Below are 57,671 nucleotides of genomic sequence, written 5' to 3'. Positions count from 1 at the left end.
CCTTCGGTTTGTCAGGACCCCTGAAGTGTAACCAGCAGGAGCCTGAACATTTCTGGGCTGCCAAAGAGCCAAAAAGGGCTTGATCAGGGGAAGGAATCGTAACCTTCCCCTGATCAAGGTGCCATACACGGCAACTGCCTGAGTGAACGACGTTAACCATTGACTAATTATGAACCGTGACACAAGAACCGCCCTGTTAGACTTCGCAGAGCGCACCGCCCGATCAAGAGGGTTTGACGGATTCAGCTATGCGGATCTCGCGAAGGCCATTGGCATCAGAAAGGCTTCCATTCATTATCATTTTCCGACCAAGGCGGACTTGTCGGAGCGTTTGATCGAGCGGTATCACACCAGCCTGAAAGAGCGGCTGGTTGAAATAGAGGCGGCCTGTTCCAGCGCCGGCGAACGCCTGAGTGCTCTCATCGCTGTGTACCGAAGTGCCCTGCATGACGGCCAGACCGTCTGCCTGTGCGTTGCCTTTTCAATCTGTCGCGAAAGCCTGCCCGAGGCGGTTGTCAACCGGGTGGGTAGCGTTCGGGCAATGGTGCTGGACTGGACCAGGGCAACCTTTGAACTGGGCCTGAGGGATGGGTCACTTTCGTCCATTTCTGATCCCTCACAAGAAGCCTGCGCAACCCTGGCCACGCTGGAAGGCGCCCACCTGGCGGCACGCACAGCACAAGACCCAGCTCCATTTGATGCGGCTACACAACTTTTAAGGGCTCGCTGCCAAAGTGCTTCGGAAGGGAACAACACTGGCGCTTGAATGGCAGTGAATGAGACGCGACAGAAAGTCGTGACATTAACCTGTTATCAGGAGGTGCAACATGACCCCTCACAACCTGCCAAGATTTGATCACAATCCGTTACGCTACACAGCACTCGGAAACTCGGGCTTGTTCGTCTCCGAACTCTGCCTGGGAACCATGACCTTCGGCGGTGATGAAGACATCTGGGGCCTGATCGGCCAGTTGCAGCAGGAACAGGCCGACGAACTGGTGAAGATCGCTCTGGAGGCGGGAATCAACTTTATCGATACCGCCAACATCTATGGCTTCGGGGCCAGCGAGCGCATCGTCGGCCAGTCCCTGAAGAACCTCGGCGTTCGCCGGGAAGATGTCGTGCTGGCCACCAAGGTGCTCGGCCCCATGGGCGAGGGCCCCAATGCCCGTGGTGCTTCCCGTGGCCACATCATGAGCGAATGCAAGGCGAGCCTGGCGCGATTGCAGACCGATTACATTGATCTGTACCAGATCCATGGCTTTGATCCGGCCACCCCGATCGAAGAAACCCTGGAGGCACTGAACACCCTGGTGCAACAGGGCCATGTGCGTTATGTGGGCTTGTCTAACTGGGCCGCCTGGCAGGTCATGAAGGCCATCGGTATCACCCGGGCCCGCAACCTGTGCCCGGTAACGTCTCTGCAGGCGTACTACACCCTGGTGGGGCGCGACCTGGAACGGGAGGTGATCCCCATGCTGGCGTCGGAAAAGGTCGGGTTGATGGTGTGGAGCCCGCTGGCCGGCGGTTACCTTTCCGGCAAATACGAGGATCCGGACGTATCCGAGGAGAACCGGCGCACTAAGTTCGACTTCCCTCCGGTTAACCGCGAGCGGGGCAAAGAGGTTATCAAGGTCATGCGTGAGGTGGCTGACGGAAAGCAGATTGACGGCGAACCCGTCACCGTGGCCCAGATCGCTCTTGCGTGGCTACTGCACCAGGAACCTGTATCCAGTGTTATTGTTGGTGCCAAGCGACCAGATCAGTTGAAAGCCAATATCCGGGCCGCACAGATCCGATTGTCTGATGACGAGCGTAAAGCTCTGGACGAGGTGAGTCGTATCCCGGAGGAGTACCCGGGCTGGATGATGGCAATGATGGCCGGGTACCGAAATCCTTCCGAGCCTTAATCCGATAGCGACCCACTGCACACATTTCGCTGCGCCTTGGCTGCGCAGCCAAACAACGGGAAAACTCGTCTATGCTGTCAAAAGTTAAACGTCCGTGGCTACTGGCCACATCGACGACGCTGTTGGTTGTTTCAACCCCGGGCCTGGCAAACTCGGCGTGGGACGCCAGCCTGGGTGCGGGTGTACTCTATACTCCGGACTACCTTGGCAGCGACGATTATGAAACCAGGGTCTGGCCGACGATCAATGTGAGCTATGGTGACCGTTTCTACTTTAACATTCGCGATGGTCTTGGCTGGAACCTGATTCGCCACGGCAACTGGAAGCTGTCGCCCTTTATTGGTTACATTCCGGGGCGCGACAATGACGAGGATCTTGAACGCCTGGACAAGATTGATGGCGGCGCGATCGCCGGCTTGCGCGTTGCTTACAACCACGACGCATGGTCGTACAGCGCAGCCGTCCAATCTCCCTTCACCGGCGATGTCGATGGCTATCAGGTGGTGCTTAAGGCACGATGGCGGAACCAGTTCAGCGATCAATGGTTTGCCTCCCTGGGGCCGAACCTGACCTACAGCAGTGATGACTGGACAGACGATAGGTTTGGTATTTCCGATACGGAAAGTGCCCGCTCCGGCTTGGCCTCTTATAGCCCTGATGGCTATGCCCGGTATGGCCTGACAGGCAGTTTAACCTACTCGTTGTCTGCGCAATGGTCGGTCACCGCGACCGCTGGGGTGTCACAATTAACCGGCGATGCCGAGGATAGCCCGATTGTCAGTGATATCGGGGAGGCTACCCAAGCCTACACCGGTGTTTTTATGAGTTACCGATTCTGAATGTCTTCGGGGACCGGGGCAATTCTTGTCACGGGAATGGGCAAGTAACCCCTGAATCTCCCGGTTCTGGCTTCGTCGGCTATGTAAGGATTACTTCGGAGCTCAAACACCTGGCTCACTTTTCCTTTAACCGAAACCAGAGTGCGTAAAGCGCCGGAACAAACAGTAGGGTGATCAGAGTGCCGACTGCTACGCCCCCTATAAGTACATAAGCGAGCGGCCCCCAGAACAGGTCAAAGGTCAGAGGTACAAACGCCAGAACGGCCGCCAGGGCAGTGAGTACCACGGGGCGAGCGCGTTGGACGGCTGCCTCGACCACGGCTTCCCGAGCAGCCATCCCAGTTGTGAAGTTGTCCTGCACCTGCTGCGTCAGAATCATGGTGTTTCGCATCAGGATACCGCCCAGGCCAATGAGCCCCAACAACGCGGTAAAGCCAAAAGGTTGATTAAACAACAGCAAAGCCAGCACAGCGCCAATGAGTCCCAATGGCGCGGTGGCCAGAACGGTCAAGGTGCCGATAAATGAACGCATCTGAAGCATGATGAAAATCAGCATCAACGCCAACATCACCGGTTGTAAAGTCTGAATGGAGGCGTTGGCTTTGGCGGATTGCTCCACCGTACCGCCAATTTCAATACGATAACCGTCCGGTAACCGTTCACGCAGGCCTGCCATCGTACTCCAGATCTCTTTGGTGACATCCGGTGGCTGGGCGCCTTCCACATCCGCCTGAACGGCCAGGAAGGGGGCGCGGTTGTAACGCTTTATAACCGGTTCCTCATAACGAACCTGCCACTGCCCCAGTTGTTTTACGGAGAGTTTGCGGCCGTCGCGGGTTTTGATTTCAAGATCTTCGGGCATCATGATTTCACCGCGGGCATTACGCGCCACCAGTTGAACGCTCCTTATGCCCTGGCGTAACTCGGTAACGGCCACGCCGCGAAGCTGGAACTGGAGTTGCCGTGCAACCTCTGCCGGGGTCAGGCCCATCCAGCCCAGGTTTTCCGGGTCCAACTCAAGATAGAGCGTGGGCACACGCTCATCCCATTCGAGGTGCGGCATGACGATGTTCGGATGCCCGGTCATGAGAGTCCGAATCTGGTGCGCGATCTCTCTGAGTTGATCGGGTTCCGGACCCAACACTCGAAAACTGACCGGCCAGGCCACCGGCGGGCCGTACAGCAAACGCGTTACACGCACTCTCGCCTCAGGAAACTCACCCGCCGCGATTTTGGCCTCCAGCGTCGAGATGATGTGATCGCGCCCTTCAACGTCCTGCCCGATGGCAATCAACTTGGCAAACGCCGGGTCCGGCTGCTCGGGGTTTGCCGATACGAAGAATCTGGGTGCACCGGCACCGATGTAAGCGGACAGGCTTTTAACCTCCGGCATGTCCATCAATATCGCTTCGAGGCGTCTGACGCTTTGATCCGTGGTGGCAATAGCGCTCCCCTGCGGAGCATAGACACTGATCAGAACCTCGGGGCGATCAGAACTGGGAAAAAACTGCTTCTGTACCTGGGCTGCCATACCGAAAGCACTGAGAGCCAGTAAACCCACTGTGAGAAAAACGACGGTTTTCCGGTACCTTACACACGCTGCAATCACCCCACGCAACCGCTGATAAAAAGCGCTTTGATAAAGGTCCTGGCCAGTATGCCCGATGTAATCGGGCAATAGCTTGACGCCCAGATAAGGCGTAAAGGTGACCGCCACCCCCCAGGAAATCAGCAACGCAAAAGCCAGCACCCAGAAGATGTTACCGGTGTATTCCCCGACACCCGACTGAGCAAAGCCGATGGGGACAAAACCGGCCACTGTTACTAGCGTTCCAGACAGCATGGGCGCGGCTGTGACGCTCCAGGCATGACTGGCTGCCCGTACCCGGTCCCAGCCACTCTCCATCTTCACAATCATCATTTCAATGGCGATGATCGCATCGTCCACTAACAGGCCCAGTGCGATAATCAACGCGCCCAGGGTGATGCGGTCCAGGTTAATGCCCGCTATTTTCATCAATAAAAAGGTCAGCCCGAGAGTAACGGGAATCGCAATGCCCACCACTAAACCCGCACGCAGGCCGATCGCCAGAATACTGACGCCCATTACGACGACCAATGCCACCAGAAACTTGACCTGAAAAAGATCAACGGCCTGAGTGATGGCCTCAGCCTGGTTGGTCAGGGTCTGTATTGACATCCCCAGGGGCAGCCTGGCCTGTTCAGTGCTGACAAACTTACTGAGCCGTTCACCAAACTCCAGGCCATTTTCGCCCGCCTCCATGACGACGCCCAGGAGGATCGCATCCTCACCGCTGGAACGGACGATGTAGTTCAACGGATCTTCATAGCCCAAACGCACCTCGGCCAGATCAGACACGGTGATAACTTGGTCTCCGATACGCAGAGGTACTGAGGCGAGGCGCTCAAGGTCAGACAGGTCAATGTTGCTGCGGACATAAACCCGCGGGCCGGCAAGATCAACAAAGCCCAGAGGCTCAAGGCGATTGTTGGCCTCTATCGCCTGCAACACTTCTTCTGCCGACAAGCCGAGATTGTTGAGCCGGTCCTGATCAAACTCGAGATACACCCGCTCAGGACGCTCGGCCAGGATCTGTGCCTTTTGCAAGCCGGGTAGCCGTTGCAGGCGATCTCGTATCGCTTCTGCCTCGCGGGTCAGTTCACGCATTGGCATTCCCGGTGCTGTGAGGGCCATCAGGGAGAAATACACGTCTGAGAAATCATCGTTAACGATGGGGCCGATGACACCACGGGGGAGATTGGGGCTTTCATCGGACATGCGCTTGCGAACTTGATAGAAGAGATCGGGCATTTTTTCACTAGGCGTATAATCCTGGAACCGGATAAGCATGGTGGCCTGTCCGGGCCGAATGGTGGTTTCAACAGTGTCGAAATACGCCACTTCCTGTATTCGTTTTTCCAGGCGGTCCACCACCTGATTCCGTAGCACCTCAGGGGTTGCTCCTGGCCAAACCACAGAAACCACCATTGCCCGGACAGTGAACGCAGGGTCTTCCGCCCGACCAAGGGATGAGAACGCGTAGAAGCCCGCAACAACGGACATCAAAAGAAAAAAGAGGGTGACCGAACGCTCGCGCACTGCCAGTGCGGAAAGATTAGGCAGGCTCATTGAGCCAGCTCCCGCACCGCCATGCCAGGCGTGAGCAGGTGTGTCCCTAATGCGACGATCGGCGTAGTCGCGTTGATGTTGGCCCGGATCTGCGCATACTCCTCACCCAAATCGATAACCTCGACCGCAAGGGGGGTCACCATGCCGTCGGAGACCAACCAGACCTGCGGCGTTTCTCCTCTCTCATCAAGGGCACCCAGCGGTACACGATGGCTGGCCGTGGTTTGTTTCTGCATCAGCCGGACACTCACCACTGAACCAAGCGTTAAAGACGAAGGGTAGGGCCCCTCCAGGCTGTATCGGGCACGCCAGCTCCGGCTTCTGGCGTCGGCAGCCCCGGCAATCTCTCTCAGATTCACCGCAAGCTGTTCGCCATTGGGTAAAGGAACATAACCTTGCCGGGGCGGGTTGCTGCCCTGAGGTAAAAAGACCTCGACTTCCAGGGATTGATCTTCAGCCAGAACGGCAAGGGTTTGACCGACACCCACAACCTGGCCGGGCTCAACGATGACCTCGGTGATCACGCCTGCATTGGCGGCTTTTAGTTCCGCATATCCCAGAGCATTCTGAGCCTGCTGATTTCGTGCAGAAGCCGTTTCCACCTGGCTGCGTGCTTCACGCTCCGCCAGTTCAAGGCGTTGCAGGGTTTGTTCGCTGACAAACTGACGTCCTACCAGTTCCTGCTGTCGCTGGAGCTCATTAGTGGCAATGGCCAGGGCCGCTTCTGCACGCCTCAGATCTGCGGCGGCCCCCTCCGCGGTTGCGATAAGGTCTCGTGAATCGAGTTTGAACAGTAAGTCGCCTTTTTCCACGCGCTGACCGGGATCGATGAAACGTTGTTGAATCCGGCCGGCGATCTGAAAGGCCTGGGGAACTTCGTGGCGGCCTCGCAGGGTTCCTGAAAACCTCTGAGATGTTGGACCTGCCTCCTTCAATTCCACTGTTTTTACCCAGGGAACAGGGGGGCGGGCCTCTGGAGGCGTTTCCGCGGACTGCTGACAACCTGACAGAATGAGCAGCGAGATAAACAGGGTCAGCAGAAAGCGCATGGCAGATGTCTCGATCGGCAAGATTAAGGTGTGGATATCAGTTCTCGCGGCATCCAGTTAAAGCTAGTTGCAGGATGGCATCGCGAACGGTGTCCTTCTGTTCCATAGGCAGAAAATGCGTCGTGCCTTCAAGAATCCTTATGTCAGCCGAAGGCAGCAGGGCCTTCAGGCGTTTTTGTGCCTTTGGTGAGAAGGTTGACCCGCGTTCCGCCGCCAGTGCTATAACCGGGCACCGCAACTGACGAATACCGGGCCAGGGGTTGTGTTCGGTATGGGCAAAGGTGGTGCTCTCCCACTCGGGCGCACACGCCAATTGAACTTGGTCACCCTGCGGCACGAAGGCGTGTTGGACGTAGGCGTTCAGCCATGCTTCGGGCCAGGTCTTGAAGCCACCGCGGCCACGATAGTTTTCTAGCGCAGCAGCGTGCGACTGGAATACTCTGCGCCGACGTGCGGCTCCTGCGGCCAGTGACAACCGTTGTGACTGACGTAACAGCTTCGTCAACCACAACTTCAGACCCTGCATCGGGTCCATGATCACCGGTTCCGCCAGAATCAGACCCAGCACTTTATCAGGCCGCCGGGCAGCGGCCATGATGCTGGTGGTGGCACCAATGGAATGGCCGGCAAGCCAGACCGGCTCGTCCAGGCATTCCAGCAGAGCGATCAGGTCGCGATAATAGATTTCCCAGCCCCGGAATGTCGACAGGTTGGCTGCACCAACGCTGGCCCCGTGTCCTCGCATGTCCCAGGCAAGGACATTGACGTCCGTGGCGAGCTCGTCAAGCAGTGGATGGTACAGGCGGCCATGGAAACCCGTGGCATGTGCCCAGTGCAGCGTGGGGCGCGCTTTGGATTGCGGCCAGCGCCACAGTGCGATATCGGCGCCATCCGTCGCCCGGAATTCGTCGCGTTCAGGTGTGTTGTGCTTAATGTCCATGACGGTCTTCTTGTTGGGCGGCCATTGTCGGGAGCAATAACTGAACCTGACCAGTGGCGATCGGTTTTTTATCATCGCCTTGCCAGCAGGTCACCTGGACCAGGCTGGTGCGCCTGCCTTGCCGAATAATGTCGGCCCTGGCGAACGTCGATCGGGCCTTCGCGGAGCGGAGGTAATTGATGTGGCTGTCGAGAATGCGCGGGCAACGTGTCTCTGCATCCTGGCTTTGCGCAGCCACCCGCGCGGTGAGTTCGATCAGGGCTCCAAGCACGCCGCCATGGAGGGCTGGTAGCATGAAGTTGCCAATCAGCGCTTCACGACACGGCAAATGAACCAATACGCCTGCATCACCGCGCTGAACCTCAAGCCCGAGGTGCTGTGCATAGGGAATGCGCTCCAGAAGAGCCTGCCAGTCAGCACATTCTTTCGCACTTTCCGCAGTGCCTGAGATTTGTGGGGCCGAATCGCCAGTCGTGCTCATGCGCTCTCCTTTCCTCGTCCACCTGCATGCAATTGCTGTCCCTGGGTGTTACGCATGAAGGTGGCGTTTGCCGTCGCTAGTAACTCGCGATTTCCCTCGCTAAGGATGTCACAATGAATAAACGCGACATCGTCCGATAAATGACGACAGGTGGCCACCGCTGACAGGGCCCGGTCGCCGATGGCAGGCCGCAAATAATCCATGCGCAGATCCAGAGTGGCAATGGGCATCAACTCCAGGGCACCCGCGAATACCGCCAAGCCTCCGGCGGAGTCTGCCAGCGAGTAAAGTACGCTGGTGCAGATTTCTTTTGTATCCTTATGGGCGAACATCCATGACTGCGGGGTTAGCCGCATACAGACCTGGCCCTGGTCTACCGAGACAACTTGCATGCCCAGATCCCTGCCGTGAGGAACCTGTTCGGTGAACTGCCACGCCGTCGTCACAGCGTCACTGTGCTGAAGTTTGTTCAGATCGTTCATCAGATCCGCTCAGTCTGACATGCATTTCGCGCAGGGGCGGAAGTGTAGAGGACCAGTGGATTGTCATAGGTCATTGCCATGGCGTTCTCTTGTGAGTAGCATTGTTTCCAAAGTTTGGTTGGTCAACCAACCAAAAGTCAACACTTTGTTAATCCAAATGGCACGGCACCGGTGTAATGGCGTACGATCAGTGAAACGAATCGAATGATGGCTGCTCTGATGATTAATAAACGGGATTGCTCAGGAGGTGTTTAAGCCATGGTTGACAGACAGATTACCCCTGCAAGCAAACTAGGCGATCAGGGTAATGTTTTGTCTAACGCCGCCCGGCTGTTTCGTGAGAAAGGTTTTGAAAGGACATCTCTTAAGGAGATTGCAGAAGCCTGCAATATGCTGCCCGGAAGTCTGTATTATCGTTACAGCAGCAAGGAAGCGCTGCTCGTTGAGCTGATGCGTCGGGGAGTAGACCTGGTTACAACAGAGGTTGAAACCGCGTACGCCAGCTCGGACGATCCCGTGGAACGATTGCGTCTTTGTATCAACGCACATTTGCACGCCCTGCTGGTTGATTCGGATACGGTTTACGTACTTTTGTTTGAGTGGCGTTCACTGAGCGCGGAGGCCCGCGGGGACATCATCGCTTTGCGTGACCAGTATGAATCCCTTTGGGCCGAGATCATCGAAACGATGATTGAGCAAGGCGTGATTCGGAAGGATGTCAATGCTCTCCTGCTTCGCCTAATCGGCCTCGGGGCGCTCAACTGGGTCGCAACCTGGTTTGATCCGAAAGGTGTCTATACACTCGACGGCATTGGTGATTTTGTCTGGAACGTCATCATGGATGGTGTAATCAGGAAAAGTGTACGAACATAGGCACTGGCTCCCCAAGCGTAATTAGCGCCGGTTTATGTTTGTTAATCACGTGTATAGATGGTGTGTGATCTGACGTTTAGCCTGAATTGCTCAGGTGGCTGGCCAAACCAGCGTTTGAAGGCGCGTCTGAAATTGGCACTGTCGTGATAATTCATCAACGCAGCAATGGCCTCGATTGACAGTTCGCTGTCACGCAGGTACAGCGCTGCCTGCTGAGACAGAATCTCGTCACGGATTTTTCGAAAACTGCTGCCTTCATGGTTGAGTTTACGCGCCAGGGTGCGTTTGCTGATGAACAGAGAAGCAGCCGCTTCCTCTTCACTGAGCGTTCCCGGCGGCCGGGACAACATCATCTTCTTCAGCCGGGTCTGGTAGCTTGGCTTATCGGACTGAAGTTGCGCAAGCATGGCTTCACACTGTCGCATGGCCAGATGATAGTTTTCATGATTGGCAGAGGCGTTTGGTTCCCGACACAAGGCCATCGGCAAGCTGAGTTTTAATTGGCTGCAATCAAAGTGAATCTGCCCGGACAAAAAGTCCGAATACGTTGCGTGATACTCGGGTTTCGGATGGGCAAAGCATACTTCAGCCTCGCGCAAAGGGCGGCCAACCATGAACTCGCCGAATTCGAAAAGTGCCTTGACCATCGCATCCGACAGGCAACGCTGTATGTCATCGTCTAATGGCCCCAGGTACTGCAGAATACATTCCAAACGCTCACCGACTTGCTGCAAGTGCAACTGGATGAAGCTCGCGCGCGTGGGCAGGAATGTCCGAATCGCGTGTAGAGCAGTGAGGAGGTCGGGGCTGCTGTAAGCCACGAACCCCATTGCTCCGTGGGTTGCCGGAGTCATTCGTTTACCCAGCCTTAACCCAAATTCTGGCTGGCCGGACAGATCCATTGCATTACGCAGGATCTGTATCTGCTGAGCCACAGTAAGCAGTCCGTCCTCGCTCAAAAATTGCGTCACCCCAAGTCCAGTGCCCCGCAGCAGACGCGGAAGTTGTCTGGCTGTCAGATTCAGCTCACGTGCAACTAGCCGTGAGTAATTCGATGGAATATCCGGACCGGGACTTTGCAACTCCTCCATTTTCTTCCGCGCCGCCATCATTGATACCCCCCTTCCTAAAGTTTCGCCATTTTGTCTTCAAATGACCCCTGCTTGTCAAGAAATGACCTGAAAAATATGCTGGCAGACAGGCAATATCTGTCAATCATCAATGCTGGTAGGAGAACAACATTGGGCAAAGTTACGTTTATCGAACATGATCAAACTGAACATGTCGCAGAATTCAAAGCTGGTTCCTCGGTAATGCAAATCGCTGTTGATAGCGCCATTCCCGGTATCGACGGGGATTGTGGGGGGGAGTGCGCCTGCGGTACCTGCCACGTTATCGTCACGAACGAATGGTTCAGCAAGACAGGCACGCCTGGCAATGAGGAAGAACAAATGCTGTCAATGACACCGGAGCGGGCGAGCACTTCGCGCCTGGGCTGCCAGGTGGTACTGACTGATGAAATGGACGGCATGACCGTGCATTTACCCGAGTTCCAGATGTGAACACAGGAGGACGCATGCCAACACTGCCCAGAACATTTGACGACATTCAGTCCCGACTGATTAACGCCACCTCCAGGGTGGTGCCGATGCAGAGGCAAATTCAGGGACTGAAATTCTTAATGAGCGCCAAGAGGAAGACCTTCGGCCCACGCCGACCGATGCCCGAATTCGTTGAAACACCCATCCCGGACGTTAACACGCTGGCCCTTGAGGACATCGATGTCAGCAATCCGTTTTTATACCGGCAGGGTCAGTGGCGCGCCTATTTCAAACGGTTGCGTGATGAGGCGCCGGTCCATTACCAGAAGAACAGCCCTTTCGGCCCCTTCTGGTCGGTAACTCGGTTTGAAGACATCCTGTTCGTGGATAAGAGTCACGACCTGTTTTCCGCCGAGCCGCAAATCATTCTCGGTGACCCTCCGGAGGGGCTGTCGGTGGAAATGTTCATAGCGATGGATCCGCCGAAACACGATGTGCAGCGCAGCTCGGTGCAGGGAGTAGTGGCACCGAAAAACCTGAAGGAGATGGAGGGGCTGATCCGATCACGCACCGGTGATGTGCTTGACAGCCTGCCTCTGGACAAGCCCTTTAACTGGGTACCTGCTGTTTCCAAGGAACTCACAGGCCGCATGCTGGCGACGCTTCTGGATTTCCCTTACGAGGAACGCCACAAGCTGGTTGAGTGGTCGGACAGAATGGCAGGTGCAGCATCGGCCACCGGCGGGGAGTTTGCCGATGAAAATGCCATGTTTGACGACGCGGCAGACATGGCCCGGTCTTTCTCCAGGCTTTGGCGGGACAAGGAGGCGCGCCGCGCAGCAGGCGAGGAGCCCGGTTTCGATTTGATCAGCCTGTTGCAGAGCAACAAAGAAACGAAAGACCTGATCAATCGGCCGATGGAGTTTATCGGTAATTTGACGCTGCTCATAGTCGGCGGCAACGATACGACGCGCAACTCGATGAGTGGTGGCCTGGTGGCCATGAACGAATTCCCCAGGGAATTTGAAAAATTGAAGGCAAAACCGGAGTTGATTCCGAACATGGTGTCGGAAATCATCCGCTGGCAAACGCCGCTGGCCTATATGCGCCGAATCGCCAAGCAGGATGTCGAACTGGGCGGCCAGACCATCAAGAAGGGTGATCGAGTTGTCATGTGGTACGCGTCGGGTAACCGGGACGAGCGCAAATTTGACAACCCCGATCAGTTCATCATTGATCGCAAGGACGCACGAAACCACATGTCGTTCGGCTATGGGGTTCACCGTTGCATGGGCAACCGTCTGGCTGAACTGCAACTGCGCATCCTCTGGGAAGAAATACTCAAGCGTTTTGACAACATCGAAGTCGTCGAAGAGCCCGAGCGGGTGCAGTCCAACTTCGTGCGGGGCTATTCCAGGTTGATGGTCAAACTGACACCGAACAGTTAATTAACCGATTGACCAGGATGGCATCCGAACGTGTGGAGAGTCCAATCCCAGGGCACAGCGAAAGAGATAGCCTATGGTAAGCAAACGTAAAGAGAGGACGGTCATTGTTGGCGGTGGGCACGCAGCAGGTGCCCTCCTGACAGCCTTACTCCAAAAAAAATATCAACATGAGGTCGTTCTGGTGGGGAATGAACCTCATCCGCCCTACCATCGACCGCCGCTGTCCAAGAATTACCTGACAGGAGACGTTGATCAGGAGTCGCTGTACCTGAAACCGCGCTCGGTATACGAGAACGCAGGCCATCAGTTGCGGCTCGGTGTGCGCGTCGAACAAATTGATCGGGACAGTAGCACCATCAGCTTGTCGGATCAGAGCAGGCTGCAATACGATCGACTGGTCCTGGCCACCGGGTCACACCTTCGACACCTGAACGCGCCCGGGGCTGACTTAAATGGCATTCATTACCTGCACGACATAGCTGATTCAGAGGTACTGCGTGAACAGTTAGTTGCTGGAAAGCGCCTGGTCGTCGTGGGTGGTGGTTACATCGGCCTTGAGGTGGCGGCCAGTGCCAACAAAAAAGGTGTTAATGTCACGGTGCTAGAAGCCGCCGAACGTCTTATGCAGCGCGTTACGGGCCCGGAAATATCAGCGTTCCTTTACGACAAACACCGTGGCGCCGGCGTGGACGTACGTCTGAACACAGCGGTAACCGGCTTCGAGGAGGGCGATCAGGGGCATGTGGCTGGCGTGACGTTGGCGGACGGAAGCACCGTACCGGCCGACATCGTCCTTGTGTCGATCGGCATTATCCCGGAAACCGCTCTGGCTAAGGACGCCGGCCTGCCCTGTGATAACGGTATTATTGTTGACGAATTTACCCGTACCGAGGACCCCGCCATCTTGGCGATCGGTGACTGCACCCGGCACCGGAATCTTTTCTTCGAGAAGATGCAACGACTCGAGTCTGTCGCCAATGCTGTCGATCAGGCTCGTACAGCCGCGGCAACCCTGATGGGTGAGGAGAAACCCTATGATAGCGTTCCATGGTTCTGGTCAAACCAGTACGATGTTCGTCTGCAGATGGTAGGATTGTCGCAAAATCATGATCAGCGAGTGGTTCGAGGCACCCCCGAGGATAAAGGATTTGCCGTGTTCTATCTCCGCGAAGGCTGTGTTATTGCTGTTGACGCGGTCAACCTGCCCCTTGCTTTTTTGGTAGGCAAGACACTCGTTCAACAACGCAGAACGATCAACCCGGAACTAATAGAGGATCCGGATACTGAACTGAAATCTTTGGTGAACGGAAGGCTCCAGAGTTGAAGGCAATATGTTGCGTGGCAACCGAAGCAGCCAGTCACCGGAGTGAGCCAATAAATATGAACTTGATCCTCTTAACAATAAAAGATTGTGACTTTGCGCGACCGCTATGGGTTGAGGTGTATATCACTGAATCTTGGTTAAATCACACCAAGCACTTAATGTTTTCGGCCTCTTCTCTTGGAAGTGTCACTGTTGAAGCCGTTGGAAAGTGGCATCCAAGAACGGGCTACTCAGAGTTCAAACTGCAGGCAGTCTGTAAATCAAACAGAGTGAGATTCAGGCTTGTTGGAGATGTAAATGGGAGGCGGGTTCTGACATCCGGTATTGATATCAGGACACTTGACCAATTGAATCAAAGGTATGGCGCTAATGAAACAGTTTTTTATAGCAAGGACGTACCAGTGCTGATGGCAATCTATTACTCAACTAAACGGTTAGAGGTTTTTAAATAACGTTTGCTGGCTGCATTCAGCAACCTTTTGATCGGTGAAAAATATCTGCTGGCGTAGGCCTCAAGTTTGGGAATTCTCGAACATATGATGAAAGAAATGATTTGGGTCACTTAGGGAGACTCTGAATAAGTCCCCAAAATCAGCGATAATACGGCCGTCGTCAACCGCATAGGATCGTTGCCACCATGGATCAGATCACCTTCTCCGAAGCCGAGTACCAGACCAAAAAGCGCAAAACCCGCCGCGAGATCTTTCTGGAACGGATGGACAAGCTGATTCCGTGGAAGCAGCTGGAAAAGAAGGTAGCCCGTTATTACCCCAAGGGCCAGAACGGACGGCCTCCCTATCCTTTGTCTGCCATGCTGCGCGTTCACTGCATGCAGTTGTTCTATAACCTCAGCGATCCGGCCATGGAAGATGCATTGTACGAGATCGAATCCATGCGCCAGTTCGCTGGCCTGAAGCTCGATCGTCTGCCAGACGAAACAACGATCCTTAAGTTCCGTCATTTTCTGGAGCAGCATGGTCTCGGCAAGGTGCTGTTCAAAGAGGTGAACAAGCACCTGGAGAAAAACGGCCTGATGCTGCGTGAAGGCAGCATTGTTGATGCCACCATCATCTCTGCGTCCAGCTCCACAAAGAACAGTTCTGGCAAGCGCGATCCGGAGATGCACCAAACCCGAAAGGGCAACGAATGGCAGTTCGGCATGAAGATGCACATTGGCGTCGACGACACACTGGGCCTTATCCATAGCATCGACACCACTGCTGCCAATGTCCATGACATTGTGCCTTCCGGCAAACTGCTGCACGGTGAAGAGCGCCGAGTCTTTGGTGATGCCGGCTACCTCGGCATACAAAAGCGAGGCGAGCACAAGCACCGTAAAAATGTGTCTTGGTTCATCGCCAAGCGCCCGGGTTCACGGAAGGCCCTGAATGCTGACAAGCTGAAAGCCGAGAAAATCAAAGCCAGCATCCCCTCAAAAGTGGAACATCCGTTCCGGTACATCAAGCAGGTGTTCGGCTACAACAAGGTTCGCTATCGCGGCCTGTCGAAAAACACCAACCGGCTGCACTTGTTGGCCGCGTTCAGTAATCTGTTAATCGGTGAAAAATACCTGCTGGCATAGGGGCAGTGTGCCTATTTTCCGCCAAAATGGCGGGAAACGGGCAGAAAACATACAAATAAATGGAGAGTTGCGTCTGAATTTTCCGTTTTCTGCTGGCTCAAACGGATGCTGGTGAAAATCGACGGTTATTCAGACCTTCCTTAGCTTTCTGTAATTGGCGAGTACAATGTATGCGCCGCGAACATGATCAGTCTTTGTTCGTCATGGCATCGAACACGTTTTTGTGGCTAACTGAGACCAACGTTTTATTAACGTACTGGAAGACCGATTTGCCGATGGAGATTCTTGATAACCTGCTTCATCGATACCCCCTTCGATTTCGCAGTGTGGCAAGCCCCAATATCCTAGACACCTGACAGCTTTGTGAAGTACTGCTTTTCTAAGGAGGCTCTGAATAAGTCTCCAAAATCAGCGATAATACGGCCATCGTCAATCGCATAGGATCGTTGCCAGCATGGATCAGATCACCTTCTCCGAAGCCGAATACCAGACCAAGAAGCGCAAGACCCGTCGCGAGATCTTTCTGGAACGGATGGACAAGCTGATTCCGTGGAAGCAGTTGGAGAAGAAGGTAGCCCGTTATTACCCGAAGGGCCGGAACGGACGGCCCCCTTATCCGCTGCCTGCCATGCTGCGGGTTCACTGCATGCAGTTGTTCTATAACTTGAGCGATCCGGCCATGGAAGACGCGCTGTACGAGATCGAATCCATGCGGCACTTCGCGGGTCTGAAGCTGGACCGTTTGCCAGATGAGACGACGATTCTCAACTTCCGGCATTTCCTGGAGCAGCACGGTCTTGGCAAGGCGCTGTTTAAAGAGGTGAACAAACACCTGGAGAAAAACGGCTTGATGTTGCGTGAAGGAAGCATCGTAGATGCCACCATCATCTCTGCTCCCAGCTCCACCAAGAACCAAACTGGCAAGCGTGATCCGGAGATGCACCAGACCAGAAAGGGCAACGAATGGCACTTCGGCATGAAAATGCACATTGGTGTCGACGACACGTTCGGTCTGATTCATAGCATTGATACCACCGCTGCCAATGTTCACGACATCGTGCCCACCGACAAGCTGCTGCATGGTGAAGAGCAACGAGTCTTCGGCGACGCCGGTTACCTTGGCATTCAGAAGCGGGATGAGCATAAGCACCGCAAAAACGTCTCCTGGTTCATTGCCAAACGGCCTGGCACCCGGAAGACGCTGGATGCCGACAAACTGAAAGCAGAGAAGATCAAAGCCAGTGTTCGTGCCAAGGTCGAGCATCCCTTCCGGTACATCAAGCGGGTCTTTGGTTATGGCAAGGTCCGCTATCGCGGCCTTGCCAAGAACAGCAACCGGTTGCATTTGCTGGCCGCGTTTAGCAACCTGCTGATCGGTGAAAAATACATGCTGGCGTAGGGCCAGTGCGCCTGTTTTCCGCCAAAATGGCGGGAAACGGGCAAAAAACACACAAATAAAGGGAAAATAGTGTCTGAATCTTCGATTTTTTGCCGTTTAAACCCAAGATGGGCAAATATCAGCAGTTATTCAGACCTTCCCTAGCTTGCCGGTTTATTGACTAACACTTCCCCATATTCAGAGCGCAACTTGTTTTTTAATACTTTCCCAGTGGCATTGCGTGGCAATGCTTCCACAAAAATCACGCGATCCGGGGTCTGCCACTTGGCGACTTTTCCCTGATAATGAGCAAGAAGTTCCTCCTCCGTAATATTTGCGTCGGGTATTTTTACTGCCAACAGGATCGGTCGTTCATCCCATTTATCATGGGAGGCCGCCACCACAGCAGCTTCATTGATGGCAGAATGGCCCATTGCGATTCCCTCCAATTCGACTGTCGATATCCATTCCCCACCAGATTTAATAATATCTTTTGAGCGGTCACGTATTGTCATAAACCCATCATCATTGATCGAAGCAACATCACCTGTCTCGAACCAACCGTCTTCCTCAAGAGTCTGATTTGGCTCAAAACCAAAGTAGTCGGCTACCACCCAATGACCACGGATACGGAGATTTCCCTGAGCAACGCCATCTTCGGGCAGTTGATGGCCGTCTTCTCCCACAATTTTGAGCTGCACCCCGTAGGGAGGCCGTCCTTGGCTTTCACGGATTTTATTTCTTTCTCCTTCTAAAAGGGTATCGTGTTTCGCCAGCAGTGCATTGACGGTTCCGATCGGTGATGTTTCAGTCATTCCCCATGCATGGACAACATCTACGCCGTACTTACCACGAAACTCTGACATCATTGAGGGAGGGCAAGCGCTACCACCTATCACCGTCCGTTTGAGCGTCTTTGCCGAGGAGCCAAGCTCGTCCAAAGCCGAAAGAAGTCCCTGCCAAATCGTGGGCACACCCAGCGCAATCGTTACGCTTTCTGAATCGATAAGCTTGACCAAACTTTGTCCATCCAGGCCGGGACCAGGCAACACCAGTTTGGCTCCAACCATCGCCGTAATGTAGGGTACCCCCCACGCATTTACGTGAAACATAGGAACAACCGGCATCACCACGTCCCGTGCCGATAAATTCAGTGCGTCAGGTTGAGCAGCTACCAGCGCGTGCAGAACGGTGGAGCGGTGTGAATAGAGCACCCCTTTGGGATTTCCAGTGGTGCCCGATGTATAGCAGAGGCTTGAAGCCTGGTTTTCGGCGATTTCAGGCCAATTCGCGTTAGGCGTTCCTCGCTGGAGAAACTCTTCATAAAACAACAATCCTGGAAATTGCGCTGCAATTTCTTCGTCCGGTTCGGACATCAATACAAATTCCTCAACCGTCTCCAGTCGGTCACGGATATTTGAAACAATCGAAAGGAACGTTTTGTCAAAGAATATGGCTTTGTCTTGAGCATTGTTGATAACGTAAACGAGTTGTTCTGGAAACAGTCGCGGGTTAATGGTGTGACACACCATCCCGCCACCAGAGATGCCAAGATAACATTCCAGGTGCCCCACGTTATTCCAACAAATGGTCGCGCACCGATCCCCCTGGACATAGCCTGCCGTTCGAAGCGCCGACGCAAGTTGTCGCGACCGCCTCGAAACAGTTGCCCAGTCAGATCGACTGGGATTTCCATCCGTTCCTATCGACACAATCTCAGCGTCTCCATGGTAGCGAGCAGCATGGTCGATCAAAGAATTCACGGTGAGTTCTACGTTCATCATTTTGCCAAGCACGTTTATCTCCTCTCCATTTCTACTGCTCGTGGGACGGAATAGTTGGCGTCAGTAGTGTCCGCGGTGGGCGTGGGCGTCATAACCCGAGCCTGAACCGTGACATTTCCCAGGAGGATGTCGGCTGCATTTTCGGCAATCATCATGGTGGGTGCGTTGGTGTTACCGGCAACCAAACTGGGCATTATCGAAGCATCGACGACTCTAAGCCCTTCAATGCCTCTGACTTTCAACTCTGGATCAACGACTGACTCCGGATCCACGCCCATACGGCAGGTGCCAACGGGGTGGTAGATAGTCTCTGCATTTTCCCGGATGAAGTCCGCAATCTGATCGTCCGAGGACACAGAGTTTCCGGGCATGACTTCTCGCTTACTATGCAAAGCCATTGTCGGTGCCGCGAGTACTCGTCGCCCGAATTTAACGGCGGAAATCATTGTCTTGATGTCTTCGGGGTCACTCAGATAATTGGGCTGAATCAACGGATCGGCTAATGGATCAGGGCTTTTCAGTCCAATAAAACCCCGGCTTTTGGGCAGCAGATCGCAAATGTGTAAGGTGTAGCCATACCCGGTCATCACTTTTCGCCCATGATCCTTCAAAAAAGTTGGCAAAAAATGGAATTGCACATTCGGTCGTTCACACGAAGGGCTGGATTTAACAAAGCCTCCTGCCTCGGCTACATTACTGGTGAGAAACCCGCGTCGCGCAAAAATATAGGAAAAAAGTGCGCTCACTCCCCGAAGCAGGAAGCTGGGGGCAACACCAATAGGCAAACGTGAGTTCGCCGCGTGCATCAGCGTAATATCCAAATGATCGACCAGATTCTTGCCCACCTCAGGAAGGTGATGGACCAGAGGGATTCCGTGTTTCCGAAGCTCTTCGCGATCACCGATTCCGGAAAGCAAAAGTAGCTGTGGTGAATTAACCGCCCCGCCGGACAAAATGACTTCACCGCCATTATTGAGTCTGAGCTGGCGATATTCGCCCCCTTGGTTCAGTGTCACCCCAACCGCCCGCTGGCCATCCATTACCACCCGGGTTACCCGAGCGTCCGTTAGCACATCGAGGTTAGGCCGTTTCTCTGCGCCACGCAGAAACGCCTGCGCCGAACTCCAGCGCCGACCATTTTTTTGTGTCACCTGGTAGGGGCCCAGTCCCTCTTGCGTTTCGCCATTGAAATCCGTGTTCACCGGGACATCCACATGGGAAGCGGCGCGAACAAAATCCCGACTTAACGGATTGACCGATCTCAGATCGCTTACGCTGAGTTCACCGCCCTTGCCGTGGTAAGCATCCGGTCCGAAACGTTCGTTATCTTCCAGTCGGCGAAACAATGTTAATGCGCGGTCCCATCCCCAAAGGTCGGTTCCGGCAGCCTGACCCCAGTGTTCATAATCGGCTTTGTGGCCCCGGATGTAGACCATGGCGTTGATGGAGGAGGAGCCGCCAAGAGTTTTACCCCGGGGCCAGAACAGACGGCGCCCCTTGAGATGTTCCTGAGGCTCGGTTTCGAAGGCCCAGTTCACCTGCTTGCTATTGGCAAGAAGTGCAATACCCACAGGCATATGTATGAGCGGGCTCTTATCCTTTGGCCCTGCTTCAAGTAACGCTACTCGCTTCGAGGGATCGGCAGTCAGTCGGTTAGCCAATACACAGCCAGCCGACCCGGCGCCAACAATAATGTAATCGTACATAGTGACTCTCTTGTTATTGGATTATGCTCAGCCCAGAATACGAACAGCAGCATCTATGAGCCGCCGGACCCAGCGTGTATAGGGAGGAAAAAGCAGGTGGATGAGAGAATGCTTATCCTCCATCAGCGCCTTTTCATGGGAAAAAGCGCGGAAACCGTATTCACCGTGGGATGCCCCTATTCCAGAATTATTCACTCCGCCAAAAGGCAGGTCCGGATGCAGGAAGTGCACGACTGTAAGGTTAATCCCTGCAGCGCCGGAACTCGTTCGTTCGATAATATTTCTGGCAAAAGACTTGTTCTGGTCGAATACGTAAAGCGCCAGTGGCTTGGGGTTATCGTTGATTTTGTTGATAACTGAATCAATATCATCGAATTCAATAACCGGTAATATGGGGCCGAATAACTCCTCACGTGAGATATCCATGTCGCTGGACATATTTGCAATCAACGTCGGCGCAATGAAATTTTCTTCAGCATCTGTAATACCGCCTTCAAAGACGTTTGCGCCTTTGCTTTTGGCATCTTCTATCAGGCTTGACACGCGCTGGAAATGACGGGCATTTACAATCCGGCAATAGTCAGGCGTCGATTGCCGGGCTTCCGGCGTTTTCCCGTAGATGCGCCCGATTTGCTGTTTAAGTGCTTCATTGAATGGGGCTGCAATGCTTCTGTGTACAAAAACATGGTCCGGAGCGATGCAGGTCTGGCCATTATTGGCAAACTTCCCCCACACAATATACCGGGCAGCCTTCTTGATGTTGGCCTCTGGTCCCACAATGGTCGGGGATTTTCCCCCCAGTTCCAGTGTCACCGAGGAAAGGTTCCTGGCCGCAGCCTCCATGACCAGCTTGCCGACCGCAGGGCTGCCAGTGAAGAATATGTGGTCGAAGGGCAGGGCCAACAGTTTCTGGGCTACAGCGGCATCGCCTTCAATCACCGAAACAAGATCGGGGGGGAAGGTTTCGGCGACAATGTTGGCAATCACCTTTGAGGTGTGGGGTGTCATTTCCGAGGGTTTGATGATAGCTCCGTTCCCCGCAGCCAACGCTGAGACGAGAGGTCCGAGCGCAAGATTGAGAGGATAATTCCATGGCGCGATAATTAAACACACACCCTTTGGCTCTGGCCGAACATAAGACCTCGTACCCCAAACACCAATGGATGCAGCCACTCGCTTCGGACGCATCCATTTACGCAAGTGTTTTTTAGTGTGTCGAATTTCCTGAAGCACCGGCAGGAGTTCAGTTAATTTGACTTCTGGAGCGGGTTTTCGAAAGTCCGCCGCGCAAGCCGCAATGATGTTTGATTCGTAGCGTTTAATTGAATCCCGCAGCTGGTCGAGCTGCGCTATTCGAGCCTCTAAGGTAAAACTTCCGCGACGCGCAAGTTGTGCCCGCTTTAGGGCCGCGAACGTTGAATCAATCGTATCGCTGGTTGACACATTGGGCAGCCCAACCTCCGCCAGACTAGCAATCTGCATTATAAAATCACCTCTTTCCGAACGAGACTGTTGTTATTTTAAATCGGATTATTAGTCTTCATAGAGGACATAGTCCTCTTTTGTGGCACCACAGTCCGGACAGCACCAATCGTCTGGAATATCTTCAAAACGAGTGCCGGCAGGGAAGCCTTCGGCTTCATCTCCGAGAGCTTCATCGTAGATATGGCCGCAAGTGATGCAGACCCACTTCCGATAGGTATCTTTTTGAGTCGAGTCTTTGGGCGATTTTGAAGAGGTAGGCTTCGGTTTCGCTTTGGGCTTTGTTTTATTTTTAGCTGAAGGAGTAGATGCGTCCGTTGCTTTCTGCGATGCTCCCTCGGTCTTAGCTTGGCTGGCAGTACGGACCGCTATATTGGTTGCGGACACCGAAAGTTCCGAGTTCGCTTCTTGAAGCGCAACGAAGTCAACCTTATCCCTGACGGCACAGTCTGGACAGGACCAGTCTTCAGGAATTTTTTCCCAGGTCGTTCCTGCAGGAAAGCCTTCGTGCGGATCACCAACCACTTCGTCGTATACATAACCACAATCCGGGCATTGATGTTTAGCCATTTAAAGCACCTTTCAAACGATATTATTGTCTTTGTTTTGGTAGCGCCCGACGCGCACCCTCTTTCAGGTGCACGTCAGAGGCTCTTTTTCTGCAACGTAAATAAAGTAAACGACGTATATAAGTTCTAATTAGCCGATCATTTAGACGCTGCGGTATCGACTGATTCAGAATCAGTCCCACCAAATTTACGCACATAGAATTCACGCTTGCCGGGTTGAATCTGAATCTTATCGAGATCTCCTTTAGCCCAATCCAGCACCCGGTGGTCCATTATCGACCGAAACCATGAGGGAAACATTGCGGCCAGGAACATTCCGGGATATCCCGATGGTAAGGAAGGCAGGTCTTTGAAGTCGCGAAGCGATTGATAGGACCTTGTAGGATGGGCGTGATGGTCGGAATGCCTCTGCAGATGAAACAGAATCAGGTTCGACATGATATGGTTAGAGTTCCATGAGTGGTACGGTTGCTGACGCTCGTAACGTCCATCCGGCATCTTCTTGCGCAGCAGGCCATAATGCTCAATATAGTTGGCGCTGGTCAGCTGCCACCAGCCAAAGGCCATCTGGATGGGCAGGAAGATCAGCATTAACGGACCAAAAAACGCCAGCAATGCGGCATACAGCACGACCGTCAGAATCATCGGCTGAAGCACTTCGTTCTCCAGGCTCCAGACACTTTTGCCGCAACGGCTCAGGCGCTGCTCTTCCAGCGTCCATGCCCGCTTGAAAGCACCGGGAATTTCACGCAGTGAAAATGCGTAAATGGACTCGCCCATGCGGGATGTCGCCGGGTCCATCGGCGTTGCCACATCACGATGATGCCCCTTATTGTGCTCAATGAAGAAATGACCGTACCCGACCACGGCGAGAACCAGTTTGGCCATCCAGCGGTCAAACGCCTCTTTTTTATGGCCGAGTTCGTGGCCTGTGTTCAGAGCCAGGCCATTGATGATTCCCATGGAAAAGGCCAGTGCGACGAACTCGAAAACATTCATTGGATGCGTGGCCACCCACCAGCAACTGACAATCAGAGATGCGTAGTGAACGGGCACGGTCAGGTAGGTCAGCACCCGATAGTAACGGTCCTGCTCAAGCCGGGGCACAGCCGACTCGGGGGGGTTGGAAAAATCTTCTCCGAACATGGCATCAATCAAGGGAACGGCACCATACCAGAAGATTAACACCAGCCCGTACCAGATGCTCCATCCGGTCTGGGCGACCAGATAAAGGCTGATAAGGGGTGTCGCTGGCCACAGCACGGAAAGGACCCACAGGTGGCGCTTTCTGTCCACATAGTTTTCGGCACCAGGGTCCCTCTGAAGAGACTCTGTTAATACATTTTCTGACATTGACATCAGGATCACCTTATTGTTTTCAGATTCATCATCTTTTTACGTTTTGTTCTGCATCGCGTACACCGGACCACCAGGATGAGCGGGACGGTTGTGCACAGTGACAGGATTGGCTATAAACTGAGGTCAGACAACTACCCGAACGGGTAGGTTTGGGTCAGAGATCTGTCGATATGCGTCATGCCCTGGCGCGGGCGCGTTCCGGGGTGGCAAAGCAGGAGACTTGACTGTCATGACACGCCATAGCCTGGAAGATTGGTGCAGAAAGATGTCCGCCCGGATGTGGGGTCGTCAGCGTTTCATTACTCAAGGCTGTACAGACCGCCAGCGCCTGAGTGCTTCCGCGGTGCCTGGAGCAAAAGTCGTTCTGTACCGGGCTCCGCCGGGCTACGGAAAATCTGTACAGGTAGCCCTGGCAGCGAACATCCGCGATCCGGAACACGAGAGTGCCGTCTATATCAATAGACGATCGTACCCGGACGCACGGGATGTCACTGACAGCCTGTTTGCGGCGTTGGTTTTATATCAGCTTGAAGGACCTGAATCCCGGGGAGCGCTGAAAAGCGACACCGACACCATCGAAGCGCTTCGGGATGCCTTATTCAATGCAAAAAAGACCATAAGAATTTGCCTTGACGGGCCCGGTGAAGGGGCAGATAACGGGGATCTGATTGAGGATCTGATCTGCGAAACACCGGGCAATGTAAAATTTTTTATTGCGCCTGGCAGCACCGGGGCGTTGCCACGTTTGTCGCTGATGACGGGTGTTGTGACCTATGGTGCTGATGAGCTTGCCTTTACAGAAGAGGAGCTGGAGGAGCTTGGTGAGGTAACGGGTATAGATGGCCTCGAAGCAGGCAACATGATACAAGCCACCGGCGGATGGCCCGCACTCGTCAGACTGATGCGCCAAACCCCGAACCCGGACCTGCCTCCCGAATCCTGGCCGGAAACCCGCTCGTATTTCAGGGACAATCTCTTGTCCGTGCTACCCGATAATGCGCGAAGGTTTGTTTGCAACGCAGCGATGCTCGAGGAGATCAGCGCTGAATGCTATGACTATGTCTATAAAACGCAACAGGCTGATCAGGAAATTTCGTTTCTTAACGAAAAATTTGCACTTTTAGCCCCCACCTCCTCCTCCGGCAAGCGCCTGACCATGCACCCTGTGCTGAGAGAGTATTTGCGCAGTGTGTTTAGCGCCACTCAACGGGAGCGCCGTTCGTATGTACTGAAACGCGTTGCCTTCTGGCATTGGCGCAGGGGAGAGTACCTCCATTCAATCAACGTCGCCCTGGAAGCCAGTGACCATCGCTGGGCGCGCGTGGTCAGTGACAGCATTATTCTGGACGTGGCGCTCCGGCAAGGTGAAATTGAAGTGCTTCGCACATGGTTTGAAAAGGTGCCGGCCCGCACGATAAAAAAAATCGCTTCCTTAAGCATAGGCTATGCCTGGACTCTGTATTTCAGCCAGCAAGCGCGGCAGGCAGAGGAAATGCTGGCGAGTTCCCGCCATCCGATTTCCAGGGGGCTGGGCAGCCTTGATGAGGAAGGGTGGCGGGAACTGGTTAAGGCAATAGGTAAAGCCACACACGATGAATTGCCGGAGAGTCAGGCGCTCTGTGAAAAGTGGATTGACGCCTTTGGCGATCGCAACCTGGTGGGTAAAGGCGCGGCCCTTACATGCCAGGCATTCATTGCCTCCAGCGACCGCCGCTTTGAAGAGTTAGAAGAATTATTGCACAAGGCGGCTGTGGCCAATCAGTCATCCAATCAATTCTACGCGTTTATCTGGCTTAAAACGGCGGAAATTCAGACAGAATTGTTCAAAGGCGACATGGTCCGGGCAATGCACCTGTTGCGTCAGGCGAATAAAACCGCAGAAAAGATTGGCGTACCAAAAAGCTTTTTAAGCAAGATGCTTGGTGTTCTTGAGTTACAAATCCTGCTCGAACAGGATCATCACCAGGTTTCCCCGGAATCTGCACAGATATCCTTTGATTTCGCCTTGAATTATGGCGTTACCGACATTCTGTGTGGATGCACACAGGCATGCAGCCGTTTGCTGTACCACCAGGGGTTGCGGGACAGGGCCATGGCCCTGTTGGAGCAGGCTCGCCTGGCCGCCAGCGAGCGTGAGCTCCCGCGCCTCAATATCCTGACAAAAGTTCAGTTGGCTGAGTTCACCCTCCTGAACAACGAGGAATTGGAGCCACCCATACTCCCCGATGAATCCGAGCTGTCATTTCTGCCTAATCAAAACCGGGCCATTCAGGCGCGCATTGCTTTAGTGAAATCAATGTACAGGCTAAGGCTTGGGAAGCAGTTTGGTGTGGCCGGGAACTATGCCAGAGAGGCGCTTCAGGCTGCCAGCGCCATCTCCGATGCCAGAACCAGGGTCGCCGCCCAGTATTGCCAGGCCCTGGCAGCGTTTGCCCTGGGTTCCTCAAAACCGGCGAAGCGCCTGATTCTTGATGCCAACCTGCATGCGGAGCATCTGAATTGCCACTTTACACCGCTATGGATAAAAGAAGCGCTGCTTTCTCTGAGTCCCCTTGCCCGGAATCTCTTTGATGATCCGCCAGACACCGCTGAAGCGGCCACTACAAGGGACCCGGAAGTCCGGGCAGAAGACCTCAGCGCTCCACCAGTACCGGGACATACCGACTCCGTTATCACGGTCAGGCAGATTTCCATACTGAAGTGTATAAGCAGCGGAATGACCAACAAAGCGATCGCTGAGAGGCTTCTTGTGACTGAGGATGCTGTCAAATGGCATCTGAAAAGGATTTTCAGCGAACTTGAAGTAACCAGCCGGGTTCAGGCAGTCACTGAAGCGCGACTGCGCGGGCTTTTATAGTGAGTGAAAAGTAACCGGTGCTCTGCTGGTTGCAGAACCGGACTATTGGCAGGGGGCATCTTCCCGGGGTGATCTGTTTTCGGTTTCGACGGAAAAAGGGCCAGTCCGGAGACTGGCCCTGTGTCAGGTTTCATCACTTTTGCGTGTAGGGAGACACATACCTGAGCTGAAGTTCATTCGGTGCAACTTGTATTGTGAGCTCAGTATCTACGTCGATCACTGAGTTTACTACTCCATTAACAACCCCGCCCAATAGGCGGCAAAGAAGACCTGTTCCGATACTACAAATTGCAGACTCCTCTTCAAGCAAGCCCACCGTTGCCTCCCCCAAGAGCCTGGTTGACAGCACAATCGGCTCTACGTTTCGCTGTTCAATAACGATCCGCCCATCATCAAGGAACGTTATCGGGCCAGAGAGCTTCAGCCCGTTAATCGGATAGCTGCGCAGATTATCCTCAAGGCGGGTGTTCGCCAGTCCGCTCAGCCTAACGTTCAGATACGGTGCATCAAGGTAAACATCCAGCTCGGTCTCGAAGGTCAGCTGACCGTCTTTTTGTAGAATCACAGCATCAATCAGGCCGTCGCGGTTTTCGCCCTGGTAACGCATACGCAAGGCGAGGGGTCCGGTGTCAAACTCTTGAGAGGTCTGTAAATCACTGGTCGCAAGTACTGCGAGCAACTGACTGCTCAGATTGACCCAGATGTCGCTAGGCGTGGTAAGGAGTACCGACGGATGCAACTTCACAGGCACTCGCGTGCTGCCATCTTCGGCAACGGTTGGTTCACCCACTATCTCAACATCAAGGTTTGCTGTCAGAAAAATGAATTTTTTGAACTCATCGCAAGCTTCGGTGCCTACTTCACAGCCTATCTGCCCGTTATCCTCAAGCACCCCGCTACTGATCTCCGTGATGGCAAGCTTCATGGAATTTTCAGGAATTCCGCTGATGGCATCAGGCTCTTCCGGGTCCAGCTTCAGATTAGCATTCACATCCCTGCTCGGGAGATTTTTCAGCGGCAGAAGCACGGAGGTTTTGGTTATATCTCTGGCAACAAACCGGTTTTCAAGCGGTTGTCCGCCTGACGAAAGGTCCCCGAGGCTCCTTCCCGGGTCGGCGTACTGGCTCAGGAGCCTGCTGTACAGGGGGATACCCTGTTGATTGGTAATACCATCGGTCAGCACGTAACGGTAGTTTGTTCCTTGCTCCCACTTGTCGAGTGGTACGGCTCTCAGTTCACGACCATTGAGGAGGCTAAGACTATAACCTTCAACTGACTGCCAGCTGCCGTTCTCGTCCTGCTTTTCCACAACAACAGTTTCGCCGGCCACAATGGAGTCCGGATCGATATCCTGTGAGAAGCGCACGATAATAGGCTCGCTGGCCGGATGCTCGGTTATGGGCAGCAAATCATCCAGCGGGCGCTGTCCAAAATTCGCGGAAGCAGGGGTCTGGCTCGTGATGCCACCAAGACACCGCCCCTGTTTTCCGGGCTGGGCATCCAGGTCCGTCTTGGCGCATGGGTAACCAGGAAGGGTTGTAAGGGCAATCGGACCAACGTCAGCTGGCGGAACCTCCGCCGTTGGGTCGAGCCTGAAATTACGGCTTGTGCTGGCCATCGGATTACCCGACAGGTCAACAAGGCCGTCCATCGTAAGGGTATAATCGATGCCATGCGTTAACGGCTCGGTTGGCCGGATAACGAGAGCCGGACCGTCAAGCCGGGATTTAAAGGCAACCTCTGCCGATGTGGTGCCGTCATTGGCGATGAGGGTGATATTGTCCGGATTGATGGATGACGGAAGGAGAGGTTCCGAGAAATAGACAATCAAAGGGTCAGAAGGCCTCTGTATGTTGGAGTGTTCCCCGGGGACCCAGCTCTTGATGAAGGGCGCTGCGGTGTCCGCAAAGTCGGCCTGTAGCGGGGCATCTTCGACGTTGCGGAAGCCGTTCAGCTTGAAGGAAATCAGGCCTGAGGCTGTGTCAATGCCCATCACGTCCGGCTCAATAACGCCAACGGCTTCGATGCTCAGCTTGCCGTCCTCGACGATGGCGGTGCCCACGAGCTGCACGTGCATGAGCTGTTGGCCAAGGGCGCCGTTGGCAACCGTGTTCCCGGTATTCAGGGCCATATCGATGTAGAGCTCGAGCACCCGGGGTGCATCCACTGCATCGGTATAGGGGTTGGGCATCAGGAAACCATTGGCATCCGAGAGAAAGCGAACCTCGACGGCTTCGGATTCGAACCCGGCCGGCACGGCGCCGGCGACCTTGACGACCACGGAGCTTCCGGTGAGCAAGGTGCCCCGGTCGATCCTCAGGGGAATGCTCTGGCCGGCCGCTTCAAACCTGGGAATAAAACCCAGCTCCGCGAACACGGTGCCGGTGACACTGGTCGGGTTGTTCGGGCCCAGAAGAAGGGAGCTCAGGTTTACCGAGTTGTAATCGGCACCGGTCAGTGGCAATTGGCCCGGTATGCTTTCAGCTACCTGAGCCATGATCTGGCGCTTGCCCGTCGGAGAGCGGGAGTCGACCGGGTTGAAGGTCAGTGTGTGATCTTCGGACAGGGTGTCACCCAGCAGAGCGCTTTTTATGCCGCTGGTCACGGTCAGGTTATAGGTCTGGGCCGGATCCAGGTAGCCTTCCGGATCCACCGTGACCCGGTGGCCCTTGACGTACACTTCGGCATTCACCGGTTCACCGGCCTGGTCCGTCAGGCGGATGGTCTGGCCGTAAACCACCGATTGCGGGTCGACGGGCTCGGTAAACTGAAGCCGGAATGTCGTGAAATCCGTGACGGGGTAGTCGCTCCCTCCGTCCGGAATGGTCCGCGCCAGTTCAAATCCGGTACCTTCGGTCTGGCTCAGAAGCGGGCCGGATGTTGCCGGTGCTGTCTTGAATTTGATTCCGTCCGCGGTCAGGGACACTGGTGCGCCGCCAACCTGAAGTCCCTCTGCGGTCAGGGTGTAGCTGGTTCCCGGTGCAAGCGCCTTGTCCGGCTTTGCCGCAAGCCCCATCTTGTCTTCATCAGTGAACATCACGTCTGTGAGGGTAACCTCGTTCCCGGTGGCATCCCTCAGGATCAGAGAGTCAGGAATGTCGGTCAGCGGTGTGTCGATGGACTTGTTGAAACGCAGGAAGACAGGTGTTGTTGTGGGAACGGTGGACGTGACACCGGGCTGATCGCCGCCCGGGGGCGTACTGTCAGCCGGATAGGTAAATGTCAGCGATCCGGGTGTCGGAGCCCGGGTAACGGTCTGCTGGTCGCCGCTATCCCCGCAGCCTGCGAGTGCTGTGGTGACAATCAATGCAATAGTGGTTTTTTTCATGCCGTACCTCTTCAAAATCTCAGCGTAATTGAGCCGCTGAACACGTGAATATCGCCGTCTGCAGTAACGTCTTCTTCATTGCCATTGAAGTCGACAATGGTGAAGTCACGCTCTTGCAGCATCTGGTACTGGTAACCGAGGTCCACGCGAACGGGGTAGGCCAGAAGACGGGTCCGGTTGTAGGTGGCACTTAAGCCAAGCCCGACAGAAATCTTGTCTGTGTCCAGGTAGTTGATTTCCGGGTTTCGGGTGGTTTTCAGAGGGGATTCTTCATAGGCGACGCCGGCACGGAAGGTAAAATTGTCGTTCAGCATGTACTCGCCACCGAGGCGGGGAGTCAGGGTGTCCTCAAACTGCATACGGGCAGCGGGGGAAAGGCTGTTCTGATCCTTGATGGTGTCGCTGGTAAATTTATCTTCCAGGCCTGACCAGTTCTGTTGCTCTACACTGCCGCCAATACGCCAGCCGTCACCTTTATACTGGGTGCCGACGACCCAGATTTCCGGCTGAAAGGAGTCTATCGTGGTAACCGCAAGCGCAAGCCCCGGATCGGGAATCGTCTGGTCGACAATGACGTTTGCGTCGATACTGGTGGAAGCCGATGATTCTGCCCGGTAAGCAAGGGCCGTTTCCCAGCCGCTCAACCAACAGCCGCTTTCAGGGCAGAAAGTTTTGCCCCAGTCGATGGAGGTACTGAGAATCGACTTTACAGAGGGTTCGGCATTGACTGACAGGCGCTCACGTCGTGTCTCACCGGCCAGGTTCGATAACGTATCCAGCTTGGCTGTGGCTTCGAGGGTGACTCTTGCCGAGATTCCGGCGTCAATACCTCGCCAGATGTTGGTGGCACCACCGATATTGAGGAACAGGGGTTCCCTGCCATACTCCATGAACTGGCCGCTTTCTGATGTGTTTGAACTGAAGGCCAGCAGTTCCTTGCCATACTTCTCTACTCCCGCGATGAAGCCAAAGTAAATGGGGTGCTTAAAACGGGTCAAGGAAGAAAGATTTGTTTTCATGCCGATGAGCACATGCTGACTCGGTGAGTCGGCGAGTACGTCGCCATCCCGCAGGGGGCCATCCGCTCTCAGTTCCTGTTCTGCATGAAGCAGGCCTAGGGTCAGCTCTCCCCGGGGATCTTTTGTCAGATAAGCCGGGTTATAGTAAGTGGCAGACACCTGATCGTTGAACATAGACAGGGATTGCGCTGTAGCCACGTCGGCTGCCATTACCCCGTAGGTGGTGCCGATGTTGCCCATGCTGGCCTGAGTGGGAAAAGAACCCCCAGCGGACAGAATTGCGATTGCAAGGCAAGAGGTAGGGCCCTTAGTAAAAAGGGGAGTCTTAGGCATTAATATGCTCCGTTTTCTCGTTATTGTTGTCAGTACATCTATACAGCGCTTGTTGAGGCGGTCAGATGCTGTTCAGCAAAAAAGCTTAGTTAAACTGTTTTTTCGGAACATTGGCCCTCTTGACGCCACAGATCGTCTTTAACGCAGCCAGGCTTTTTCGTGAGAAAGGTTTTGAAAGGACGTCGCTCAAGTAGATTGCCGAAGCGCTGCTTGTCGAGCTGATGCGCCGGGGAGTCGACCTGGTTACCGCAGAGGTCGAGTCGGCTTACGCCAGCTCGGACGACCCGGTTGAGCGTTTGCGTCTTTGTATCAACGCACATCTGCGAGCCCTGTTGTTAGATTCGGATGCGGTTTACGTGCTGTTGTTTGAATGGCGGGCGCTGGGCCCGGAGGCTAGTAAGGAAATCATCGAACTGCGTGACCAGTACGAGTCCCTGTGGGCCGGTATCCTCGAAACAATGATTGCGCAGGGCGTGGTCCGGAAGAATGTTGACGGCCGCTTGCTTCGCCTGATCGGCCTTGGGGCGCTCAACTGGGTTGCAACCTGGTTCGACCTGAACGGGGCCCACTCACTCGACGCGATTGGTGATTTGATCTGGCAGATCGCTATGGACGGTGTCATCAATAAAGGTGTCCAGGCATGATCTGGATTCGCCGGCATGGACGTACCAGTCAAAGCAACAGCGCTACCGCCAGCAGTCGCTCTGGCAGTGTCCCAGCGATCAGATCGGCAGTCAGTCGGATCAGTTATCGCTGCTGTCCGACAGGTAGGCGCCGTCCTCGTCATGGACTTCCTGGCCGGTCACCGGCGGGTTGAAGGCGCAGATCAGGCGCATGTCCTCGGTGCCACCGTACAGGGTGTGCTTGTCGTGGTTGTCCAGGGCGTAGAGGGTACCGTCGGTAATCTCGTGAACTTCACCCGTGGCGAGGTCCTTGATGCGCCCGTTACCGGCAACGCAGTAAACGGCTTCCAGGTGGTGCTTGTACCAGAAAGTGTGCTCGGAGCCTGCCTTGATGATGGTTTCGTGGAAGGAAAATCCCATTCCGTCCTTCTTGAGCAGCAGGCGGCGGCTGGTCCACTGCTTGTCGCTGACTTCACGCTCGGTACCAATGATGTCCTGAACTTTAACGATTTTCATGGGCGTATCTCATGGTTGGTTGGTCAGAATCGGGTGAAACAACTTTATAGTATAAACATTAGGCATCTATATATTTCAAGTGGCCCTTTCCTCCTGCCACTGGTCATACCCCTCTAGCGCTTCCCGGCTGTCATTGCCCGGTGTGGCCCGCTCCGCACGCCGCGAGAGGCTTAACGTACGCTATTTTCCGTTTCGTGAGGTGGCCCCTTGACACGTGCGTCACCGACTCTGCTGAATCGCGTTCTGCGACGATGGCGGGTGACGCATGGCCTCGCTGGCCGGCAGCGCCGGAGGCGTGGACCTCCGGCGCATCATCAGCGCCGGAACAAGGGCGGCCAGGAAGATCGCGCCGACGATAAAGAAGCTGTCCCGGTACCCCAGCATGTTGCCCTGGCTGTAGATCACGCGGCCAAGATAGTTCATCGCCCCGGCCTGGCGTATCGCCTCCGGCACGCCAGCCTGTGCAAACAAGCCGGTTACTTCGTGCAGCATAGCGGTCGTTGCACTGTTGCCTGCATGCTGTGCCGCCGTGAAGCTGTCTACGTAGAGCTGAGATCGCCGCTCCAGAGCGATGGAGAGCAGGTTGACACCAAACGCCCCGCCGAGTTGGCGCACGAAGTTGATGGCGCCGGAGCCCTGACTGAGTAGCGTCATGGGGAGCGCCTTGAGGGCGCCGGCGTTCAGGCTCGGCATGATGAAACCAAGGCCGATACGCCCCAGCATGATCCACCAGGCGAACAGCCAGAACGAGGTATTGGTATCCACGTTGCTCATAAGAAACGATGACAACGCGAAAATCACAAGCCCAAACATGACCGTGGCATAGGCGGGTGTCCTGTCAGTCAGCCGCCCCGCGATGGGGAAGACCAGGGCCAGAATCAGCCCCGCCGGCATTAGCAGCAGGCCCGAGCGGGTCGGCGTGTAGCCCTGGATCGTCTGGACGAACAGCGGGATCAGGAAGGTCGAACCGAAGATGCCTGCTCCGAAAATGAAGGCCACGACGGAGGCGCCCGCATAGACCCGGTTCGTGAAGAGCTTGAGATTGAGCATGGGTGCGGACGTGCGCAGCTCCCAGACGATGAAGCCGATGCCCGCGACCAGGGCGATGGCGAAGTCGCGCAGGATGGGGTCGGAGATCCAGCCGTCACGCTGCCCGTTCGACAACCCGTTGAGCAGGGTCACGAGAAACACCGTCATCAGTCCAAAGCCGATCCAGTCGAATTTGCGCGGCGGACCGGAGGTTGCGCGCCCCGGCATCAAGATCGCGGCCATAAACAGGCCGATGAAGCAGAAGGGCACGGCCATGAAGAAGACATAGCGCCAGCTGAAGCTGTCGACCATGATGCCGCCAAGCGTCGGGCCAAGCGCCGGGGCCAGCACCACGCCGATGCCGTAAATTCCCATGGCCGACCCGCGTTTCTCCGGCGGAAAGACCTGGAAGATCGTCTGCATGGCGAGCGGCTGGAGGATGCCGGCCGCGCCGCCTTGTAAAACACGGGCCAGGATCAGCACGCCCTCGGCGGGGGCGAGCCCACCCATGATGGAGGCGGCGATAAAGATGGTTATCGCCAACATAAAGGTCGCGCGCTGGCCGAGGGTATCGACCATCCAGGCATTGAGCAGCATGGTCCCGGTCATCGCGGCGAGGAAGCCGGTGGAGAGAAGTTGCGCCTTGTCCTGGCCCATGCCGAAAGCGCCCATGATATCCGGCAGGGCTACATTGACGATGGTGGCGGTCAGGATAGTGGCGATCGTGCCCATCATGACCGTCGCTGTGACCAGCCAGCGATAGGACGGGCCGAAACGGGCGAATAGCCCCTCGATACTGTCCGGCCGGGGCGCGCTAGTCATCGGCTCTCGCCTCCAGCTCCACCATCATACCCGGCTTGAGTTCGCCGCCGTCCTGCTGCACCGCGATGCGCACTGGCAGGCGCTGGGTGATCTTGGTGAAATTGCCGCTCGGGTTGGGGTTGGGCAGCAGGGCGAACTCGCTGGTGGCGGACTGCCCGACGCGCGTGACCCTGCCCTCAAAGCGCCGCCCCGGCAGGGCATCGACAGTGATCATCACGCTCTTTCCCGGCCGGAAGAAGCGGATGTCGGTCTCCTTGACGTTCGCTTCGACACGCACCCGCTCGGGATCATGCACCATCAGCAGGCGTTGGCCGGGGGTGACATATTCGCCCTTGTCCACAAATACCCGGTCCACCACGCCGTCGAATGGCATGACGATGGTGCGATCTTCCAGGTCGAGTTCGGCCTGGGCTTTTTGTGCACGTAGCCGCTGCTCCTCCGGGCCGAGTTCGGCGAGCTGGGTGCGCAGCACCGTGAGTTCCCCGCGCGCGGCTTCAGCCTCGGCCAGGGCGGCGCGGGCATTTTCCAGGTCCGCCTGGGCGCTCAATGTCTGCTGCTTTGCCGTCTCCAGCGCCGCCCGCGTCTGGTCCAGGCGCGCACGGTTGATGGCACCGCTCGGCGCCAGCTTCTCCGCCCGGTCATTCTCCTGTCTGGCAAGATCGAGTTGCGCTGCCGCTGCTGCCAACCTGGCCTCTGCCGCCCTCACCGCTGCCTGTTTGGCGGTAATGCGGCTCTGTGTCTGACGGTCGGTGAGTGCGATGCGCGCTTCGATCTCCTCGCGGCGGCGGGCAATCCCGGCGAGTTGCGCGTCAAGCGCCTCGACACGGAGACGGCTTTCCCGGTCGTCGATCCGGATCAAAACCCTGCCTCTCTGCGCGGCATCGCCATCGGTCACTTCAAGTACCGTCACCCAACCGGGAACCCGGCTGCTCATGGCAACAATGTCGGCGGCGACACGGGCATCCGTCACAACGACATGGGTGAGCTGCTGATACAGCCACCAGCCGCCACCTCCGAGAACGATCAGCGTCGCCAGGATCGCGCCATACCATCGCCATGGCCGAGGGCGGGCAGGAGGTAAAGCCGTCTCTGACTCAGCCTCCCTCTTCTTGTCGGGGGCGGTGCGTAGATCGGTTTCCTGATCGTCGTCCTGGTGTTCCCGGTGGGTCATATGCTGGTTCACGCTCTAGCTCTCATCAGTTTTTGTCCACAGGCTGCATCGCCCTTGGGGTGCCGCCCAGCTTGTCGGCGATCTTCTCGAAGACCTTCAGACAGGTCGCCACCTCGGCATGGGACAGGTCGGATAAGATTTCCGCCCGCACCGCCGCTGTGGTAGCTTCGATCCGTTCCAGAACAGGGGCAGCCTCCGCACGCAGGTGAACCGATTTGGTGCGCCGGTCGGCGGCTTCCGTGCGGCGTTCGATCAGCCCCTCCGCTTCCAGCCGGTCCAGCGCGCGTACCAGGGTCGGCCCCCGCACCCCGACCGCCTCGGCCAATTCACGCTGGGTTGCCGCCTGGGGCAGGCGAGAGAGATGTAACAGGGTCAACCAGCGGGACTCGGTGAGGCCAAAGGTGGCCAGCCGCCGGTCGATTTCGGCGCGCCACAGCCGGGCGACCAGCCCGAGGCGAAGGCCGAATTGTTCCTGATCGTGAAGTGGCTTCGTCATCTCATTGCCTGCATCATTATGTAGCTGTACTATAATCAATAGATAGCTAAGTATCAAATGGCGAGGGATGTAGCCCCGAAGGCAGCACTGTCTAGAGCAGAGGACCGGGAAAGGCGTTCCATCCCGATCACAGAAAGGAGCACCACGATGTACAGGACGATCCTCCTAGCCTATGACGGCAGCCGGCAAGGCCGTGAGGCGCTGGACCAGGGGGCCGAGCTGGCTTCGCTTTGCCAGGCTCGTGTCTATCTCCTCGCCGTCGTCACCCATGAACTGGGTGTCGCGCTCGCTGAAGCGGCGGCACCCTCAGACCTGCCGGAGCGAGAATATCAGGAAGTGCGCCGCGTGCTGACGGAGGGCGCGGAAGCGCTGCGGCGGGCGGGGCTTTCCGTCGACACGCGCCTCGCTGCGGGCAACCCCGCCGAGGAGATCGGCCGAATGGCGCACGAGGTCGGCGCGGATCTGGTCGTGGTCGGTCACCGTGAACAGAGCGCGATGGCCCGGTGGTGGCACGGCTCCGTCGGCGCTTCGCTGCTCGCCCACGCGCCATGCAGCCTGCTGGTGGCCGTTGCGGACCGGTAGTTGTCAAGGAATATGTCGCAGGGTCTTCATCAAGGTCTTCGCCGGCTAGGCTGAGGAGAAAGCCCTTGATTCAGGTGTTAATCGGTTGGCGGCCACTGCTGCGCAGCATGTAACACGCGCAGTATTCGTACCGTCAAGGCATCCTCCTGGTACACGAGGATATAGTTCGACCAGGCGACGAGTTCCCGGGTCCCTTCAACCCGACCAGGGCGGCCTATTGTGGGGAACTCCGGCAGCTTTTCAGCTTTCATCTCGATATCATCTTTTACGCGCTGTGCTGCATCGGGATTGTCATCAGAGATGTAATCGACAATCCCTAGCAGATCGGTACGAGCCAGTTCCAGCCATTCCAGTTCAGGCACGGCGACGCTTTCTGTCGATCAACGCTTGTGCCTCATCCATTACCTGTTGATGAGGAACGGTAGGTCGGGCATCAGCCAGGGCCTCTTTCACTTTATCGCGGAACCAGGCGTCATGGGCTTCCGGATCAGCCGTTAACCCAACGGGCAATCCGCCCTCTTTGGTTACGCGGGTTAGAAGGATGCGGACGGCATCTGATACCGTCAAGCCGAAGCTGGCGAGCTTTTCCGCTGCATCAGCCTTCAGCTCGTCGTCCACACGAACGTGCAGCATTGAAGTGTGAGCCATGATGAATTCTCCGTTTGTCATGCGTAACTCTACTTTGTATCTCAAATGCGATACAGTCAAGCTGTAGATATTAGCAAAATCACTGCGTTTGGTCAGATGCCAGTATTTTATAGATTGTTGACCGGCCTATCTTTAACCTCCTGGCGATCTCCGTAGCCCCCACTCCCTGGCTGTGCAGGGCACGGACTCTATCCTTGTCCACCCTGGGTTTACGGCCAAACTTGACCCCTTTGGCCTTGGCCTCCAGGCGGCCCTCGTTGGTGCGTTCCAGTATGCGCTGACGCTCGGGCTTGGGCCACGGCCGACAGGATGGTGACTACCATCTTGCCCATGATCCCCTCGGTGCTGATCCCATCGTCGAGGAACCGGATAGCCACACCCATGTTGTCGAACTCTTTGATGAGCTGGCCCGGAGTTGCGTCAATACAAGATCGAATAGCACTGGGATGACATTATTCACATTGCCGGTTCGCTCAAACTGGGGACCGTGCAGGCCTCCGTGGGATGCGCTGGAAGCGTAACTGGAAGCGTTTTACCCCAAAGGCGGTGGGCCGGGGGCGCCCACCCATGGGCCTGGGACGAATGTTGCGGCTGTATGTTAGTGGCCCCAACAGTGCTTTGGCTTCTCGGACCAAGGCATCGAGGATGCGATTTACGACAATCAGGCGATCCGGCGTTTCGTTGGCATTGACCTTGGCCGGGAGTCAGCACCGGATGCGACCACCTTGCTCAAGTGTCGCCGATTGCTGGAGCGCGAAGGGCTCACCGGCAAGCTGTTTGAGGCGATCAACGCTCATCTGGCTGGGCAGGGGCTGATGCTACGCGAGGGCACCGTGGTGGACGCGACGCTGCTTGCCGCATCGCCGTCCACGAAAAACCGGGCCAGAAAACGCGATCCGGAAATGCACCAGGCTCGCAGCCTGCTTCACGGCGAAGAAACAGACGTTATGTACCTGTGCTGGGTTGTGTCAGCCAGCGGTTAAGCTAACATCCGGCACAAGCTGATTTTTCTTCTGCTGGCATTGAGCCTGCTGGGGTCCGGATTTGCAGCATTGCCAACACCTGGATCAGCCTGACCGCTGCCAATTGAGAAGACGCGATGAAAAGATATCCTTACGGTTTTTCAGCAGCCTGGGCGCTTACGCTGATGTTCGCGATGGCCAGCCCCACGGTGGCAGCTCAGGCTGCACCGGATGAACAGAAAGAAACCGTTAACTGTGCGTTGATCCGGGACGGCATCCAGCGACTTGCCTGCTATGACGCCCAGAATGACCCCATTGCCGCCAGAAAAGCGGCGGACGAAGACACGTTACAGCAGGCGGATGAGGAAGCCGCTATTCCGGTGGCTGATGATGCCCGGCGGGAGCAGATCGTCAGCGATGCTCTTGAGGACGACTCAGACACCGGTCTGATGACAGCCCTGGTGGATAATTACCTGACCGCGGAGAAGGCAATTTTTTCATTCACCGGCAGTTTTGTGACCCACCGCCCCAACTACATCCTGCCATTCACCTATGTGGACGACCCTAACCCAAGGCCCACCAGCCCGAGACTGGGCCCCGCCGGCTATGACTTCGCTCTGGAAGAGGAAGAGGCGAAATACCAGATCAGTTTCAAGATTCCACTGCTGACTGGCATTTTTGATGATCGAACCACCTTCTGGTTTGGCTATACCCAGCAGTCCTACTGGCAGGTGTACAACACCAAAGACTCCGCTCCCTTCCGTGAAACCAACTACGAGCCCGAGATTTTCTTCCGGCACCGGCTGGACTGGGATCTTGGGCCTGGCACTCTGAGTGCGGTGTCTCTGAGCTTCAATCACCAGTCTAACGGTCAATCAGAACCCCGGTCGCGCAGCTGGAACCGGATCATGGGCACCGCGGCTTACAGCTATGACCGCTGGCTGTTTATGGTTAACCCCTGGTTCCGGCTGCCGGAGAGTGGCAGCGATGACGACAACTCGGATATCGAGAAGTATCTCGGACATGGTAGTTACCACGCGGTTTACAAGCTGACAGAGGACCGCACGTTCTCGCTGAAGCTTTTGAACAATATGCGTTCTACCAATCGGACGTCGGTGGAGTTCGGGTACAGTTTCCCGATGGGGGATACGATGAAGGGCTTTTTCCAGTACTACAACGGGTATGGGGAGAGTCTGATTGATTATAACGAGCGTATCGAGCGGTTTGGCGTGGGGATTCTGCTGAATAACTGGTTCTAGTCGGAGTGTGCCCGGCGCAACTCCACGCTGCCATGCATCAGGTCCGTCAGGCCATGGTGCTGAGTGTTCGCCGGAAGCGGGTCAGGGCCAAGGCAAAAAGGGTACTCCCGATAACGGCGATGGCCAGGAATTGCGGCCACACGGTGGCGAGGCCCGCGCTACGATACAGAATGGCCTGGGCCAGCATTACAAAGTGGGTGTTGGGCGCGGCGAGCATGATGTACTGGACGGCCTCCGGCATGCTCTCGCGCGGCGTCGAGCCCCCGGAGAGCATCTGCAGCGGCAGCAGCACCAGCATCAGCAGCAAGGCAAACTGCGGCATGGACCGGGCGACGGTGCCCAGGAAGATGCCCATCGAGGTGGTCGCGAACAAATGCAGCGCAGTCCCGACCAGGAACAACGCGAGCGAGCCTTCGATGGGCACGGACAGCCAACCCTGCACCACCGCAGTCAGTGCGAAGGCGGTGGCGGCAAGGACGACCAGCGCCATCGCCCATACCTTGCTGCTCATGATCTCGAAAGGCGTGACCGGCATGACCAGCAGATGCTCGACGGTGCCGTGCTCGCGCTCACGGATGAGCGCCGCGCCGGTGAGGACGATGGAGAGCATGGTCACGTTATTGATGACCTGCATGATGGCGCCGAACCACGACTTGTTGAGCTGGGGATTGAAGCGCATCCGCAGCGCCAGATCGACCGGCAACTCCGGAACCTCGCGATAACGCTGCGCGAAGGCGCGCACCTCGTCGGTGACGATGGTCTGGATATAGCCGCTGCCGGTAAATGCCTGGCTCATGCGCGTGGCATCGACGTTGAGCTGGACCGTGGGCCGCTGCCCTGCCAGCAGGTCACGCTGGAAGTTGGGCGGGATGTCAAGAGCGAAGGTGTCGAGGCCGGCATCCATGCGGGCGTCCATCTCGGCCTGCTCGATCACCTCGGGGAGAACAAAGTACGGCGGGTAAAAGGCGCTGACGATGCGCCAGGACAGCGGCGAGCGATCCTCATTCACCACCGCGATCGGCGCCTTGTTGAGGGTCTCCGGCATGGCCGTGGCCGCCGTGTAGACGGAAACGGTGAAGGCGTAGACGATCAGCACCAGCATGATCGGGTCGCGGACAAGGCTGCGCAGCTCCTTGACACCGAGATGGCAAATATTGGCAAGGCGCATAGACTATCGCTCCTGCTTCTTGAGCAGCGCGGCGGACAGCCCGATCAGGACCGGCACGGCCAGCGCCAGTGGGAGAAAGGCGCCATGCAGGTCGGAGAAGTTGAGGGCCTTCGAGAAGGTGCCGCGCGCGATCGTCAGGAAATGCGTGGTCGGATAGACCTCGCCGATCAGCCGGCCCATCCCTTCCAGGGACGAGACCGGGTCGATCATGCCGGAGAAGTTCGCCGCCGGCAGGATGGTGAGCACTGCCGTGCCGAAGATCGCCGCGATCTGGCTGCGCATGAAGGTGGAGATCAGCAGCCCCACGGCCGTGGCGGCACCAATATAGAGCAGCGCACCCACCGCCAACGTCAGGAAGCTGCCCTTCAGCGGCACGCCGAAGACGGTCACCGCGAGCAGCGTGAGCAGCAGGAAGCTCAGGAAGGACAGGACCACGTAAGGGAACTGCTTGCCGAGCAGGAACTCGAGCCGCGTAGTGGGCGTGACGTAGAAGTTGGTGATCGAGCCGAGCTCCTTCTCGCGCACCACGCTGAGCGCCGCGAGCATGGCCGGGATCAGCATGAGCAGCAGCGGGATCACCGCCGGTACCATTGCCACCAGGCTCTTGACGTCCGGGTTATAGCGGAACCGGGTCTCGATATTGACGAGCCCCGCCAAAGCCTCGCCGTAGCCGGCCTCGCGCGCCTTGGTCGCCAGCCAGTGGGCATGAATCCCCTGCACATAGCCGCGGACGGTCTCGCCCCGTGTCGGCATGGCGCCGTCGATCCAGGCGCCGATCTCGACCCGCCGGCCCCGGGCGATGTCGCGCGCGAAGCCCGGCGGGATCTCGATCGCCAGACTGATGTCGCCTTCGCGCATTCGCCGGTCAAGATCGGCATAATCGGTGATCGGCGGCCGCTCGACGAAGTACCGGGAGCCGGTGAGGTTGAGCGTATAGTCGCGGCTGACGGTGGTCTGGTCGCGATCCAGCACCGCGAAGGTGAGATCCTCGACATCGAGGCTGATCCCATAGCCCATCACGAACATGAGGATGACGCTGCCGAGCAGCGCCAGCGTCAGCCGGATGGGATCGCGGCGCAGCTCCAACCCTTCGCGCCGGGCGTGGCTGATCATGCGCCGGGGATCGAACATGCGCCGCCAGCCCTGGGGTTCGCCATGGCCTGCCGACGCGTTAACCGTATCGAGCGACGCTGTTTGCTCCTCTCCGCCTTCGCCCTCCCCCGACGCCTCCTCCAGATGCGCGACGAATGCCTCTTCCAGGGTCTCTGCGCCCCGCTGCTGCACGATATTCGCCGGCGTGTCGGTGACCAGCACCCGGCCCGCATGCATCAGCGAGATGCGGTCGCAGCGCTCGGCCTCGTTCATGAAGTGAGTGGAGATGAAGATGGTCACGCCGTCGCGGCGCGACAGCTCGACCAGCCTGCGCCAGAAGGCGTCGCGCGCCACCGGGTCGACACCTGAGGTAGGCTCGTCGAGGATCAGCATCTCGGGCTTGTGGATCATGGCCACCGCCAGCGACAGGCGCTGGCGGTGGCCGAGGGGCAGCTGGCCCGGCAGGCTGTCGATCACAGCCGAAAGATCGAAGCGTTCAACCATGTCGTCCACGCGCCCTGAAACCTCGGCAACGGGCACGTGAAACAGCCGGGCATGCAACTCCAGATTCTGCCGCACCGTCAGCTCGGTATAGAGCGAGAAAAACTGGGACATGTAGCCGACGCGGCGACGAGTCGCGAGGTCGTGCGGGTCCACCTCGTGTCCGAACAGCCAGGCCCGGCCTTCGCTCGGCGGCAGGAGGCCAGTCAGCATCTTCATGGTCGTGGTTTTGCCGCAGCCGTTGGAGCCGAGAAAACCGAAGATCTCACCCCGTGGGACACGCAGGTTCACATGATCGACCGCGGTGAACTCGCCGAAGCGCATGGTCAGGTCCCGGGCCTCGATGGCGGCATCGCCATCGTCTTCCGGCCGCGGCGGAATCTCGACCGCCCGATAATCCCGGCGCTTGTCTTCCGGCAGCAGCCGGATGAAGGCTGCCTCCAGCGACTCCGCCCCCGTGCTGTGCAGCAGGCCTTCGGGCGTATCGCTGGCCAGCACCCGCCCATCGTCCATCGCCGCCAGCCAGTCGAAACGCGCCGCCTCCTCCATATAGGCCGTGGCCACCAGCACGCTCATGCCCGGCCGGGAACGACGGATGCCGGCGATCAACCCCCAGAACTGGCGTCGTGAGAGGGGGTCGACACCGGTGGTCGGCTCGTCGAGGATGAGCAGGTCCGGGTCGTGGATCAGCGCGCAGCAGAGGCCGAGCTTCTGCTTCATCCCCCCGGACAGCTTGCCCGCCGCCCGATCGAGAAACGGCTTGAGCCCGGTGGCCCCGGTCAGCGCCTCGATGCGGCGCTCCCGTTCGCCGCCGTCATGCCCGAACAGGCGCCCGAAGAAGTCGAGGTTCTCGAATACCGTGAGTGTCGGATAGAGGTTCCGTCCCAGGCCCTGCGGCATGTAGGCGATACGCGGGCCGACTCGGCGGCGATGGCGCGCATCGGCCATATCGCCGCCGAGCACTGCGACCTGTCCCGTCTGGACCGCGCGGGCGCCTGCGATCAGCGCCAACAGACTTGACTTGCCGACCCCGTCCGGGCCGATCAACCCGGCCATGCAGTTCGCCGGGATGTCGATAGTGACCTCGTCGAGGGCACGCGCCTTGCCGTAGCGCAGGGACACATTCCGCAGGCGGGCAACCGGCGCGGCAGCCCCCCCGCCATCCTCGATCTGTGCATGCTCCCCCCGGCTCATTGCGGCAGTCTCGTCTGCAGTTCAGGCGGCCAATCCACCCGCGGGTCGAGCCGCACATAGGCCATGCCCGGCAGGCCGGTCTTGACCTGGAGGAGGTGCTCTCTGAGCAGGTCCGGGGCAATCCGCGCCTTGATGCGGAACATCAGCTTCTGGCGCTCTTCTTGCGTCTCCACCGTCTTGGGCGTGAACTGTGCGACGTCCGCGACGAAGGAGATTTCGACCGGGACCACGTATTGTGGAGCGGCGTCGAGCACGAGCCGCGCCTCGGCCCCGAGCGCGACCCGCCCGGCCTGTTCCGTCGGCAGGAAGAAGGTCATGTACACATCGGTGAGATCGACCATGTTCAGCACCACGCCGCCCGGGGAGAGAACCTCGCCGGGCTGAGCGACGCGGTACTGGACGCGCCCGTCACGCGGCGATTTCAGCACGCTGTCGTCGATATCCGCCTGAATGCGCTGGAGGGTGGCCCGCGCCGCTTCCACCGAGGCCTCCGCGGCAATGACATCCGACCTGGCCCGCCCTATGGCGGCTTGCGCGGCCGCCGCCTGCGCCTCCGCGGCACCGACCGCAGCCTTCGCCGCCGCGGCCGCGGCACGGTCGTCATCGAGCTGCGCCTCGGAGGCGGCATTTTTTGAGGCGAGCTCCCGGGTACGGACAAGCCGTTTTTGCGCGGCGTCGAGCTCGGCCTTCCTCTGGGCTATAAACGCCTCGGCGGCCTGCCTCTCGGCCTCGCGCTGGGTCACCAGGCTTTGCGCGGTCTCGATGCCGATGAGCGCCCGTTGCAACTGCGCCTCGGCCTCCCGGAGCTGCGCTTCCAGGACGGCCGTGTCCATTTTCGCCAAGACCTGGCCGGCGCGGACGAAGTCGCCCTCGTTGACCAGGATCTCCCGGATCCGGCCTGCGGTCCTGGCCGCGATATCGATCTCAACCGCCTCGATCCGACCGTTTCCGGCGGCGAATCCGTCGGGCAAGTCCTGCGGTTGAAAATGCCACCCGGCCCAAACGCCCAGCCCAATGACAATCGCAGCGGGGACGCCTCGAATACCTGCTTTCATGAACTTTTTCACGTCTTGGATTGCTCCACGCCAGTTGGCTCACTCATTCTTGATCATTGAATTGAGACTGAGCGAGATCTTTGTAGACCCACATCTGAAGCTGTACCTTACGCACGAACCACAGCAATTAGGCTGACCCACATCATTTTTGTCGACAAACAAATATCCGGGCGAGATTCCCAGTTTCCCTATTATCCCAGTTTATAATCATGGGTAGTAACTACGCGGACTGCTCAGAGATAGAGTTTCTATCCATGGGTAGTAAAATGGGTAGTATTGAGCGGCGATGGCTGTGAAAAATACACCAAGCAACTGTTTATAAATGCTTTTTAATTTTTATTCGTCGAGCAGGTGCAGAACCTGGAGTGATTGACGGGCCGGGTTGAGCCGGCCCGCTTTGTTTTACTCCGCCGGTTTGATAGCCAGCAAATCCGTCCGCAAATGAGTTAGTACCTTCTCGGCGGTATTGCCGATCACCCTGGCGGCCAGTCCGGTCTTGCCGGTGGTGCCGATCACTATCATGTCGGCCTTGATTTTGTTGGCCACGCTGGGGATCACCTTCTGGGCCGGCCCGGATGCGATATGAACCTGCTCTGGCGCCAGGTGCCAGGTGTTACACAGGTGTTCAATGTGGGGCTTCAATGCCGCCTCCCGTTTGCGGGCGTGGGCAACCGGGTCGATGATGTCCAGGTCTGCCAGAATCACCGAGGTATGCAGGGCGTGCACCAGGTGCAGCTCCGTGCCCAGGGCTTTGGCCAGGTGCCAGGCCTGGTCGATAATCCGGTTGTTGAGGGCTTTTTTGACCGTTTTATCTGAGCTCAGGTCCACCGCAGCCAGGATCGGCCGGGCCTTGTTCCATTTCTGCTCGGCCACCAGCATCACCGGCGCCGGGCATTCCCGCAGCAGGTGCCAGTCCGTCGGGGTGTACAGGAAGGTTTCCGAGCGGTTTCCGGTTTTGACCACGGCGCCGATTTTCTCTTTCTGGCACTGGGCAATGACCCACAGGTGAATCTGCTTTTCCCAGACGGTTCGTGCGCTGATCTTCAGGTCGTTGCAGTCGGCCAGCGCCAGCATCTGTTCCAGCCATTTCTGGCGATGGTCCATCAGCGCCTTCTTGGCCCGGTTCTGTACCTCCGGATCGCCCGGCAGGGCGTCCAGGTAGTCATGCACGAACGCCACCACTTCCACACTGGCACCGGTTGCCCGGGCCAGTTCAACACCGCGGGTCAGTGCGGTCTGGTCTTTGTGTTGGGGGTCCATGATGATCAGCAGTTTGTCCATGTCGGTATCCGTCAGCTAACGTGGAATTTGTTCCAATACTATCAGCAGAAAGTCACCCGGGGTGCGGAGATAAGTCAAACCCCGTATAATTTGCCGCTTTCTGGCCATCCGTAGTGGTCGCAAACTGTTGTTCAGGAGTCATCACGCCATGAGTCAGGCCGGTGAGCAGGGTACCCTGTTTGTGATTTCCGCCCCTTCGGGCGCGGGTAAAACCAGCCTTGTGTCGGAAATGCTCCGCCAGGATTCCCGGCTGGGGGTTTCGGTGTCTCACACAACCCGCCCGATGAGGGAAGGTGAGCAGGAGGGGGTGAACTATCACTTCGTCAGCCGGGACGAGTTCGAGGCGATGATTGCCCGGGGTGACTTCCTGGAACATGCAGACGTTTTCGGCAACTACTATGGCACCTCGCAAGTATGGGTGCGGGAAACCCTGGCCACCGGGCAGGACGTCATTCTGGAAATCGACTGGCAGGGTGCCGAACAGGTGCGCCGGCTGATTCCTGAATGTGTGAGCATCTTTATTGTTCCGCCGTCGGCCGAGGTTCTGCGCCAGCGCCTGGTTGGCCGTGGTACAGATGCGCCAGACGTGGTGGAGCGCCGGCTTGCGGAGGCAGAAGAGGAGTGTCGCCACGCGGTAGAGTTCGATTACCTGGTGGTGAACGACGATTTCAGTGTGGCGCTGGCTGATCTTCTGGCGATTGCGCGCAGCCACCGGCTGAAGATGGGCGTGCAGCAAGTTCGCCACGCCAGCCTGCTGTCGGGATTGTCTGGCCGCAGCTGATTGGCGTGCCGGCATGCATAGTGGCTTCCACTGTATACAAATTGAGCCGGTGCCAGTAAACTACGCTGTCTGCTAAATCAGTGATTCTTTTTGTTCGGGGAAGATAATGGCACGAGTTACCGTTGAAGATTGTCTGGAAAACGTAGATAACCGCTTCCAGCTGGTTATGCTGGCCACCAAGCGCGCCCGCCAGATTGCCACCAAGGGTGCTGAGCCGATGGTGCCGGAAGAGAACGACAAGCCCACGGTTATCGCCCTGCGCGAGATTGCCGAAGGCAAAGTGACTCGCGATCTGCTGACCGAAGACGACGAAGACTAAAATGCCCGCTTGCGGTTGTGCGTAGAATTACTGCCAACCGTTAAGAAGCATTGAAATCTGACCGCGCGGTTTTATAGTGTATCTATAGAAATCCGCCGGAAGGACAACAAAAAAGCCCGGATGCATGCATTCGGGCTTTTTTGTCCCCGGTTTTCAGTGAAACATTGGAGGCGCGGTGTCGGTAGAGCCAACGGTTGAACATCTGGCCAGAGAGCTTAGCTCGTATCTGGATACCAATCGCATCAATCAGGTGCGACGGGCCTATTATTACGCCGAACAGGCCCACGAAGGGCAGATGCGCAAAAGCGGCGACCGTTACATCACCCACCCCCTGGCCGTAGCCGGCATCCTTGCCAACCTGAGGCTGGACCATCAGAGCCTGATGGCAGCCATGCTGCACGACGTTATCGAAGACACCGGTATTCCGAAAGACGCCCTGAGCGAACAGTTCGGTGAAGACGTGGCCGAACTGGTTGACGGCGTATCGAAACTGACCCAGATTGAATTCCGCTCCCGCGCCGAAGCCCAGGCCGAGAACTTCCAGAAAATGACCCTGGCCATGGCCAAGGACATCCGGGTGATCCTGGTAAAACTGGCAGACCGCCTGCACAACATGCGCACCCTGGGCCCCATGCCCTACGAAAAACGCCAGCGCATTGCCACTGAAACCCTCGATATCTACGCCCCCATTGCCAACCGCCTGGGTATGCATTCGATTTCTACCGAGCTGGAAGACCTGGGCTTTTCCTCTCTGTATCCGATGCGCTCCAAGTACATCTCGAAAGCGGTGGCCAAGCTGCGGGGCAGCCACAAGGAAATTATCGACGATATCCGGGGTAAACTGCAGGAAAAGCTGGAAGAGCGCGGCCTGCCGGGCCGGATACTGGGCCGGGAAAAACACCTGAACTCCATCTACAACAAGATGAAGTTCAAGCAGAAATCTTTCCATGAAATCATGGATGTGTACGCCTTCCGCATCATCACCGATACGGAAGACGACTGTTACCGGATCCTGGGCGCCGTACACAGCCTGTACAAGCCCCTGCCGGGCCGTTTCAAAGACTACATAGCCATGCCCAAGGCGAACGGCTACCAGTCGCTGCATACGACGTTGTTCGGCATGCATGTGAACATTGAAATCCAGATCCGTACCGAGGAAATGGAGCACATCGCCAACAATGGTATTGCTGCCCACTGGATGTACAAGAACGAGGAATCCGGCGTTACCAACATCAACCAGTCCCGTGTGGACCGCTGGGTGAAAGGGTTGATGGAAATGCGCGAGCGGGCCGACGACTCCATGGAGTTCATCGAACACGTGAAGGTCGACCTGTTCCCGGACGAAATCTACGTGTTTACTCCCAAGGGCCGGATTATGGAGCTGCCCAGCGGGGCAACGCCGGTGGATTTCGCCTACGCCATTCATACTGATATCGGCAACGCCACGGTGGCCTGTCGTGTTAACCGCAACCTGGCGTCCCTGAGCCAGCCCCTGCAAAGCGGCCAGACGGTAGAAGTCATTACTGCACCGGGCGCCCGGCCGAATCCGGCCTGGCTCAGCTTTGTGGTAACCGGCAAGGCTCGCAGCAGCATTCGCCACGTACTCAAAACCCGCAAGCGGGCAGAATCCCTGGAGCTGGGCCGTACCCTGCTCAAGCGTTCCCTGAAAGGCTTTGGCGCCAAGCTTTCGGACATTACCGAAGTCCAGCGCCAGGCTGTGGTCAGCCATAACCAGGTGAACAGTTTTGATGACCTGGTCAGTGACATCGGCCTGGGTAATCGCATGGCTTACCTGGTGGCGCGGCAGCTGGTCAGTGGCGGTGAAGGGCTGGAAACCACCGCCAACCTGGAAAACGCCCCGGCCGAAAAGCAGGGCGCGGTGACTATTCGCGGAACCGAAGGCATGCTGGTGCGCTTTGCCAGTTGCTGCAAACCCATTCCGGGTGATCCGGTCGTGGGTATTATGGATTCCGGGAACGGGATGGTCATCCACTCCGACACCTGCTCCAGCCTGCCGGAAGACGACGAAGGGCGCGCCCGTCTGACCCACCTGAAGTGGGCCAAGGACATCACCGATGAATTCTCGGTAGAGCTGCGGGTAGAACTGGAGCGCCAGCGCGGTGTGATTGCCGAAGTGGCCAACGCCGTAGCCATGGCCGACGGCAATATCGAACGCATCAATGTGGAAGACCAGAATGCCAGGTTCGGCATTGTCAGCCTGGTGGTGCACGTGAATGGTCGCCGGCACCTGGCCCGGGTGATGCGCCGGGTGCGCAATATCCGTGCGGTTACTCACATCAGCCGGGTTCGCCACTGAGTGCGACTTTAGCGTGGTTGACAGTCGCCACGCTGAAGGGAGAGGATTGGCGTTTTGAACGAGAGGAAAACGCAGGTCATGACCAATAAATCTGTTATCCAGACCGAAAACGCCCCGCAGGCGATTGGTACCTACTCCCAGGCAGTCAAAGCCGGAGATACCGTGTATCTGTCTGGCCAGATTCCCCTGGACCCTGAAACCATGGAAGTGGTGCCCGGTGACTTTGCCGCCAAGACCCGTCAGGTGTTCGAAAACCTGAAGGCTGTGTGCGAAGCCTCTGGTGGTGAACTGAAAGACATCGTAAAACTGAACATCTACATGACCGACCTGGCCAACTTCGCCACGGTGAACGAGATCATGGCCACCTACTTCCAGGAGCCGTACCCGGCCCGCGCCGCCGTAGGCGTGGCAGCGCTGCCGAAAGGCGTGCCGGTGGAAATGGAAGCGGTAATGGTGCTCAGCTGAGGTTGTTGATCATCTCCCGGTATCCCGCCTTGTAGTCGGGGTACCGGAACTCGAAACCGCTGGCCAGCAACCGCTGGTTGTTACACCGCTTACTCCCCGCACGTCCGCCCTTACGGGCACCCTCTACCGGATCTTTGCACGGCACCTGCTGCCGAACCCAGTCCACCACCTCATCCAGCCGCACCGGCTCGCAATCGCTGGCGATATACAGGTTTTCCAGCTCGTGGCCCTGCAATGCCTGCTGGGTCAGGTAGGCGATGGCCCCAGCGGCATCCTGTTCGTGAATCCGGTTGCTGAACGGTGCCGGTGGTTGCGGGTTCATCCGGCCTTCCAGAACTTCTTCCAGGAACCGCTGGCGGGTAGGGCCGTAGATGCCGCTGAAGCGCACCACGGTAGCCGGGTGAATACTGTTCAGGGCCGTTTGCTCGCCCTGCAGAATGTGCTGGCCGGTAAACCGGTCCGGTTCGGCGGGGCTGGTTTCATCCACCCAGCTGTCATCGTCCTGGGCGTACACGCTGGTGCTGCTGATGAAGAACAGGCGGGTCAGCGGATTGTTGCCGATGGCGTCCAGCAGGTTCTGCAGGCCAGCGACATAGGCGTTGTGGTAGCCCTCGCCATCATAGCTTGAAGGTGTCAGGCAGTAGATCACAATGTCCAGGTTGTCCGGCAGCTTGCCTTGCAGGGTTTCCGGCCGGGTGAGGTCTGCGCCGATCCCGGTAATTCCCGCCGGAACCTTGTCCGGATTGCGGCGTAAACCGTACACCTGGCCGGCGCCGGTCAGGGCCAGGGCAATGTCGCCACCAAGCTTGCCGCAGCCGGCCACCAGAATTCGTGCAGATGGGTTGCGATCTGTCATTGCCATAGACAATTTCAATCCTTATGCTTTGGCTGATAAAGTATGTGAAACTTCGACCTGATCGATCCGACCGGAGCTCACCATGACACTCACCGAGTTACGATACGTTGTTACGCTTGCCCGGGAAAGGCATTTTGGCCGCGCGGCCGAGCGTTGTCACGTCAGCCAGCCCACCCTCAGTGTGGCGGTCAAGAAGCTGGAAGACGAACTCGGTATTCCCCTGTTCGAACGCAGCAAAAGCAGCATCCGGGTAACCGAAACCGGGCAGCGCATCATCGAGCAGGCCCAGCGGGTGCTGGACCAGGTGGGCGTGATCAAAGACATGGCCCAGGACGGCAAAAACCAGCTGAACTCACCGCTGAAAGTGGGGGCCATCTACACCATCGGCCCCTACCTGTTCCCGCACCTGCTGCCGGAACTGCGCCGGGCGGCGCCGGAAATGCCGTTGTATATCGAAGAGAACTACACCGCCAACCTGCGCCAGAAGCTTCGCCATTCAGACCTGGACGCCATTATCATCGCCTTGCCGTTCGAAGAGCCGGAAGTGGTCACCATGCCGCTGTACGACGAACCCTTCGTGGTATTGCTGCCGGCGGATCATCCGCTCACCGCAAAAGACGAGATAACCGCAGACGAATTGTCTCGTGAGCAATTGCTTCTTCTGGGCCCGGGCCACTGCTTCCGGGACCAGGTACTGGAATCCTGCCCGCCGCTGGTGGATGCCATTACCAAGCGGGCAGATGGTGACAAACCGGACCTGGTGACCGAAGGTAGCTCCCTGGAGACCATCCGCCACATGGTGGCATCCGGCCTTGGTATTACCGTGTTGCCGCTGTCTGCGGCCACCGGAATGAAATACCACGAAGATATCCTGGCGGTTCGCCCGTTTGCCGCGCCGGTGCCTTTCCGGACCGTGGCTTTGGCCTGGCGGGTAACCTTCCCGCGGCCCAAGGCCATTGATGTGCTGTCGCTGGCGGCCAGCCAGTGCCGGGTGATCGAAAAAGCCAAAACCGAAACGCCGGCGGTTGCCAAAGGCGCCTGAGTGCCACTATGACGTCACTGGAAGACATCTCCGTTACCCAGCTCAAGGGCGTAGGAAACGCCCTGGCCGGAACATTGGCAAAACTCGGCATCCATTCCGTACAGGACCTGCTGTTCCACCTGCCTCATCGCTATGAAGACCGCACCCGGGTAATCCCCATGGGCAGCCTGCGCATTGGCGATGTTGCGGTGGTGGAAGGTGAGGTCATGAAAACCGACCTGGTCATGGGCCGGCGCCGTAGCCTGCAGGTGACCCTGAGGGACAACAGCGGTTTTCTGGTGATGCGGTTTTTCCACTTCAATGCCGCCCAGCGTAACCAGCTGACCGAAGGCGCCCGGGTACGTTGCTTTGGCGAAGTCCGCCCGGGCCGCGCCGGTTACGAGTTTTACCATCCCGAATACCAGGTGAACCCGCCGCCCATGCCGGCGGGTGACGAAGCCACGCTTACCCCGGTGTATCCGCTCACCGAAGGCATACAGCAGCCCCGGGTGCGCGGGCTGTGCCAGCAGGCGCTGCAGTACCTGGACCGTTACCCCATCAAAGACTGGTTGCCACCGGAACTGCTGGCGGACTACCAGCTGCCGGGCATTACCGAAGCCGTAAAACTGGTCCATAAGCCCCCGGCCGGTGCCCCGGTACCCCAGTTGGTGGAAGGCCGGCACCCGGCCCAGCAGCGGCTGGTGATGGAAGAGTTGCTGGCGCACCAGCTCAGCCTGCTGCAGGTGCGGGAACAGATACAGGCCCGGCAGGCCTTGCCCCTGCTGCCTACCGGTGATCTGACCGAACGTTTTCTGGAAGAATTACCCTTCAGCCTGACCGGCGCCCAGCGCCAGGTGATGAAGGAAATCCGGCAGGACCTGAGCCAGCCATTGCCCATGTTGCGGCTGGTGCAGGGGGATGTTGGTTCCGGTAAAACCGTGGTGGCGGCCCTGGCCGCACTGCAGGCCATCGGAGCCGGTGCCCAGGTGGCCCTGATGGCGCCCACGGAAATCCTTGCCGAACAGCACTACAATAATTTCCGGGGCTGGCTGGAGCCCCTGGGCATCCGGTTGGCGTGGTTGTCTGGCAAGGTCAAAGGCAAGGCCCGGCAGGAGGCCCTGGAGGCGGTTGCCAGCGGCGAAGCCCGGGTAGCTATCGGCACCCACGCCCTGTTTCAGGATGACGTAAAGTTCAACCGGCTGGCCCTGGTGATTGTGGATGAGCAGCATCGTTTCGGGGTTCACCAGCGCCTCGCCCTGCGTGAAAAAGGCGTAGGCGGCTCGCTGGCCCCGCACCAGCTGATCATGACCGCCACACCCATTCCCCGCACCCTGGCCATGAGCGCCTATGCTGACCTGGATACGTCGGTGATCGACGAGCTGCCCCCCGGTCGTAAACCCATAGAGACCATCGTAGTGCCCGATAGCCGGCGTGACGATATTATCGAACGGGTACGAAGTGCCTGCCGGGAGGGGCGCCAGGCCTACTGGGTGTGTACACTGATTGAAGAATCCGAAGCCCTGCAGTGCCAGGCAGCCGAAGTGACGGCCCAGGAACTTTCCGAGCGCTTGTCGGATCTTAAGGTGGGCCTGGTGCATGGTCGCCTGAAAGCCCAGGAAAAAGCCGAAGTGATGGAACGCTTTAAGAACGGCGAGCTGGACTTGCTGGTGGCCACAACCGTAATCGAGGTGGGGGTGGATGTGCCCAACGCATCGCTGATTATCATCGAGAACCCCGAACGGCTGGGCCTGGCCCAGCTCCACCAGTTGCGTGGCCGGGTAGGCCGGGGCGACCAGGCCAGCTTTTGCGTACTCATGTACCACCCGCCGCTGTCGAACAATGGTAAAGCCCGCCTGCAGGCCCTGCGAGACAGCCAGGACGGTTTCTTTATTGCCGAGAAAGACCTGGAAATCCGTGGCCCCGGCGAAGTGCTGGGCACCCGCCAGACCGGGCTGATGCAGTTCCGCCTGGCTGATTTCGAGCGGGACAAGGGCTGGATAGAGCCGGTCAAGGAAATGGCGCCGGCGCTGGTGAAACAGCCCGGCGTGGCCGAAGCCCTGGTGCGCCGCTGGCTCGGCGAGAACACCCGGTACGGAGAGGTCTGATTATGCACTTTCCTGTCTCCAGCCAGTTCACCCGCCTGCGCATTTTACAGCGCCTGGAAGACACCCTGGAGTTACCGCCGTTGCCGGAAACCCGCGAGCGCATACTGTGCCTCAGGTCTGATCCGAATGCGGTTATGGGCGACCTGGTCGACATTGTGGAAAGCGATCCGGGCCTGGCCGCCCAGGTGGTGAGCTGGGCGTCTTCTTCCTTCTATGCTTCTGCCGGGCAAGTGCGCTCGGTACACGATGCCATCTCCCGGGTGCTGGGGTTTGACCTGGTGATCAACTTGGCGACAGGCCTGGCCCTGGGCCGAACCCTGAAAGTGCCTCTGGACCACCCCGAGGGCTACCGGGACTACTGGCAACAGGCCACCTGGCAGGCTCAGTCTGCCGGCATACTCGCGGGCATGATGCCCCGGCACAAACGGCCAATGTTCGGGCTGGCATACCTGGCGGGCCTGCTGCACAACTTCGGCGACCTGGTGCTGGTACAGGTGTTCCCGCCCTATCACGAACAACTGGCCCGCTGGCAGGTGGATAACCCGGCCGGGGACCGTGCCGCTCATGAGCAGCGTTTGATGGGCTTCAGCCGGGAGCAGATTGCCGCCCGCCTGTTGGAGAACTGGGGCATGCCCGATGAAGTGACCCTGGCGGTACGGCACCAAGCGGATGCCGACTACAGCGGCCCTCATCATTACCTGGCCAGAATTGTCTGGCTGGGCCGGCAGTTGCTAACCGCTCGGGGCGTGATGCCGGGCCGGGCAGATCCGGTGCCCCAGTCTGTTTTTGAAGAACTGGGCCTGAGCCGGCAAAGGGTAGAGCAGCAGTTTGATGCGCTGGTTCATAACCGGGACGGCATCATGGCCATGGCCGGAATGATGCCGCTGGCCCGGTAACTGCGGTTCAGTCGAACCGGTAATGGCGAATGGCGGTAGCCGCCTTGCGCACATCCTCGGCGTGCTGCCGTTCTACCGCGAAGCGTTCCTTGTCCATCTTCTGAACCAGCTTGGCATCCGTGGCCTTTCGGGCGCGGTGGGTGGGCATGTGCTGGATCTTGTCGTGCACTTCCTGAAACACCCGGTAGGGCGCCTGGTCCAGCAGTTCCGGGGCCACGTAATCCAGCAGGCCCTTCAGGCGCAGGCAGGCTTCAGAATGTTCCACCTGTCCTTCTTCCACCGCGAGGGCAATAATGCGGATGCTTTCGATCATCTCGTCGCGCCGCTTGGCCTGGAACTCTTCCGCCTTCTTCTGGCGCATCCGGTTTTCGTTCAGCACCCTGGATTGCCGCCAGATGTAGAACAGCAAAATCCCGATCACCACCAGCCCGACAACAATAAACGACAGTTGCAGTCCTCTGGGCATTGTTGAACCTCGTATCAATGAATGGCGAGGCCTGCCCGGTGGGTCAGGCCTGTTTGCTTTGGGCGCCAGTTTGCCAGACTTTCACTTCCACTGCCTGCCCGTTCAGTACCGATGTGCCAGAAACCGGGTCGGTTTCGGTGTCGTCCAGGATATCGTTGATGCTGGCACCGGCGTGGGCGCTGGCAATGGACTGCCCTGTGCCGGGCCGGCTATGGCCCCAGCCGTGGGGAATCGACACCACTCCGGGCATGATATCTTCCGATACCTCCAGCGGCAGCACCACGGCCCTGCCGTCTTTCTGTACTTGTACCTGCGCGCCGTCTTCGAGTTTGCGGTTTTGGGCATCTTCCGGGTGCATGATTACCGTGCAGCGGCTTTTGCCTTTCACCAGTCGCTGGCTGTTGTGCATCCAGGAGTTGTTGCTGCGTACATGGCGACGGCCGATAAGCTGCAGGCTGGCGCTGGCTTCAGGCCGGTCCAGCAGGGCCTGAAGGCGCTCCACATCCGCCAGGTAGCGGCGCGGCGCCAGGTTGATCTTGCCATCCCGGGTAAACAGCCGCTGGGGCAGGGTGGGCTGCAGCGGGCCAAGGTCCACCCCGCTGAGGGATTTCTTCAGGGCGGACAGTGACAGCCCCTTGGGCATGTGCTGCCACTGCGGGTTCAGCGGGCTGAGCCGTGCCAGACCTTTGAGGGGGTGGCGTTCCGGCAGGATGCCGAGCACCTTGTCCAGCACCGGCTTGATCACACCGCCCACCCGGCCCGGGTTGGCGCCGTAGGGGCCGGTGCGCAGCAGCACATCCAGGATCGGGTCTGGCCCCAGCTTCTTGAACGCCTGCCAGCCCAGTTCCGCCTGCAATGGCAACTTCCCGCCCTTGCGCTGCCGTTCAAGGCGGTGGGCCAGTTCCAGGTTGATCTGCCAGTCGTGGCGGCTGTCGGGTGCCGGTTCGAACAGGGCTTCGCTGTACTTGGCCTGGTTGCGTACCGCCATCATGCTGAAAATCAGGTCGTAATGGCTGCGCTCCAGCGCTGCTGTGGGCGGCAGAATCACATCGGCGTGGCGGGTGGTTTCATTCAGGTAGTAATCCACCGACACCATGAAATCCAGCCCGGCCAGGGCTTCATCCAGGCGCTGACCATTGGGGTTCGACAGCACCGGATTGCCGGCCACGGTTACAAAGGCGCGAATTTGCCCCTCGCCCGGGGTCAGGATTTCATCGGCCATGGTGCTGGACGGGTATTCACCGCCAAATTCCGGCAACTTGCGCACCCGGCTGTAACGGTTGCCGAAGTGGCCGGCCTGGCCCACCAGAGCGCCCAGCGCTACCAGGTCCACCGCAGGCTGGGTGAACATCACCCCGCCCGGGGCATCCAGCTTGCCGGTCAGGATATTCAGGCAGTAAGCCAGCCAGGTGGTGGTGCCACCAAAGGCCTGGGTGCTGGTGCCCATTCGGGTGTGCAGGGCTGCCCTTGGCGTGGTGGCAAGCTGCCGTGCCAGGCCGCGAATGGTGTCGGCGCTGATGCCGGTATGGCTTGCGACGGCTTCCGGCGTAAAGCTCAGGGCAGCCAGCTGCAGCAGGTCCTGGTCTTTTACCAGCCCGGTGGCCGCGCCGGTACTGACCAGGTTCTCCGCAAACAGCGTGTGCACCATGGCCATCAGCAGCAGGGCATCGGTGCCCGGGCGGATAAAATGGAAATCATCGGCAATGCGGGCGGTTTCCGTGCGGCGCGGGTCGATAACGACCAGCTTGCCGCCACGTTTCCTGAGCTCCTTCACCCGCCCCCGGAAATCCGGCACCGTCATCAGGCTGCCGTTGGAGGCCATGGGGTTGCCACCGATACAGATAAACAGATCGGTGCGGTCGATATCCGGAATGGGGAACAGCACCTGGTGCCCGAACATCTCCAGGCTGGCCAGCATATGGGGCAGCTGGTCGTTCGAGGTGGCTGAAAAGCGGTTCTGGGTGCCTATGGCCCGCAGCAGCGGCGTAATGGTCATGGCGGCGCCGTGGTTGTGCACATTGGGGTTACCCAGATACACCCCGATACTGTTCCGGCCGTGGGCCTTGCGCACCTCATGCAGCCGCCGGGCGACCAGGTCGAAGGCCTCGTCCCAGCTCATTTCTTCCCAGCCGGTGGCGGTTTTGCGAACCGGCCGGCGCAGCCGTTCCGGGTCTTCATGCAGATCCTGCAGCGCCACCGCCTTCGGGCAGATATGGCCCCGGCTGAGCGGGTCGTTGTCGTCGCCTTTGATAGCGGCAACCTTGCCGTTCTGAACCTCGATAGCCACGCCACACATGGCTTCGCAAAGGTGGCAGGTGCGGTAATGGGTGCCGTTGTGCATAAGGATTCTCCGGAACTCTTGTTTTTAGGTTTCAAATTGAAACCAGATTATCAGGAAACGAACCGCGATGGGAAAAGGGTTTTTGCAAATGTGACCCGATAAGCCCTACAGCGAGTAGGGTGAGGCGTTACCGCCTCATCCCTCTCACAGAACCGTACATACGGGCCACGTATACGGCTCATGCCATTAACTTACCCCGATCTCGGGGACAGTGATGCCGGTTTTGACCTTCGCAAGATCCATCAACTGCAGGTCATTGTGCAGGTAGGT

At 57.5% G+C, this 57,671-nt stretch carries 46 protein-coding genes and 3 pseudogenes (1 of these 49 running past the window's edge); 22 read left to right on the top strand and 27 right to left on the bottom strand.

Annotation, left to right across the window (positions count from 1 at the left end):
• The 4 genes from Q668_RS06665 to Q668_RS06650 all read left to right on the top strand — a co-directional run.
• Positions 1–31, top strand: partial view of a cupin domain-containing protein gene (locus Q668_RS06665; RefSeq protein ID WP_011784130.1) — the final stretch only. It extends 638 nt beyond the left edge of the window; the window shows 31 of its 669 coding nt (coding positions 639–669); its start codon lies beyond the left edge, outside the window; it ends in the stop codon at positions 29–31.
• Between the two features lie 138 nt (positions 32–169).
• Positions 170–766, top strand: coding sequence for a TetR/AcrR family transcriptional regulator (locus Q668_RS06660; RefSeq protein WP_022988830.1), 597 nt, complete (start codon positions 170–172; stop codon positions 764–766).
• A 61-nt stretch (positions 767–827) separates the two neighbouring features.
• Positions 828–1,910, top strand: coding sequence for an aldo/keto reductase (locus Q668_RS06655; RefSeq protein ID WP_011784132.1), 1,083 nt, complete (start codon positions 828–830; stop codon positions 1,908–1,910).
• Positions 1,911–1,981: 71 nt separating this feature from the next.
• Complete coding sequence (locus tag Q668_RS06650; protein ID WP_011784133.1) at positions 1,982–2,749, top strand: MipA/OmpV family protein; 768 nt, start codon at positions 1,982–1,984, stop codon at positions 2,747–2,749.
• A gap of 115 nt (positions 2,750–2,864) precedes the next feature.
• On the opposite strand, the gene Q668_RS06645 is transcribed toward Q668_RS06650, so the two are convergent.
• Genes Q668_RS06645 through Q668_RS06625 form a run of 5 tightly spaced genes read right to left on the bottom strand, consistent with a single transcriptional unit; the run spans position 2,865 to position 8,852 of the window.
• Positions 2,865–5,900 carry an efflux RND transporter permease subunit gene (locus Q668_RS06645; RefSeq protein WP_011784134.1) on the bottom strand — a complete coding sequence of 1,012 codons (3,036 nt, stop codon included), beginning with the start codon at positions 5,898–5,900 and terminating at the stop codon, positions 2,865–2,867.
• Positions 5,897–6,949, bottom strand: coding sequence for an efflux RND transporter periplasmic adaptor subunit (locus Q668_RS06640; RefSeq protein WP_011784135.1), 1,053 nt, complete (start codon positions 6,947–6,949; stop codon positions 5,897–5,899). The genes Q668_RS06645 and Q668_RS06640 overlap by 4 nt, the downstream gene beginning before the upstream one ends.
• Positions 6,950–6,986: 37 nt before the next feature.
• The gene (locus tag Q668_RS06635) at positions 6,987–7,889 is read right to left on the bottom strand and encodes an alpha/beta fold hydrolase (protein WP_022988829.1); all 903 of its coding nucleotides are present in this window, start codon (positions 7,887–7,889) and stop codon (positions 6,987–6,989) included.
• Positions 7,879–8,370 carry a PaaI family thioesterase gene (locus Q668_RS06630; protein WP_022988828.1) on the bottom strand — a complete coding sequence of 164 codons (492 nt, stop codon included), beginning with the start codon at positions 8,368–8,370 and terminating at the stop codon, positions 7,879–7,881. Before Q668_RS06630 ends, Q668_RS06635 begins: the two co-directional genes overlap by 11 nt.
• Entirely contained in the window at positions 8,367–8,852 is a 486-nt protein-coding gene (locus tag Q668_RS06625; protein ID WP_022988827.1) for a PaaI family thioesterase, read from the bottom strand. The genes Q668_RS06630 and Q668_RS06625 overlap by 4 nt, the downstream gene beginning before the upstream one ends.
• 258 nt (positions 8,853–9,110) lie before the next feature.
• Between Q668_RS06625 and Q668_RS06620 the strand changes: the two genes are divergently transcribed.
• The gene (locus Q668_RS06620; RefSeq protein WP_022988826.1) at positions 9,111–9,725 is read left to right on the top strand and encodes a TetR/AcrR family transcriptional regulator; all 615 of its coding nucleotides are present in this window, start codon (positions 9,111–9,113) and stop codon (positions 9,723–9,725) included.
• Positions 9,726–9,766: 41 nt separating this feature from the next.
• On the opposite strand, the gene Q668_RS06615 is transcribed toward Q668_RS06620, so the two are convergent.
• Complete coding sequence (locus Q668_RS06615) at positions 9,767–10,837, bottom strand: AraC family transcriptional regulator (RefSeq protein ID WP_011784140.1); 1,071 nt, start codon at positions 10,835–10,837, stop codon at positions 9,767–9,769.
• 129 nt (positions 10,838–10,966) lie between these two features.
• Between Q668_RS06615 and Q668_RS06610 the strand changes: the two genes are divergently transcribed.
• From Q668_RS06610 to Q668_RS06590, 5 genes are all read left to right on the top strand, one after another.
• Positions 10,967–11,287, top strand: a complete 321-nt coding sequence (locus Q668_RS06610) for a 2Fe-2S iron-sulfur cluster-binding protein (protein WP_031209878.1) — start codon at positions 10,967–10,969, stop codon at positions 11,285–11,287.
• Positions 11,288–11,301: 14 nt separating this feature from the next.
• A complete protein-coding gene (locus Q668_RS06605; protein WP_022988824.1) occupies positions 11,302–12,714 on the top strand; it encodes a cytochrome P450 in 1,413 nt (470 codons plus the stop codon).
• A 73-nt stretch (positions 12,715–12,787) separates the two neighbouring features.
• Entirely contained in the window at positions 12,788–14,038 is a 1,251-nt protein-coding gene (locus Q668_RS06600) for an NAD(P)/FAD-dependent oxidoreductase (RefSeq protein WP_022988823.1), read from the top strand.
• 637 nt (positions 14,039–14,675) lie between these two features.
• Positions 14,676–15,620, top strand: a complete 945-nt coding sequence (locus Q668_RS06595) for an IS5 family transposase (protein ID WP_011784144.1) — start codon at positions 14,676–14,678, stop codon at positions 15,618–15,620.
• 454 nt (positions 15,621–16,074) lie between these two features.
• Positions 16,075–17,019 carry an IS5 family transposase gene (locus Q668_RS06590; RefSeq protein ID WP_011784145.1) on the top strand — a complete coding sequence of 315 codons (945 nt, stop codon included), beginning with the start codon at positions 16,075–16,077 and terminating at the stop codon, positions 17,017–17,019.
• A 140-nt stretch (positions 17,020–17,159) separates the two neighbouring features.
• Here Q668_RS06590 and Q668_RS06585 read toward each other — a convergent pair whose 3' ends face one another.
• The 5 genes from Q668_RS06585 to Q668_RS06565 all read right to left on the bottom strand — a co-directional run bounded on the left by Q668_RS06585 (position 17,160) and on the right by Q668_RS06565 (position 23,898).
• On the bottom strand, positions 17,160–18,794 hold the full coding sequence (locus Q668_RS06585) for a long-chain-fatty-acid--CoA ligase (RefSeq protein WP_036219380.1): 1,635 nt from the start codon (positions 18,792–18,794) through the stop codon (positions 17,160–17,162).
• A 2-nt stretch (positions 18,795–18,796) separates the two neighbouring features.
• The gene (locus tag Q668_RS06580; RefSeq protein ID WP_011784147.1) at positions 18,797–20,488 is read right to left on the bottom strand and encodes a GMC family oxidoreductase; all 1,692 of its coding nucleotides are present in this window, start codon (positions 20,486–20,488) and stop codon (positions 18,797–18,799) included.
• A gap of 27 nt (positions 20,489–20,515) precedes the next feature.
• Positions 20,516–21,970 carry an aldehyde dehydrogenase family protein gene (locus Q668_RS06575; RefSeq protein WP_036219379.1) on the bottom strand — a complete coding sequence of 485 codons (1,455 nt, stop codon included), beginning with the start codon at positions 21,968–21,970 and terminating at the stop codon, positions 20,516–20,518.
• A 51-nt stretch (positions 21,971–22,021) separates the two neighbouring features.
• Positions 22,022–22,540, bottom strand: a complete 519-nt coding sequence (locus Q668_RS17755; RefSeq protein ID WP_011784149.1) for a rubredoxin — start codon at positions 22,538–22,540, stop codon at positions 22,022–22,024.
• Positions 22,541–22,677: 137 nt separating this feature from the next.
• On the bottom strand, positions 22,678–23,898 hold the full coding sequence (locus Q668_RS06565; RefSeq protein WP_200861344.1) for an alkane 1-monooxygenase: 1,221 nt from the start codon (positions 23,896–23,898) through the stop codon (positions 22,678–22,680).
• 229 nt (positions 23,899–24,127) lie between these two features.
• On the opposite strand from Q668_RS06565, the gene Q668_RS06560 reads away from it, so the two are divergent.
• Positions 24,128–26,755 (top strand): response regulator transcription factor, encoded by a 2,628-nt coding sequence (locus Q668_RS06560; protein ID WP_022988818.1) that lies wholly within the window; start codon positions 24,128–24,130, stop codon positions 26,753–26,755.
• A gap of 133 nt (positions 26,756–26,888) precedes the next feature.
• Here the strand turns inward: Q668_RS06560 and Q668_RS06555 are convergent, their stop codons facing one another.
• Complete coding sequence (locus Q668_RS06555) at positions 26,889–30,083, bottom strand: Ig-like domain-containing protein (protein ID WP_022988817.1); 3,195 nt, start codon at positions 30,081–30,083, stop codon at positions 26,889–26,891.
• Positions 30,084–30,094: 11 nt separating this feature from the next.
• Positions 30,095–31,435: an alkane uptake protein AupA gene (gene aupA / locus Q668_RS06550; RefSeq protein WP_036219378.1), complete on the bottom strand. Its 1,341-nt coding sequence runs from the start codon at positions 31,433–31,435 to the stop codon at positions 30,095–30,097.
• Between the two features lie 221 nt (positions 31,436–31,656).
• Here aupA and Q668_RS06545 point away from each other — a divergent pair, with 221 nt between their 5' ends.
• Entirely contained in the window at positions 31,657–32,079 is a 423-nt protein-coding gene (locus Q668_RS06545; RefSeq protein ID WP_022988815.1) for a TetR/AcrR family transcriptional regulator C-terminal domain-containing protein, read from the top strand.
• 99 nt (positions 32,080–32,178) lie between these two features.
• Here Q668_RS06545 and Q668_RS06540 read toward each other — a convergent pair whose 3' ends face one another.
• The 4 genes from Q668_RS06540 to slyA all read right to left on the bottom strand — a co-directional run bounded on the left by Q668_RS06540 (position 32,179) and on the right by slyA (position 36,092).
• Positions 32,179–32,574 (bottom strand): ectoine synthase, encoded by a 396-nt coding sequence (locus tag Q668_RS06540; RefSeq protein ID WP_011784156.1) that lies wholly within the window; start codon positions 32,572–32,574, stop codon positions 32,179–32,181.
• A gap of 219 nt (positions 32,575–32,793) precedes the next feature.
• On the bottom strand, positions 32,794–34,425 hold the full coding sequence (locus tag Q668_RS06535; protein WP_011784157.1) for a DHA2 family efflux MFS transporter permease subunit: 1,632 nt from the start codon (positions 34,423–34,425) through the stop codon (positions 32,794–32,796).
• A complete protein-coding gene (locus Q668_RS06530) occupies positions 34,418–35,608 on the bottom strand; it encodes an HlyD family secretion protein (protein WP_198324799.1) in 1,191 nt (396 codons plus the stop codon). The genes Q668_RS06535 and Q668_RS06530 overlap by 8 nt, the downstream gene beginning before the upstream one ends.
• Positions 35,609–35,621: 13 nt before the next feature.
• Positions 35,622–36,092: a transcriptional regulator SlyA gene (gene slyA / locus Q668_RS06525; protein WP_011784159.1), complete on the bottom strand. Its 471-nt coding sequence runs from the start codon at positions 36,090–36,092 to the stop codon at positions 35,622–35,624.
• Between the two features lie 147 nt (positions 36,093–36,239).
• Here slyA and Q668_RS06520 point away from each other — a divergent pair, with 147 nt between their 5' ends.
• Complete coding sequence (locus Q668_RS06520; RefSeq protein ID WP_011784160.1) at positions 36,240–36,674, top strand: universal stress protein; 435 nt, start codon at positions 36,240–36,242, stop codon at positions 36,672–36,674.
• A gap of 77 nt (positions 36,675–36,751) precedes the next feature.
• On the opposite strand, the gene Q668_RS06515 is transcribed toward Q668_RS06520, so the two are convergent.
• The 3 genes and pseudogenes from Q668_RS06515 to Q668_RS16805 form a co-directional block, all read right to left on the bottom strand.
• Positions 36,752–37,036, bottom strand: a complete 285-nt coding sequence (locus tag Q668_RS06515) for a type II toxin-antitoxin system RelE/ParE family toxin (RefSeq protein ID WP_011784161.1) — start codon at positions 37,034–37,036, stop codon at positions 36,752–36,754.
• Positions 37,029–37,322 (bottom strand): type II toxin-antitoxin system RelB/DinJ family antitoxin, encoded by a 294-nt coding sequence (locus tag Q668_RS06510; protein ID WP_011784162.1) that lies wholly within the window; start codon positions 37,320–37,322, stop codon positions 37,029–37,031. The genes Q668_RS06515 and Q668_RS06510 overlap by 8 nt, the downstream gene beginning before the upstream one ends.
• 79 nt (positions 37,323–37,401) lie before the next feature.
• Positions 37,402–37,729, bottom strand: a pseudogene (locus Q668_RS16805) (helix-turn-helix domain-containing protein); the annotation flags it as partial.
• A gap of 97 nt (positions 37,730–37,826) precedes the next feature.
• Here Q668_RS16805 and Q668_RS06505 point away from each other — a divergent pair.
• Together Q668_RS06505 and Q668_RS06500 are read left to right on the top strand one after the other, a co-directional pair.
• Positions 37,827–38,239, top strand: a pseudogene (locus Q668_RS06505) (transposase); the annotation flags it as partial.
• 230 nt (positions 38,240–38,469) lie between these two features.
• Positions 38,470–39,543, top strand: coding sequence for a phospholipase A (locus tag Q668_RS06500; protein WP_036149235.1), 1,074 nt, complete (start codon positions 38,470–38,472; stop codon positions 39,541–39,543).
• A gap of 46 nt (positions 39,544–39,589) precedes the next feature.
• Here Q668_RS06500 and Q668_RS06495 read toward each other — a convergent pair whose 3' ends face one another.
• The 4 genes from Q668_RS06495 to Q668_RS06480 form a co-directional block, all read right to left on the bottom strand.
• Positions 39,590–40,711: an ABC transporter permease gene (locus Q668_RS06495; RefSeq protein WP_011784164.1), complete on the bottom strand. Its 1,122-nt coding sequence runs from the start codon at positions 40,709–40,711 to the stop codon at positions 39,590–39,592.
• Positions 40,712–40,714: 3 nt separating this feature from the next.
• The gene (gene rbbA, locus Q668_RS06490; RefSeq protein WP_022988812.1) at positions 40,715–43,498 is read right to left on the bottom strand and encodes a ribosome-associated ATPase/putative transporter RbbA; all 2,784 of its coding nucleotides are present in this window, start codon (positions 43,496–43,498) and stop codon (positions 40,715–40,717) included.
• The gene (locus Q668_RS06485; protein ID WP_011784165.1) at positions 43,495–44,553 is read right to left on the bottom strand and encodes an HlyD family secretion protein; all 1,059 of its coding nucleotides are present in this window, start codon (positions 44,551–44,553) and stop codon (positions 43,495–43,497) included. Before Q668_RS06485 ends, rbbA begins: the two co-directional genes overlap by 4 nt.
• 402 nt (positions 44,554–44,955) lie before the next feature.
• The gene (locus tag Q668_RS06480) at positions 44,956–45,834 is read right to left on the bottom strand and encodes a universal stress protein (RefSeq protein ID WP_022988810.1); all 879 of its coding nucleotides are present in this window, start codon (positions 45,832–45,834) and stop codon (positions 44,956–44,958) included.
• 148 nt (positions 45,835–45,982) lie between these two features.
• On the opposite strand from Q668_RS06480, the gene gmk reads away from it, so the two are divergent.
• The 4 genes from gmk to Q668_RS06460 all read left to right on the top strand — a co-directional run bounded on the left by gmk (position 45,983) and on the right by Q668_RS06460 (position 49,716).
• Positions 45,983–46,615, top strand: coding sequence for a guanylate kinase (gmk, locus tag Q668_RS06475; protein ID WP_022988809.1), 633 nt, complete (start codon positions 45,983–45,985; stop codon positions 46,613–46,615).
• 106 nt (positions 46,616–46,721) lie between these two features.
• Positions 46,722–46,934 carry a DNA-directed RNA polymerase subunit omega gene (rpoZ, locus tag Q668_RS06470; protein WP_022988808.1) on the top strand — a complete coding sequence of 71 codons (213 nt, stop codon included), beginning with the start codon at positions 46,722–46,724 and terminating at the stop codon, positions 46,932–46,934.
• A 175-nt stretch (positions 46,935–47,109) separates the two neighbouring features.
• The gene (locus Q668_RS06465; protein WP_036219375.1) at positions 47,110–49,251 is read left to right on the top strand and encodes a RelA/SpoT family protein; all 2,142 of its coding nucleotides are present in this window, start codon (positions 47,110–47,112) and stop codon (positions 49,249–49,251) included.
• A 78-nt stretch (positions 49,252–49,329) separates the two neighbouring features.
• The gene (locus Q668_RS06460; RefSeq protein ID WP_022988806.1) at positions 49,330–49,716 is read left to right on the top strand and encodes a RidA family protein; all 387 of its coding nucleotides are present in this window, start codon (positions 49,330–49,332) and stop codon (positions 49,714–49,716) included.
• On the opposite strand, the gene Q668_RS06455 is transcribed toward Q668_RS06460, so the two are convergent.
• Positions 49,709–50,578, bottom strand: a complete 870-nt coding sequence (locus Q668_RS06455) for an NAD-dependent epimerase/dehydratase family protein (protein WP_022988805.1) — start codon at positions 50,576–50,578, stop codon at positions 49,709–49,711. The two genes, Q668_RS06460 and Q668_RS06455, sit on opposite strands and share 8 nt — an antisense overlap.
• A gap of 76 nt (positions 50,579–50,654) precedes the next feature.
• On the opposite strand from Q668_RS06455, the gene Q668_RS06450 reads away from it, so the two are divergent.
• The 3 genes and pseudogenes from Q668_RS06450 to Q668_RS06440 all read left to right on the top strand — a co-directional run.
• Positions 50,655–51,614 carry a hydrogen peroxide-inducible genes activator gene (locus Q668_RS06450; protein ID WP_022988804.1) on the top strand — a complete coding sequence of 320 codons (960 nt, stop codon included), beginning with the start codon at positions 50,655–50,657 and terminating at the stop codon, positions 51,612–51,614.
• A gap of 8 nt (positions 51,615–51,622) precedes the next feature.
• Positions 51,623–53,698: an ATP-dependent DNA helicase RecG gene (gene recG / locus Q668_RS06445; RefSeq protein WP_022988803.1), complete on the top strand. Its 2,076-nt coding sequence runs from the start codon at positions 51,623–51,625 to the stop codon at positions 53,696–53,698.
• Positions 53,699–53,721: 23 nt separating this feature from the next.
• A pseudogene (locus Q668_RS06440) lies at positions 53,722–54,594 on the top strand (HDOD domain-containing protein); the annotation flags it as partial.
• 7 nt (positions 54,595–54,601) lie between these two features.
• Here the strand turns inward: Q668_RS06440 and Q668_RS06435 are convergent.
• Together Q668_RS06435 and Q668_RS06430 are read right to left on the bottom strand one after the other, a co-directional pair.
• Positions 54,602–55,060: a DUF2489 domain-containing protein gene (locus Q668_RS06435; RefSeq protein ID WP_022988801.1), complete on the bottom strand. Its 459-nt coding sequence runs from the start codon at positions 55,058–55,060 to the stop codon at positions 54,602–54,604.
• A gap of 43 nt (positions 55,061–55,103) precedes the next feature.
• Complete coding sequence (locus Q668_RS06430; RefSeq protein ID WP_022988800.1) at positions 55,104–57,401, bottom strand: molybdopterin-dependent oxidoreductase; 2,298 nt, start codon at positions 57,399–57,401, stop codon at positions 55,104–55,106.
• Positions 57,402–57,671: the final 270 nt, after the last annotated feature.

Source organism: Marinobacter sp. ES-1, from assembly GCF_000475255.1.
GTDB lineage: Bacteria > Pseudomonadota > Gammaproteobacteria > Pseudomonadales > Oleiphilaceae > Marinobacter > Marinobacter vinifirmus.
The sequence above is the reverse complement of the archived record's forward strand: the minus strand, read 5'-3'. Positions and strand labels throughout refer to the sequence as shown.

What these genes read in the sequence shown, in the direction of transcription:
- Q668_RS06430 (WP_022988800.1), bottom strand. Translation starts at nt 57,401, where the DNA reads ATGCACAACGGCACCCATTACCGCACCTGCCACCTTTGCGAAGCCATG.
- Q668_RS06500 (WP_036149235.1), top strand. Translation starts at nt 38,470, where the DNA reads ATGTTCGCGATGGCCAGCCCCACGGTGGCAGCTCAGGCTGCACCGGAT.
- Q668_RS06520 (WP_011784160.1), top strand. Translation starts at nt 36,240, where the DNA reads ATGTACAGGACGATCCTCCTAGCCTATGACGGCAGCCGGCAAGGCCGT.
- Q668_RS06495 (WP_011784164.1), bottom strand. Translation starts at nt 40,711, where the DNA reads ATGCGCCTTGCCAATATTTGCCATCTCGGTGTCAAGGAGCTGCGCAGC.
- gmk (WP_022988809.1), top strand. Translation starts at nt 45,983, where the DNA reads ATGAGTCAGGCCGGTGAGCAGGGTACCCTGTTTGTGATTTCCGCCCCT.
- Q668_RS06510 (WP_011784162.1), bottom strand. Translation starts at nt 37,322, where the DNA reads ATGGCTCACACTTCAATGCTGCACGTTCGTGTGGACGACGAGCTGAAG.
- Q668_RS06555 (WP_022988817.1), bottom strand. Translation starts at nt 30,083, where the DNA reads ATGAAAAAAACCACTATTGCATTGATTGTCACCACAGCACTCGCAGGC.
- Q668_RS06565 (WP_200861344.1), bottom strand. Translation starts at nt 23,898, where the DNA reads ATGTCAATGTCAGAAAATGTATTAACAGAGTCTCTTCAGAGGGACCCT.
- Q668_RS06535 (WP_011784157.1), bottom strand. Translation starts at nt 34,425, where the DNA reads ATGACTAGCGCGCCCCGGCCGGACAGTATCGAGGGGCTATTCGCCCGT.
- Q668_RS06580 (WP_011784147.1), bottom strand. Translation starts at nt 20,488, where the DNA reads ATGTACGATTACATTATTGTTGGCGCCGGGTCGGCTGGCTGTGTATTG.
- Q668_RS06575 (WP_036219379.1), bottom strand. Translation starts at nt 21,970, where the DNA reads ATGCAGATTGCTAGTCTGGCGGAGGTTGGGCTGCCCAATGTGTCAACC.
- Q668_RS06540 (WP_011784156.1), bottom strand. Translation starts at nt 32,574, where the DNA reads ATGAAAATCGTTAAAGTTCAGGACATCATTGGTACCGAGCGTGAAGTC.
- Q668_RS06635 (WP_022988829.1), bottom strand. Translation starts at nt 7,889, where the DNA reads ATGGACATTAAGCACAACACACCTGAACGCGACGAATTCCGGGCGACG.
- Q668_RS17755 (WP_011784149.1), bottom strand. Translation starts at nt 22,540, where the DNA reads ATGGCTAAACATCAATGCCCGGATTGTGGTTATGTATACGACGAAGTG.
- rpoZ (WP_022988808.1), top strand. Translation starts at nt 46,722, where the DNA reads ATGGCACGAGTTACCGTTGAAGATTGTCTGGAAAACGTAGATAACCGC.
- Q668_RS06560 (WP_022988818.1), top strand. Translation starts at nt 24,128, where the DNA reads ATGACACGCCATAGCCTGGAAGATTGGTGCAGAAAGATGTCCGCCCGG.
- Q668_RS06600 (WP_022988823.1), top strand. Translation starts at nt 12,788, where the DNA reads ATGGTAAGCAAACGTAAAGAGAGGACGGTCATTGTTGGCGGTGGGCAC.
- Q668_RS06605 (WP_022988824.1), top strand. Translation starts at nt 11,302, where the DNA reads ATGCCAACACTGCCCAGAACATTTGACGACATTCAGTCCCGACTGATT.
- Q668_RS06545 (WP_022988815.1), top strand. Translation starts at nt 31,657, where the DNA reads ATGCGCCGGGGAGTCGACCTGGTTACCGCAGAGGTCGAGTCGGCTTAC.
- rbbA (WP_022988812.1), bottom strand. Translation starts at nt 43,498, where the DNA reads ATGAGCCGGGGGGAGCATGCACAGATCGAGGATGGCGGGGGGGCTGCC.
- Q668_RS06625 (WP_022988827.1), bottom strand. Translation starts at nt 8,852, where the DNA reads ATGAACGATCTGAACAAACTTCAGCACAGTGACGCTGTGACGACGGCG.
- Q668_RS06660 (WP_022988830.1), top strand. Translation starts at nt 170, where the DNA reads ATGAACCGTGACACAAGAACCGCCCTGTTAGACTTCGCAGAGCGCACC.
- Q668_RS06455 (WP_022988805.1), bottom strand. Translation starts at nt 50,578, where the DNA reads ATGGCAATGACAGATCGCAACCCATCTGCACGAATTCTGGTGGCCGGC.
- Q668_RS06590 (WP_011784145.1), top strand. Translation starts at nt 16,075, where the DNA reads ATGGATCAGATCACCTTCTCCGAAGCCGAATACCAGACCAAGAAGCGC.
- Q668_RS06645 (WP_011784134.1), bottom strand. Translation starts at nt 5,900, where the DNA reads ATGAGCCTGCCTAATCTTTCCGCACTGGCAGTGCGCGAGCGTTCGGTC.
- Q668_RS06615 (WP_011784140.1), bottom strand. Translation starts at nt 10,837, where the DNA reads ATGATGGCGGCGCGGAAGAAAATGGAGGAGTTGCAAAGTCCCGGTCCG.
- Q668_RS06595 (WP_011784144.1), top strand. Translation starts at nt 14,676, where the DNA reads ATGGATCAGATCACCTTCTCCGAAGCCGAGTACCAGACCAAAAAGCGC.
- Q668_RS06450 (WP_022988804.1), top strand. Translation starts at nt 50,655, where the DNA reads ATGACACTCACCGAGTTACGATACGTTGTTACGCTTGCCCGGGAAAGG.
- Q668_RS06435 (WP_022988801.1), bottom strand. Translation starts at nt 55,060, where the DNA reads ATGCCCAGAGGACTGCAACTGTCGTTTATTGTTGTCGGGCTGGTGGTG.
- Q668_RS06650 (WP_011784133.1), top strand. Translation starts at nt 1,982, where the DNA reads ATGCTGTCAAAAGTTAAACGTCCGTGGCTACTGGCCACATCGACGACG.
- Q668_RS06640 (WP_011784135.1), bottom strand. Translation starts at nt 6,949, where the DNA reads ATGCGCTTTCTGCTGACCCTGTTTATCTCGCTGCTCATTCTGTCAGGT.
- slyA (WP_011784159.1), bottom strand. Translation starts at nt 36,092, where the DNA reads ATGACGAAGCCACTTCACGATCAGGAACAATTCGGCCTTCGCCTCGGG.
- Q668_RS06485 (WP_011784165.1), bottom strand. Translation starts at nt 44,553, where the DNA reads ATGAAAGCAGGTATTCGAGGCGTCCCCGCTGCGATTGTCATTGGGCTG.
- Q668_RS06655 (WP_011784132.1), top strand. Translation starts at nt 828, where the DNA reads ATGACCCCTCACAACCTGCCAAGATTTGATCACAATCCGTTACGCTAC.
- Q668_RS06480 (WP_022988810.1), bottom strand. Translation starts at nt 45,834, where the DNA reads ATGGACAAACTGCTGATCATCATGGACCCCCAACACAAAGACCAGACC.
- Q668_RS06460 (WP_022988806.1), top strand. Translation starts at nt 49,330, where the DNA reads ATGACCAATAAATCTGTTATCCAGACCGAAAACGCCCCGCAGGCGATT.
- Q668_RS06620 (WP_022988826.1), top strand. Translation starts at nt 9,111, where the DNA reads ATGGTTGACAGACAGATTACCCCTGCAAGCAAACTAGGCGATCAGGGT.
- Q668_RS06630 (WP_022988828.1), bottom strand. Translation starts at nt 8,370, where the DNA reads ATGAGCACGACTGGCGATTCGGCCCCACAAATCTCAGGCACTGCGGAA.
- aupA (WP_036219378.1), bottom strand. Translation starts at nt 31,435, where the DNA reads ATGCCTAAGACTCCCCTTTTTACTAAGGGCCCTACCTCTTGCCTTGCA.
- recG (WP_022988803.1), top strand. Translation starts at nt 51,623, where the DNA reads ATGACGTCACTGGAAGACATCTCCGTTACCCAGCTCAAGGGCGTAGGA.